Source organism: Silvanigrella aquatica, from assembly GCF_001907975.1.
Lineage (GTDB): Bacteria > Bdellovibrionota_B > Oligoflexia > Silvanigrellales > Silvanigrellaceae > Silvanigrella > Silvanigrella aquatica.
Window position 1 is genome coordinate 3099621 of the sequence record NZ_CP017834.1, and the last position, 55000, is coordinate 3154620.

Annotated in this window: 49 protein-coding genes, 2 tRNA genes and 2 rRNA genes (1 of these 53 running past the window's edge); 24 read left to right on the forward strand and 29 right to left on the reverse strand. The window is 33.1% G+C overall.

Annotated elements, in window-relative coordinates; translation table 11 throughout:
- The first annotated feature begins 104 nt into the window (after positions 1–104).
- The 4 genes from AXG55_RS13235 to AXG55_RS13250 all read left to right on the forward strand — a co-directional run bounded on the left by AXG55_RS13235 (position 105) and on the right by AXG55_RS13250 (position 4302).
- Entirely contained in the window at positions 105–1790 is a 1686-nt protein-coding gene (locus AXG55_RS13235; protein ID WP_148698577.1) for a hypothetical protein, read from the forward strand.
- Between the two features lie 58 nt (positions 1791–1848).
- Positions 1849–2892, forward strand: coding sequence for a hypothetical protein (locus AXG55_RS13240; RefSeq protein ID WP_148698578.1), 1044 nt, complete (start codon positions 1849–1851; stop codon positions 2890–2892).
- Positions 2885–3358, forward strand: coding sequence for a hypothetical protein (locus tag AXG55_RS13245; RefSeq protein ID WP_148698579.1), 474 nt, complete (start codon positions 2885–2887; stop codon positions 3356–3358). Before AXG55_RS13240 ends, AXG55_RS13245 begins: the two co-directional genes overlap by 8 nt.
- A 155-nt stretch (positions 3359–3513) precedes the next feature.
- Positions 3514–4302 carry a substrate-binding periplasmic protein gene (locus AXG55_RS13250; RefSeq protein ID WP_148698580.1) on the forward strand — a complete coding sequence of 263 codons (789 nt, stop codon included), beginning with the start codon at positions 3514–3516 and terminating at the stop codon, positions 4300–4302.
- 2 nt (positions 4303–4304) lie between these two features.
- Here the strand turns inward: AXG55_RS13250 and AXG55_RS13255 are convergent, their stop codons facing one another.
- Together AXG55_RS13255 and AXG55_RS13260 are read right to left on the reverse strand one after the other, a co-directional pair.
- Entirely contained in the window at positions 4305–5909 is a 1605-nt protein-coding gene (locus AXG55_RS13255) for an aldehyde dehydrogenase family protein (protein ID WP_148698581.1), read from the reverse strand.
- Between the two features lie 192 nt (positions 5910–6101).
- Positions 6102–7322 (reverse strand): KamA family radical SAM protein, encoded by a 1221-nt coding sequence (locus tag AXG55_RS13260; RefSeq protein WP_148698582.1) that lies wholly within the window; start codon positions 7320–7322, stop codon positions 6102–6104.
- Positions 7323–7505: 183 nt separating this feature from the next.
- On the opposite strand from AXG55_RS13260, the gene AXG55_RS13265 reads away from it, so the two are divergent.
- The 11 genes from AXG55_RS13265 (at position 7506) to AXG55_RS13315 (ending at position 19752) form a co-directional block, all read left to right on the forward strand.
- Positions 7506–8801, forward strand: coding sequence for an ABC transporter permease (locus AXG55_RS13265; RefSeq protein WP_233231227.1), 1296 nt, complete (start codon positions 7506–7508; stop codon positions 8799–8801).
- Positions 8802–8815: 14 nt separating this feature from the next.
- Positions 8816–9502, forward strand: a complete 687-nt coding sequence (locus AXG55_RS13270; RefSeq protein ID WP_233231228.1) for an ABC transporter ATP-binding protein — start codon at positions 8816–8818, stop codon at positions 9500–9502.
- Between the two features lie 122 nt (positions 9503–9624).
- Positions 9625–12051 (forward strand): outer membrane protein assembly factor BamA, encoded by a 2427-nt coding sequence (gene bamA / locus AXG55_RS13275; RefSeq protein ID WP_148698585.1) that lies wholly within the window; start codon positions 9625–9627, stop codon positions 12049–12051.
- A gap of 44 nt (positions 12052–12095) precedes the next feature.
- Positions 12096–12695 carry an OmpH/Skp family outer membrane protein gene (locus AXG55_RS13280; protein ID WP_148698586.1) on the forward strand — a complete coding sequence of 200 codons (600 nt, stop codon included), beginning with the start codon at positions 12096–12098 and terminating at the stop codon, positions 12693–12695.
- Between the two features lie 5 nt (positions 12696–12700).
- On the forward strand, positions 12701–13708 hold the full coding sequence (lpxD, locus tag AXG55_RS13285; RefSeq protein ID WP_148698587.1) for a UDP-3-O-(3-hydroxymyristoyl)glucosamine N-acyltransferase: 1008 nt from the start codon (positions 12701–12703) through the stop codon (positions 13706–13708).
- Positions 13709–13731: 23 nt separating this feature from the next.
- The gene (fabZ, locus tag AXG55_RS13290; protein WP_148698588.1) at positions 13732–14211 is read left to right on the forward strand and encodes a 3-hydroxyacyl-ACP dehydratase FabZ; all 480 of its coding nucleotides are present in this window, start codon (positions 13732–13734) and stop codon (positions 14209–14211) included.
- Positions 14208–15032 carry an acyl-ACP--UDP-N-acetylglucosamine O-acyltransferase gene (lpxA, locus tag AXG55_RS13295; protein ID WP_148698589.1) on the forward strand — a complete coding sequence of 275 codons (825 nt, stop codon included), beginning with the start codon at positions 14208–14210 and terminating at the stop codon, positions 15030–15032. Before fabZ ends, lpxA begins: the two co-directional genes overlap by 4 nt.
- A 3-nt stretch (positions 15033–15035) precedes the next feature.
- Positions 15036–16280, forward strand: coding sequence for a lipid-A-disaccharide synthase (gene lpxB, locus AXG55_RS13300; RefSeq protein WP_148698590.1), 1245 nt, complete (start codon positions 15036–15038; stop codon positions 16278–16280).
- A complete protein-coding gene (locus AXG55_RS13305) occupies positions 16264–18003 on the forward strand; it encodes an ABC transporter transmembrane domain-containing protein (protein ID WP_148698591.1) in 1740 nt (579 codons plus the stop codon). The genes lpxB and AXG55_RS13305 overlap by 17 nt, the downstream gene beginning before the upstream one ends.
- Positions 17996–19210, forward strand: a complete 1215-nt coding sequence (locus AXG55_RS13310) for a tetraacyldisaccharide 4'-kinase (protein ID WP_233231229.1) — start codon at positions 17996–17998, stop codon at positions 19208–19210. The genes AXG55_RS13305 and AXG55_RS13310 overlap by 8 nt, the downstream gene beginning before the upstream one ends.
- Before the next feature lie 92 nt (positions 19211–19302).
- Positions 19303–19752, forward strand: a complete 450-nt coding sequence (locus tag AXG55_RS13315; protein WP_148698593.1) for an NUDIX domain-containing protein — start codon at positions 19303–19305, stop codon at positions 19750–19752.
- A 2-nt stretch (positions 19753–19754) separates the two neighbouring features.
- Here AXG55_RS13315 and AXG55_RS13320 read toward each other — a convergent pair whose 3' ends face one another.
- From AXG55_RS13320 to AXG55_RS13335, 4 genes are read right to left on the reverse strand one after another with little or no spacing between them, the layout of a single operon-like run.
- On the reverse strand, positions 19755–20372 hold the full coding sequence (locus AXG55_RS13320; RefSeq protein ID WP_148698594.1) for an NUDIX hydrolase: 618 nt from the start codon (positions 20370–20372) through the stop codon (positions 19755–19757).
- Positions 20354–21610, reverse strand: a complete 1257-nt coding sequence (locus AXG55_RS13325) for a small ribosomal subunit Rsm22 family protein (protein WP_148698595.1) — start codon at positions 21608–21610, stop codon at positions 20354–20356. The genes AXG55_RS13320 and AXG55_RS13325 overlap by 19 nt, the downstream gene beginning before the upstream one ends.
- A 7-nt stretch (positions 21611–21617) precedes the next feature.
- On the reverse strand, positions 21618–22634 hold the full coding sequence (gene mltG, locus AXG55_RS13330; protein ID WP_148698596.1) for an endolytic transglycosylase MltG: 1017 nt from the start codon (positions 22632–22634) through the stop codon (positions 21618–21620).
- 1 nt (position 22635) lies between these two features.
- Entirely contained in the window at positions 22636–24078 is a 1443-nt protein-coding gene (locus AXG55_RS13335) for a hypothetical protein (RefSeq protein WP_148698597.1), read from the reverse strand.
- Positions 24079–24138: 60 nt separating this feature from the next.
- On the opposite strand from AXG55_RS13335, the gene nadC reads away from it, so the two are divergent.
- From nadC to AXG55_RS13360, 5 genes are all read left to right on the forward strand, one after another.
- On the forward strand, positions 24139–25095 hold the full coding sequence (nadC, locus tag AXG55_RS13340; protein ID WP_233231230.1) for a carboxylating nicotinate-nucleotide diphosphorylase: 957 nt from the start codon (positions 24139–24141) through the stop codon (positions 25093–25095).
- A gap of 14 nt (positions 25096–25109) precedes the next feature.
- Entirely contained in the window at positions 25110–28229 is a 3120-nt protein-coding gene (locus AXG55_RS13345) for a type III pantothenate kinase (RefSeq protein WP_148698599.1), read from the forward strand.
- Positions 28226–29380 (forward strand): trans-sulfuration enzyme family protein, encoded by a 1155-nt coding sequence (locus tag AXG55_RS13350; protein ID WP_148698600.1) that lies wholly within the window; start codon positions 28226–28228, stop codon positions 29378–29380. The genes AXG55_RS13345 and AXG55_RS13350 overlap by 4 nt, the downstream gene beginning before the upstream one ends.
- 65 nt (positions 29381–29445) lie before the next feature.
- Positions 29446–29628, forward strand: coding sequence for a hypothetical protein (locus tag AXG55_RS13355; protein WP_148698601.1), 183 nt, complete (start codon positions 29446–29448; stop codon positions 29626–29628).
- A 195-nt stretch (positions 29629–29823) separates the two neighbouring features.
- On the forward strand, positions 29824–30495 hold the full coding sequence (locus AXG55_RS13360) for a hypothetical protein (RefSeq protein ID WP_148698602.1): 672 nt from the start codon (positions 29824–29826) through the stop codon (positions 30493–30495).
- On the opposite strand, the gene AXG55_RS13365 is transcribed toward AXG55_RS13360, so the two are convergent.
- The 10 genes from AXG55_RS13365 to AXG55_RS15065 form a co-directional block, all read right to left on the reverse strand.
- Complete coding sequence (locus AXG55_RS13365) at positions 30488–31948, reverse strand: iron-containing alcohol dehydrogenase (protein WP_148698603.1); 1461 nt, start codon at positions 31946–31948, stop codon at positions 30488–30490. The two genes, AXG55_RS13360 and AXG55_RS13365, sit on opposite strands and share 8 nt — an antisense overlap.
- 67 nt (positions 31949–32015) lie before the next feature.
- Entirely contained in the window at positions 32016–33641 is a 1626-nt protein-coding gene (locus AXG55_RS13370; protein WP_233231231.1) for an NADH-quinone oxidoreductase subunit N, read from the reverse strand.
- Entirely contained in the window at positions 33641–35239 is a 1599-nt protein-coding gene (locus tag AXG55_RS13375) for a complex I subunit 4 family protein (RefSeq protein ID WP_148698605.1), read from the reverse strand. Before AXG55_RS13375 ends, AXG55_RS13370 begins: the two co-directional genes overlap by 1 nt.
- A 17-nt stretch (positions 35240–35256) precedes the next feature.
- The gene (nuoL, locus tag AXG55_RS13380; RefSeq protein ID WP_148698606.1) at positions 35257–37212 is read right to left on the reverse strand and encodes an NADH-quinone oxidoreductase subunit L; all 1956 of its coding nucleotides are present in this window, start codon (positions 37210–37212) and stop codon (positions 35257–35259) included.
- Positions 37213–37214: 2 nt separating this feature from the next.
- Positions 37215–37520 carry an NADH-quinone oxidoreductase subunit NuoK gene (nuoK, locus tag AXG55_RS13385; RefSeq protein ID WP_148698607.1) on the reverse strand — a complete coding sequence of 102 codons (306 nt, stop codon included), beginning with the start codon at positions 37518–37520 and terminating at the stop codon, positions 37215–37217.
- Positions 37504–38058, reverse strand: a complete 555-nt coding sequence (locus tag AXG55_RS13390; RefSeq protein ID WP_148698608.1) for an NADH-quinone oxidoreductase subunit J — start codon at positions 38056–38058, stop codon at positions 37504–37506. The genes nuoK and AXG55_RS13390 overlap by 17 nt, the downstream gene beginning before the upstream one ends.
- 20 nt (positions 38059–38078) lie before the next feature.
- Positions 38079–39188 (reverse strand): complex I subunit 1/NuoH family protein, encoded by a 1110-nt coding sequence (locus AXG55_RS13395; RefSeq protein WP_148698609.1) that lies wholly within the window; start codon positions 39186–39188, stop codon positions 38079–38081.
- A gap of 11 nt (positions 39189–39199) precedes the next feature.
- Positions 39200–39580, reverse strand: coding sequence for an NADH-quinone oxidoreductase subunit A (locus AXG55_RS13400; protein ID WP_233231232.1), 381 nt, complete (start codon positions 39578–39580; stop codon positions 39200–39202).
- Positions 39581–39641: 61 nt separating this feature from the next.
- Positions 39642–40754 carry a formimidoylglutamase gene (locus AXG55_RS13405; protein WP_148698610.1) on the reverse strand — a complete coding sequence of 371 codons (1113 nt, stop codon included), beginning with the start codon at positions 40752–40754 and terminating at the stop codon, positions 39642–39644.
- Between the two features lie 733 nt (positions 40755–41487).
- The gene (locus tag AXG55_RS15065) at positions 41488–41619 is read right to left on the reverse strand and encodes a hypothetical protein (RefSeq protein ID WP_272866903.1); all 132 of its coding nucleotides are present in this window, start codon (positions 41617–41619) and stop codon (positions 41488–41490) included.
- 253 nt (positions 41620–41872) lie between these two features.
- On the opposite strand from AXG55_RS15065, the gene AXG55_RS13410 reads away from it, so the two are divergent.
- From AXG55_RS13410 to fghA, 4 genes are read left to right on the forward strand one after another with little or no spacing between them, the layout of a single operon-like run.
- Positions 41873–43273 carry an acyl-CoA dehydrogenase family protein gene (locus tag AXG55_RS13410; RefSeq protein ID WP_233231233.1) on the forward strand — a complete coding sequence of 467 codons (1401 nt, stop codon included), beginning with the start codon at positions 41873–41875 and terminating at the stop codon, positions 43271–43273.
- Between the two features lie 21 nt (positions 43274–43294).
- On the forward strand, positions 43295–44020 hold the full coding sequence (locus AXG55_RS13415) for an FAD-dependent oxidoreductase (protein WP_148698611.1): 726 nt from the start codon (positions 43295–43297) through the stop codon (positions 44018–44020).
- Positions 44021–44031: 11 nt separating this feature from the next.
- Entirely contained in the window at positions 44032–45141 is a 1110-nt protein-coding gene (locus tag AXG55_RS13420) for an S-(hydroxymethyl)glutathione dehydrogenase/class III alcohol dehydrogenase (protein WP_148698612.1), read from the forward strand.
- A gap of 43 nt (positions 45142–45184) precedes the next feature.
- A complete protein-coding gene (fghA, locus tag AXG55_RS13425; RefSeq protein WP_233231234.1) occupies positions 45185–46024 on the forward strand; it encodes an S-formylglutathione hydrolase in 840 nt (279 codons plus the stop codon).
- A gap of 8 nt (positions 46025–46032) precedes the next feature.
- On the opposite strand, the gene AXG55_RS13430 is transcribed toward fghA, so the two are convergent.
- The 13 genes from AXG55_RS13430 to AXG55_RS13490 all read right to left on the reverse strand — a co-directional run.
- Positions 46033–47073: a heme-dependent oxidative N-demethylase family protein gene (locus AXG55_RS13430; protein ID WP_148698614.1), complete on the reverse strand. Its 1041-nt coding sequence runs from the start codon at positions 47071–47073 to the stop codon at positions 46033–46035.
- A gap of 48 nt (positions 47074–47121) precedes the next feature.
- The gene (locus AXG55_RS13435) at positions 47122–48075 is read right to left on the reverse strand and encodes a PDR/VanB family oxidoreductase (protein WP_148698615.1); all 954 of its coding nucleotides are present in this window, start codon (positions 48073–48075) and stop codon (positions 47122–47124) included.
- Positions 48072–48674 carry a dimethylamine monooxygenase subunit DmmA family protein gene (locus tag AXG55_RS13440; RefSeq protein WP_148698616.1) on the reverse strand — a complete coding sequence of 201 codons (603 nt, stop codon included), beginning with the start codon at positions 48672–48674 and terminating at the stop codon, positions 48072–48074. Before AXG55_RS13440 ends, AXG55_RS13435 begins: the two co-directional genes overlap by 4 nt.
- Positions 48675–48719: 45 nt before the next feature.
- Positions 48720–51011 (reverse strand): trimethylamine N-oxide demethylase, encoded by a 2292-nt coding sequence (locus AXG55_RS13445; protein ID WP_233231235.1) that lies wholly within the window; start codon positions 51009–51011, stop codon positions 48720–48722.
- 245 nt (positions 51012–51256) lie between these two features.
- The gene (locus AXG55_RS13450; RefSeq protein ID WP_148698618.1) at positions 51257–52093 is read right to left on the reverse strand and encodes an SDR family oxidoreductase; all 837 of its coding nucleotides are present in this window, start codon (positions 52091–52093) and stop codon (positions 51257–51259) included.
- A 92-nt stretch (positions 52094–52185) separates the two neighbouring features.
- Positions 52186–52674 carry a hypothetical protein gene (locus AXG55_RS13455; protein WP_148698619.1) on the reverse strand — a complete coding sequence of 163 codons (489 nt, stop codon included), beginning with the start codon at positions 52672–52674 and terminating at the stop codon, positions 52186–52188.
- Between the two features lie 415 nt (positions 52675–53089).
- Positions 53090–53497 carry a 50S ribosomal protein L19 gene (gene rplS, locus AXG55_RS13460; RefSeq protein ID WP_148698620.1) on the reverse strand — a complete coding sequence of 136 codons (408 nt, stop codon included), beginning with the start codon at positions 53495–53497 and terminating at the stop codon, positions 53090–53092.
- A gap of 71 nt (positions 53498–53568) precedes the next feature.
- Positions 53569–53646, reverse strand: a tRNA-Pro gene (locus tag AXG55_RS13465).
- A 13-nt stretch (positions 53647–53659) separates the two neighbouring features.
- Positions 53660–54019: a 50S ribosomal protein L20 gene (gene rplT / locus AXG55_RS13470; RefSeq protein WP_148698621.1), complete on the reverse strand. Its 360-nt coding sequence runs from the start codon at positions 54017–54019 to the stop codon at positions 53660–53662.
- 147 nt (positions 54020–54166) lie between these two features.
- On the reverse strand, positions 54167–54424 hold the full coding sequence (locus AXG55_RS13475) for a bL35 family ribosomal protein (protein WP_148698622.1): 258 nt from the start codon (positions 54422–54424) through the stop codon (positions 54167–54169).
- A 159-nt stretch (positions 54425–54583) separates the two neighbouring features.
- Positions 54584–54659, reverse strand: a tRNA-Lys gene (locus tag AXG55_RS13480).
- A gap of 18 nt (positions 54660–54677) precedes the next feature.
- A 5S ribosomal RNA gene (gene rrf, locus AXG55_RS13485) occupies positions 54678–54792 on the reverse strand.
- A gap of 136 nt (positions 54793–54928) precedes the next feature.
- A 23S ribosomal RNA gene (locus AXG55_RS13490) occupies positions 54929–55000 on the reverse strand (it continues 2824 nt past the right edge of the window).

Sequence of the window (55000 nt, forward strand, 5' to 3'; positions counted from 1 at the left end):
TATGTATTTGCATTTTAAATACAAAATTGTATAATTTATAAAATTTTCAATTAAATATTATATTTTTAATATTTACTTTTTTCAACTGAATAATGGAGGATTAAATGTTCCTAAAAACTTCGTATTTTGGTATTTTTTCTTTAGCTATTATAGCAGGAAAATCTTTTGCGGGAGAACCTACTTTAACAAACAAATGCGCTTTAGAAGGAGTTAATACCCCATCTAATTCATCAGGATTTTTAATGGATTCTGAGTGTAAAAATGCTTATGTTCTTCCCCCAAATATTGGCAAAATACAAGTTACTTCAGTTCAACAAAATCAGAATTTAGGAATTTGTCCCGCATTAAAAATAGATCAAGATATTGTTCACGAAAGCGCTAAAACAAAGTTAATGATTATTCAAAAAATAAATAAAATGATTGAAGATTATGCTCCACTGCAAAAGGAAAGAGATAAATTATTTGTCATTAAAAACAAAAAAAAGGCTGAATACGATTCTGCTACTTTAATATTAGATAACGCAAAAGTTAAAGAAAAATCTTTAATGGAGAGAGTTTTAGAAAACAAAAGTGCATACGATAGAATAGTTATTATTGGTGGCACTTCAATTGAAATACAAGCTGCTAGAGATCGATATGAAAATTCGTTAGCAGAATATAAAATATTTATTTCAGGGGAATTAGTTTTAACAGAAAATAAGTATTTAAATTCTAAAAAAGAGTATCAAAAGTATAGCGATGAGTTTGCATATTATGACACAAAATACGTTGAAAGTCTAAAACCGTTAAGTGACTTACAAAGAATGGTCGATGACATTGAGCGTTCTGCTATGGAAAGCTATAAGAAATATGTAAATTTAGAAGGCCTTACTGCTAACATGATTTTTAAAGTGAATTCAGATGAATTGGTGAGTAGTTTTAATAATTCAAATCAGCATTTAAAAATAACGTGGCAGCAAATGCCGATCAAAGAAGCTTTATTTTCAGCATCACTAAAGGATACTTCCAGCTTACCAGATTCTAGCATTAGCGCTGTTATAGATTCTAAAATACCTGGAATTAAATCTCAAAATTTAAGTAATATTGATATCAATTCAAACTTGCCATCACTAAATGAACAAAATAATTCATCATCATATCCTTTTGGAAGTGTTTCTGGATTTGTGAGATTAAATTTAAATGGAGCTTGTGTTTATTATACAAATGTAAATACACCAGCTCCAGGCTCTAATATTAATAATATATCTGCTAATATTAGTATGAATGTTACTTATACTTATCAAGCTAAATTAAATCGTTATTTTTTAGCAAGATATAATTTAAAAAATATGGTTTCTAAAATTGAGAATAAATCTACTTCTGGAGGTTGGTTTACTTCACAAACATTACATTCCATAGTTGAAAATAAAAATTCCAATGATTGGTTTGAAATCAAGTTTGGTGGCGATTATTCCTATACTCAAGAAGAACAAAATGAAATTACGAGGGAAGAAAAAGCTTTATTGATTGATAGAGCTTTACGTCAATTTGCCGTTTTTAATGCAGGAAGTACACCTCCTAGCTTAATATCCCCACCACCATCCGGAGTTATGTATGCCTCAAATGGTTTACAAAAATGCTATCACTTGTACTGCCAAATTGGCTCATTGGTTTTAGGAACAGTGGGTTCTATTTTTGGAAGTTCCAATGCCCTTGCAACTTTTCAAGCTAAATCAAATATTTGGGTTGAAAACAGAGTCGAAGGCTTCCAAATTCAAGATCGTTCTGGTACATTGACTTTTTCAAATTAATAAAATTAAAGAGGTTTTTTAGTGCTTTAAAAAACCTCTAATTATTGAAAGATTCAGTATGAAATTTCTAAAAAAATTTATCATTATTAATTTAGCATTATTTTGTAATAACTCATTCGGGCAAAGTACTTATCAGATAAGCGTCCCAGAGAGCAATGAGTATGTATCCTTTTCCATTGAAAGAAATAACTATATTTCATTTATTTCATTTCCTAAAAATTTAAAAGGAAATTTAAATATTATTAATACTTCTTCAATAAACTTCTATCCAGGTGGGGTCAACAATTCAAATTGTAGTTCAATAGAAAATAAAGCTAAAAATGCAATGAATTATTCATTTCCTGAGACAATAAGATCTACTCAACGCGATTTAGTAAGAAAATTTGGAACAACAATTTTAAATGTCAATTCTGGCGTTTATTACAATATAAATGCTTTTCGCAAAAGGGTTTTAGATAAAGCAGCAGAAATTATGCATACAGATATATCAAAATTTGATTTAGATAATAGTTTTCAAATCGAAAAAGTGACATATGAAATTGAATATAATAAAAATGCAATTACAAATATAATTGACAATAAGGAAGAGCTAAAGCCGCAAACTGATAAGCTCATAAATCAGATACTTTTCAATACAGGATCAGAAAATATCGAATTATATGCTAATGATTTAATTTGCGATTTATATTCTGGAAATGCGAAATTAAAAATGAAATTTTCTGGGAGCTTTGGAAAGCAAAATATAATAAGCTATCTTTTACAAAAAAATGAAATTGGTTTTGTATATCAAAATATGCTCAATCATTACAATGAATATTATGAAAATAGTTTAAATAATTCAAAAAATAAAAATTTAATACTTTCAAGTTTATTTTTAAAATATTCACTAGAAAAGATACTTAAAAGAGATATAGATGATAAAAATTTTATAAATATCTTTGAGCAAATAATTAATCAAGAAACTGGAAAATTAATACTTAATTTAGATTCTGAAACATTATATAAAAAAATGGAAATACATGATAATAAACCATATTATTACACAAGTGACGTAATTTTTGATTATAAATCGAGATCATTAAAGGTAGTTAGTTATGAATAAATATAAGTTTATTTTAGTATCTTTATTTTCTACAATAATTCTGATAATATTATCCTTGAATTTTAAAACAAATAATCAAAATATTAATTCATCTACAACAAATTTATTTAAAAAATATACTTTTAATATTTCTCAAAATGAAAATAATTTAAAAGAATCTAAAGCCAGAAACGCAATTCAAAATAATTATAAAAATGATTATGACACACCGGAATTAACTCTTGATAAAGCAATTGAAGAAAGAGATTTTTGGATAAATAAAATAAAATCAGAACAGATTGAAGAGAAGCTTAATCAGAATAATTTATCCGTAGACGAAAGAAATGAATACACTAAAATATATTTAAAATTAAGCGAATTAGATAGCTTTATATATAAGACAAAAATGAAAAGCTTAGAGGCTAAAGTTGATCAATTTGAAGATGAACATAACCGAATTTTGAAAAATTTTGAAATGCCTAAATAATTTAATAAATTTATTTTTTAGATAATTTTTATTAGATATTTTTTTGAGTAAATATAAAACGATTTAAGTATTTTTAAAAAATTTGTTTCGTATTTAAAACTTGTTTCGCATTTAAAATATGCTATGATCTAAAAAATTTTAAAAACGGAGCCCAAATGAATATTTTAAGAATTATTTTTATCATTTTACTTTATTCGATTAATATGAAAGCTTTTTCAATTGATAAAATTTACATTGATTTCCAAAACAGACCGCCTTTTTTTGAAATCAATAGTTTATCAAATAAACTAGACGAAGGAATTCTTTATAAATTAACGAAAAAAATTTGTGAGAAGGCAAAAATACCTATTGAATTTGCTGAAACCCCCTTACCTCGAACAATCTCAAGAATAAAAGATCAAAAAGAAAGAGTATGTTTTTCATATGCTCTTGATGACCCCACCCGGAAAGAATTTAGCTATATAAGTTTGCCTTATTTTCAAGAAAAAAGGAATGTTGTTGTTTTCAGAAAAAATGATTTAAAAATTCCGAAAATTAAGACAATGAAAAGTTTGCTAGAGGATAAAAATATAACGTTACTTATAAAAAGAGGTTACTCCTATGGAATGTATATTGATAAACTCCTTTTTGAAATCATTGGGTATAGTAAAAATCAAAACTATGAAAACGAAACTCAGTTTAAACAAATATATATAACTTATTTAGACAATGTTAATATGCTTAAACAAATTGAATTAAATCGATCAGATTATATGATTTTATCTTTAACCGAATATGAATACCTTAGTAAACAAAATAAAAACACTGTTAAACATTTAAATTATAAATATTTAGATGACTTAAAAGAAGGCTATAAAAGATTTTTTGTCTGCTCCAAACTTATTGAAACAGACACTATAGAAAAACTTAATAAAAGTATAATAAATACCGTTGGTAAATTATAATATTAATTTATTTTTTCAAATGCGGAAGGTGTTGTCGAACGAAGGTTTCTGCGTGTAATAGTCCCCTGAGAAATAAAGTTCAGTAAATACCATTTACCCCCTGCCTTCCCATTTGTTCCGCTTGCTCCATCACCACCAAAGGGTTGCATATTTACAATGGCACCGGTCGTTTTTCTATTGATATAAAAGTTTCCAGCATATTGACTTAATATAGGAACTACTTTTTCTAAAAATGTTTCGTTACGGCTCAATACACTTCCTGTTAAGCGATAATTATGTAATGAAATAAGGGGAACAACTTCTTCAAATTTTTTATATGTTTTAATTGCAATAACAGGTCCAAAAATTTCTTCACTTAACAGCTCATGCTTGTCTGCATGAACTTCAATAATAGTAGGAGTTACGTAATAACCATTGCTTTTTTCGTAAGTTCCGCCTGCAATAATATTACAGTTTTTATCTTTTTTAGCTCTTTCAATGAATGCTGAAATTTTACTAAATTGGCGTTCATTAATCACCGGACCAACATCACATTTTCTTTCAATAGCATTGCAAACGATTAATGATTTTGTTTCTTTAAGCAAAGCCAACTTTAATTCAGGCCAAATCGCCTCATCTATTAAAGCGACACTATTGGCAGAACATTTTTGTCCACTTCTTCCAAATGCACCTTGTATAATGGCACGCGCAGTATCAACAACATCGATATCTTTATCTGCAACAAGAAAATCTTTACCACCTGTTTCTGCGACATATCTTGGAAAATTAGTGCGTGGATATTCTGTATTGTATAAATAATTTCCAAAGGCGCGCGCTGTTGCAAAACTTCCTGTGAAGTTTACTGCCGTTAATTCCGGATGAGTTAGGACTGCAGGTAAGCATGGCTTTCCATCACCAGAAATCATATTAATTACACCCGCAGGAAAACCTGCTTCTTCAAGTGCCAACATAAGCATATACCCACTTAAAACCGCATCATCTGAGGGTTTCCAAACAACAGTATTTCCCGTTAATGCCATAACTAAAGGAAGATGATATCCAATAGCTTGAGGAAAATTAAAAGGCGTTACAGCACATGTAAAACCTTTTAACGCTCTCAGTTGCATTTGATTGGTTTCACCCCAGCCATCACCTAATTGTTCTGCAAGCAATTCAGAATAAAAATAATTATTAAAACGGACAAAATCCATAAGTTCTGCCCATTCTACATAGGTTTCATAGGAATTATATCCACATTCCACACTGGAAACAGCACAGAGTTCATATTTCCATTTTAATAATATATTTTCTAAATCTCGAAATTTTTGAATTCTTGTTGCGGGTGAAAGTGAAGCCCATTTTTCTTTTGCTTGTAGAGCGGCATCTATGGCTTGTTGCGCATGGCTACTGTCGGCCTGCTGATAAGAGCCAATAAATTCTCCATTAGAAGGATTTATATTTTTAACTTTTGTTTGTGAATAAACTTTTTTTCCGTTAATAATCATCGGAATTTCAAAATTTCTAGGCACTTTCTGAACTGCTTCTGAATATTTTTGCCATTCGGACTCACTGTCTTTAGGGTTTATAATAAATTCGTTATTTGGAGTTTTTAAAGAAAGTTTAAACATGAATCCCTCTCCTGAAGGTGAAAACGAACATTTTTGAGAATTTCACACTCTCATTTCATATTACAAGAAAAAGAAATGTTCAAATCGCAGGAACATCATATATTATTTAAAAAAAAGTCTCTTTAATATAAATGATATATGATAATATTTAATATTTTTTTGAATATATTTAATTAAACGAAAGCCTTTAAATTAAACTTTATGAGCAAAAGGATAATTTTTTTGTGGCAAAGGTCTTTCGGGAACATAGCCTTCTAATGGACTGGGCTCTGCCCAAGGCTCTTTTGTTAATTGCTCAACAACGACATAGTCACCATCTCTTGCCAAAACATGATTGGGGGATAACGGAATTTTACCCGTGGGTGTGTCGAGAACATATTGAGGGTTTGCAAAGCCCGTTGTTGTTCCTCTTAATCCTCTCATAACATCTAAACCTTTTTCCAGAGGAATGCGAAGATGTTCTGTTCCTTCAACAATTTGTGGATGATAAATATAATAAGGACGCACACGCATTTTTACAAGACCATTCACAAGTAAACGCATTTTTTCGACATCATCATTCACATCTTTTAAAAATACAGATTGGTTTCCTACAGGAATTCCTCTTTTTAAAAGAGTATCAATAGCTGCAGACGCTTCCGGAGTGAGTTCTTGAACAGAATTAAAATGAGTATTTATCCAAATGGGATGATATTTTGCCAACATATCCGCAAATTCTTCTGTAATACGATAAGGCAGAGAAACAGGAGTTCTTGTCCCGAATCGAATGATTTCAACATGAGGAATCGCTCGTAATTTTTTTAATAAATTTTCAATGGAAGCATCATGAGTAATAAAAGGGTCGCCACCTGTAATTAAAACATCTCTAATGTTTTTATTTGACGCAATGTATTCTAATCCTTTATCAATGATATTTGGATTAAAATGCAAACCATCTTCGCTATCACGTCTTTTTCTAAAGCAATAACGGCAATAGACGGGACAAAGTTGCGCTACACACCAGGCAATTCTATCCTTATAAACGTGCACCACTTCTTTAACAGGAGAATTATTCACTTCTTTTAAAGGATCTGAAACACCATATTTATCATTTAATTCTTCAAGTCGCGGCATCAGCTGCAAACGCACGGGATCAAATAGATTATTAAAATCCATAAGCGCAATGGAATAAGGACTTATTCCAGCATGAAATTGTTTTTTTAATTGTTCAAATGCTTCTTCTTCATTTTTAGATATTTTTAGTATATGAAACAAATCATTTGCCGATTGAATCTGAGATTTCATTTGCCAACGCCAATTTGCAAACGTCTCTTCGGATACCCCAAACATCTGGGCTCCTACTTTCGTCACATTTTTTTGATTTGATGCGGTACGCACATGAAAATCATTTGGAGTCAGGAAAGGCATGCTCATTTTCTTTCTTATATATCTAAAAATAAAAACCAAATTAACTCGATAAATTATCTATGTAAAACCTTCACTTTAAAGGTGTTCTCCTTTTTAAGAACTTTCATCTTGTACACTATTGATGAACCTTGTAAACACTTATTGAAGCTCATAGAGAGTCCTTATCGCACTTTTTCACGGAACCTAATTATGCCAGCAAACTCAAAAGCAATTCGGTTTTTACTCTATCGCTACCTTGTTTCTTCTTGGGCAAGCCGCACCAGAAGAAGCGCAGCCGCAATAGGCGTGTTGCTGCCTGTACTTGGAGTCGCCATTGGTGTTTTTGCCTTTACAGTTGTACTCAGCATTATGGGCGGTTTTGTTTCAAATATAAAATCACATTTACTCAATATGCAAGCACACATCGAAATTGTTTCAACAGAGCGTGGAAAGCAGATTCCCTCCAATCCTGAATTAATGGAAAAAATAAAATCACTTTCAACTGATATTATTTCACTTTCTCCCTACCAAAGTGGAGATGTTATTCTCCAAGCAGGCAACAAAGGCCAAATGGCAAGATTAGAAGGCCTCGATCCCTACCTTGCTGAAAATACTCTTGGTATTCAAAAATTCCTTTCCAACAATATAAACTTAAGCGTTTTAAATCGCAAGATACCTGCAGAAAACATAGCTAACTCAAATTTATTTCCAACAATTATTCTGGGACAAGATCTCATGAACCAATTGGATTTAAATATTGGAGATAGCCTCACTCTTGTTTCCACAATTCCCGATGAAGGCCCCGGGGGCATGGCGCCTATTCAATTTCCTGTAGTGATTGCAGGCTATGTGCAATCAGGAAATTTCTCTTATAATCAGAAACTTGTCATTAGTTCTTTACAAGTGGCAAATCAATTTTTTCAAAACGAAAAAAGCTGGCTTGGCTTACAATTAAAACTAAAAGAGCCCACAGAAGCAAATAAGATATCTGAAAAATTAAATAAATTTTTACATCCTATGGGATTGCGGGCAAAACCTTGGACAGAAACAAATAGTGCTTTGTTAAAAGTTTTAACGCTCGAACGCTGGGGCATGAGTTTTGTAATGATTATGATTATCCTTGTAGGTTGCTTTAGTATTTCAACATCTCTTCTCCTTTCTATTCGAAGAAAATCAAAAGAAATGGCAATACTAAGAAGTATGGGTTTTGAGCAATTTGATTTAAGTAAATTGTTTTTATGGCAAGGTTTTTTAATTGGACTTGCAGGAGTTATTTTGGGGTTATTTTTAGGTGGCATATGTCTTTATTTAATAAACACATACCCAATTCCTTTAATAACAAATTCTTATTCAAATCCAAACAAACCTCTTACAATATTAATTAATGAAATTGATCTTATTTTTATTTCATTTGGAAGTATATTACTCGCTATGCTGGCTGCCGTATGGCCTGCTATTGAAGTTAAAAATCTAGACATTATTGAAGTTCTATCTGTTAGAAATTAAAAATGGGAGCAAATGTGCTAGCAGTTCAAGTAGAAAATTTAAAAAAAATATATAAAGTTGGCGAAGAAGATCTCAATGCCTTAGGCGGCGTTTCTTTCCAAATTCAAAAAGGAGAAATTGTTGCTGTCATAGGCGAAAGCGGCTCTGGAAAAAGCACTCTATTACATATCCTTGGTACTCTTGACTCTCCTACCTCTGGAAAAATTTTAATAGATGGAAAAAACCCTTTTGAAAAAAATGATAAGTCCATAAGCTCATTTCGCAATCTGCATATTGGTTTTATATTTCAGCATAATAACTTATTGCCCGAATTTTCGGCATTAGAAAATACTATGATGCCAGGATTAATAGCAGGCTATTCCGAGAAAAATGTAAGGCAAAAAGCTGAAAAGCTTTTAGAAAATGTCGGATTAAATAAAAGAAAAAATCACTTTCCAAGTCAACTCAGCGGTGGTGAACAGCAAAGAGTTGCTATTGCCCGCGCCCTCATTAACGATCCTGTTCTTATTTTAGCAGATGAACCTTCAGGAAACTTAGACTCCAAAAATGCAAATCTTATCCATGAACTTTTTAAAGAAATTAAAATAAAGTTTAAGTCTACAATTCTTGTTGTAACTCATAATAAAGAATTTGCAGCCGCCCTTCCTCGAAGAATACGGCTACGTGATGGACTCATTTTATCAGATGAGCACAGCAGTTAAAACCGAGAAATGAATCAATCTTATGCTAGAAGAGAGACAAAATTTGCAAAATTACCCTGAATGGTGAATAGTGCAGCTTTGTTGATCACTTTTCTGGCCTTGTTAATGCGAGTAACTCTGAAATGCCTGGTTCTAAAAATTACAGTCTCTTTAATTATAAAGTCGTTCATAGCATTACAACGCTTGCATTATGCTTTGCAGGAATCGCTAATGCCCAAACCCCACTTGCACCTTACACCTCACAATGGGAACAAAGTACAGTTTCAAAAATTACAATAATTGGAAATAAAACTGTAACTGCGGAAGCTATATTAAATTTAATGACAATTAAAGTAGGCTCTCGTCTTACAAATGCTATAGTTACAAATGATATTAAAAATATTTTTGGCAGTAGTTATTTCCAAGATGTCAAATTTGATAAAGGTGATAATAACGAATTAATTGTTTCTGTTGTAGAAAAACCTACAATTAATAATATTATTTATGAAGGTTTTGAGATTGTTTCTGAGTCTTCATTTAAAGACAAAATATTAACGAAAAAATACAATATTGTTGATGAGAAAAAATTATCTCAAGATTTAAGAACAATTGAACAAGCTTATTCTGAAAAAGGTTATTATTTAGCAAAACCAACTTACATTCTTGAACAAACAGAACAAGGTGTTGTCAATGTTATTTTTGAAGTAAAAGAAAATAAACCTATTCAAATTAGAAGAGTTGATCTTTTAGGAAATGAATATTTTAGTGATGCCGAGCTCCAGGCTTTTATGGCAACAAGACCTTATTCTTGGCTATCTATTCTCAATTCTTCAGGATTATATAAAGACGAATACATCGCTGCTGACAAGCAGAATATTACTTTCTATTATCGAGATAATGGATACGCTGAAGCGACCGTAGCTTCGCCACTCACTCGTTTAGATTTAAATAAAAAAGATATTGGCGTATCTTTCTTTATTGAAGAAGGGGAACGTTTTAATATTGGCAAAATCACAATTGATGGTGATTTAATTGAAACGGAACAAGAGATAAAAGAAAAACTTTTTTTACAAGAAGGTTCTATTTATCGCATTTCAAAATTCAATAATGATATGCAAAATCTTAAAGTTATTTACGGAGATAAAGGCTACGCTTTTGCTTATATTTATCCCACTTTTAATATCGATAGAGAGAAAAAAATCTATGATATTCATTATAATATAACAAAAGGCGAAAAAGCATATTTCAGAAAAATAACGATTGAAGGCAATGTAAAGACGCGAGATAATGTTATTAGAAGAGCATTAAAAATCTCAGAAGGTCAATTATTTAATTTAACTAAATTAGATAAAAGTAAGGCGAATATTGAAAGGCTTGGTTTTTTTGAAACAGTACAACTTATTCCTGATAATGATAAACCAAATAATGTAGTTGATGTAAGGGTCATTATTAAAGAAAAGCCTACAGGCCGCATTTCTGCATCTTTAGGAGCATCACCAGATGTATCAGGCTCAGGCGTTAGTATTTTTGGTCAATTGCAATACCAAGAACCTAACTTATTAGGTAAAGCTTATAACGTCGGCGTTACAGCACAACTCAGCCAAAATCCCCAAAATAGCAGTGATCCAAATTACTCAATTGGAGTTAATTTTGGAAATCCTAGCATTTATGACAGTCCATGGAGTTTTGGGGTTAATGCGAATTATTCACATAATGTTTCAGCAATAACTTCAAGTTCTGCTTTAAATAAAGCTTATTTAACTCAGGTTACAAAATCAGCCGGCGTAAGCATTGGAAGAGAAGTTTTCATTGAAAATTTACGCTTTTCTTTGGGATATTCCCTTTCCGATACATCAACAGATCCTAGCGTTCCTTTAACTTCAAAGTTTTATGCTTCAGGAGCAACAGAAAAAGTTTCACAAACATTAACATACGACGCTACAGATAACTACATAAATCCAACTTCAGGAATTTATTTGAGCGCTTATAATGCCTTTGGTGTTAAAGGATATAAGGGTGAATATTCCTTTGGCACTTCTTCCGCAATGGCTTCATTTTATATCCCCTTAAATTATTCAGATAGTTTTAAAACAAATTTTAGAATTGCTTTTCAACCTCGATTTGTTTACCAGCTCACCTCAAACCAGCCCGTACCCATTTGGGAGAGACTCTCGTTAGGAAATTCCTATTATATGAAAGGATATTCCAATCCAGGAGAAGCCCTAACACCGACCGTTCCCGTAGCGATTTCGCCTCTAACAGGACAAACTGTGAATTTTCCTTTTGGTGGTAATAGAAGTTTTTACTCAACTATTGAATATTTTATTCCTATTATTCCCCAAGCTGGTTTAAGATTTGTTACATTTGGAGAAGCGGGCATGGTTTTAGATGATTATGATACATTCACATATGATAAGCTAAAATACGATATTGGTTTTGGCTTTAGATGGACCACTCCTATAGCTCCTTTCCGTTTTGAATGGGCTTTTCCAGTTGATCATCAAGGAAATATGGGGCAAGCTCATTTCATATTTACAATTGGATCTGATAGTTTTAATAGCAATATGTAATGATATATTATTGGATATCAAATTAATTCGGAGGACTTTATTTTATGTGTTTAGTTAAAAAAAATAAATCAATTTTCATCATTTCTGCATATATCCTATCTATTTTTTCAAGTTCAAATGCTTTTGCAGCTACCAAAGTCAGCTCAGAAGGCTTACTGCAAATCACAACTTGCACTGTTAATGTCCAATCAGCCATTTTACAAACAAATGAAGGAAAAGCGGCTAAATTAAAAATTGAAAAAGAAGCCGAAAAAGATAGACAAGATATCCTTGCAAAACAAAATCAGCTCAAAAAAATGGATGAAGAATTTCAAGCCCAACAGTCCATTTTATCTGATTCAGACAAGTTAGCAAAACAAAAAGAATTTCAAGTTAAGCTTCAGGAATTTCAAAAATCTCAAATGAGTTTTGAACAAAAGACGCGCAACAAAGAATTAGCTGCCACTCAAGAAATTTATCAAAAAATAAAAAATATCGTGAAAGAAGCGAGAGAACAAAACAAATGCACAATGACTTTTGACGACAGCGCGGGCGTATTACTTGATGCTGTTAATTTAACAGATATTACAATTAAAGTTGTAGAAAAGTATAATACAAAATATAAAGTTGAAAACATTAAATCTGATAATAAGAAAAAAGGTTAATTAAAATGACTTTAATTTCAATTACAGAAATCATTTCTCAAACTGATTGTGAAGTCATGCCACACAATCACGAAGCAAAATTTATTGGAGTTGCTCCCTTAAATTTAGCATCTGCAGAGCATATTTCATTTTTAATTAATGACAAATATTTTGATGAATGCTTAAAAACTCAAGCAGGAGCCCTTGTTTGCTCTAAAAAAACAGCTGAACTATTATATGGCCAAACAAAGAGCATCCTGTTAGTAAGCCAAAACCCCCATGCCGCTGTTGCTAAAATTTCTCAATTTTTCTTTAAACCAAAACATCCTTTTTCTGGAATTTCGCATCAAGCAATGATTGATGAAACAGCAGAAATTCATCCTACGGCAACAATTTTCCCATTTGTATTTGTGGGACCTGGAGCAAAAGTGGGGGCTCAGACAGTAGTATATTCGGGCTGTTTTATTGGTGCGACAAGCTCGGTAGGGGCGGACTGCCTATTGTATCCTAATGTGGTGATTCGCGAAGGCTGCACAGTCGGCGATAGATGTATATTTAATCCAGGCTCTGTAATTGGTGGAGATGGATTTGGATTTGCTGCCACTGAAAAAGAAAATGTAAAAATCCCACAAATTGGCGGCGTTCAAATTGCTAATGATGTCGAAATAGGCGCTAATACAACGATTGATAGAGGTGCTATGGCAGACACAAAAGTGGGTAGTCAAACAAAAATAGACAATCTTGTTATGATTGCACATAATGTTGTCATCGGAGAATTCTGTTTTATTGCCGCTCAAACGGGAATTGCGGGATCTGCGAATATTGGCGATCGTGTCATAATGGGAGGACAAGTTGGCGTTGCTGGCCACTTAAAGATTGGAAATAAATCTATTCTTACAGCACAAAGTGGAATTTCTAAAAATATTCCAGAAGGACAAATGTGGGGAGGATCCCCTGCTCGCCCTTTCAAAGAACACGCTCTCAGCTTAGTGGCCTTAAATAAACTGGCAAAATCAAATAAAAAATCGTCTTAAATAAAAAAAGGAGAACCCCCAAAATGGGTTATGAATTTAATAAGATTATCATGAATGTTGAAGAAATAAAAAAATGTATTCCTCACCGTTCTCCCTTACTGCTCATTGAGGCAGTACATGAATTAAACATTGATAAAAACATTATTACCAGTAAATTATTAACAAGTGATGAGCCTGTTTTTGCAGGACATTTCCCAAATAACCCCATATACCCAGGTGTCTATTATTTAGAGGCTATTGCACAATCTGGCGCCATTTTATCCCATATAAGCCGTTCGGAAAAAGGTATAAAAGATGATAATTTAGGTGTGTTAACCTCAGTTGATGAAGTTCGTTTTCGTCGTCCTGGATTTCCTGGAGATCAAATTCGATATTCTGTCGCCATTGAAAAAATGCGCGGCCCTTTTGTATGGTTAAAAGGAATGGCTTATATTAATGAGGAAATATCAGTAGAATGCAAAATGTCTATTGCTATTTCACCTAAAAAAGGACTTTTTAAATGACTCTTTCTTCTGTACAAATTCACCCTACTGCCATTATAGAACAAGGTGCAGAAATTGATGTGGGAGTTGAAATTGGCGCCTATGTTATTATTGGCAAGCATGTAAAAATAGGTAAAAATACCCGTATTCATGCTCATGCCTTGATTAATGGACATACCTTTATAGGCGAAGAAAACGAAGTCTATAGCTATGCCGCCGTTGGAAATCCTCCTCAAGATTTAAAGTACAAAGGAGAACCCACTGTTCTTGAAATTGGCACTCGCAATATCATAAGAGAATTTACAACACTGCAACCTGGAACGGTTCAAGGCGGTGGCAAAACGACTATTGGAAATGAAAACTTATTTATGGCCTATACCCACGTGGCACATGACTGCACTGTGGGAAATCAAAATATATTAGCCAATGGTGTGCAATTAGCAGGACACGTTACCATTCACAACATGACAGTATTAGGTGGACTTTCTGCGGTGCACCAATTTGTACACATTGGCGATATGGCTATGCTTGCAGGCGGATCTTTAACTGTTAAAGACATTCCTCCCTATTGCATGTCAGAAGGCGGCAGAGCTATTTTAAGAGGCTTAAATATGGAAGGCATGCGCCGCAGAAATATTTCCACAGAAGTCCGCAATGCTATTAAAAATGCCTATAAAATTTTCTTTTATCAGGGACACCCGACAACAGAAGCTGCATTAGAGGCTATTGGATCTCTTATGAGTTTCCCAGAAGTTGAAAAATTCGCTCATTTTATCAGAGACTCAAAAAGAGGCGTTGCGCATCCCCATACATTTCATAGCAAATTATCATCTTTAGAGTAAAAAATGCAAAATAACTTAACAGGCGGCATATGCATAATCGCAGGTGAAGCCAGTGGTGATTCCCAAGCGGCTCTGCTGATCAAATCATTAAAAGAAGAAATTAAAAATCGAAATTTGCCTGAAAAAAATTTTTGGGGTGCTTGCGGCCCCTTAATGCGCCATGAAGGCGTTGAAAATATTATCTCTGTAGAAGATCTTGCTGCATTTGGACTTGTTGAAATCATTACTCAATATCCAACGATATCTAACTGCTATAAAAAAATATTAAACGAGATCAAAATTAGAAAACCAGAAGCTGTTATTTTAATTGACTACCCTGGATTTAATTTAAAACTTCTCCAAGATGTATATGCTCTTGGCAATACTGCTATTTATCATATTCCTCCTAAGGCCTGGTCACATGGAATAGGAAGAACACAAATTTTAAAAGAATATTCGCATTTAGTTACAAGTATTCTTCCCTTTGAAACAAACTTTTTTAAAGAACATGGGGTCAATACATTTTATGCAGGAAATCCATTAAAAGACAACGTTGATAAATATATTGAACTCAATTCATTAAAAAAAGTTCCTTATAAAATTGGTTTACTTCCTGGCAGCAGAAAAAGCGAAATCAAACGTTTATTACCTTTATTAATAGAAGCCTTTATTCTTTTATTTGAAAAAGAGAATAGAATTACAGGTGCTATTCCAATTGCAAACACTCTCGAACCAAATTTTGTAAAAAAAATCGCTTATGATACTGCGTTACGTTTAGGCTTTAATAAGGAATGGATTGATAAATATATTTCTTTTGGAGTTGGTAACGCTTACGAAGTTATGGCAACATCAAGTTATGCTTGGGTTTGCTCAGGAACAGCAACACTAGAGACGGCATTTTTTAATACACCCATGTGCGTCGTATATAAAGTTTCTCCTATTACTTCTTATATTGCTAAAAAATTAATATTTGTAAAATATGTTTCTTTAGTTAATTTAACTATAGACAAAGAGGCTATTCCTGAATATTTACAAACAATGGCTCAGCCTCCCAATCTAGTGAACCATGCTTTAAAAATATTTAATGATCATGAATATGTTAATCAAATATTATCTGATATAAAAATAGTGCAACAAGCATATCCAAAAAATGCAGGAAAAAATGCAGCAAATGCTATTTTAACCTGCATTGAAAAATATAATATTCCAAATACAAATAAATTTAAGTTGCACAAAGAAAATTGGAATCAAAATGAAAAAGGACAATAAAGGATCATTTCTAAGAATTGTTTGGAACTCCGGCAAAAAAGATTTATTTCTCGGTGTTCCCTGGTTACCACTCTATTCCTTGTCTGAAGTTGCCCTTGCCCTATCCGCAACAACTCTTTTGCAACTTATTTTTATTTCGACACCAAGAATTGCCGTATCCAGCTTAATTCCTGGTAAACTTAAAGATTATATCCACTTTAGTCAGACTTTAGACAGACTCGATCTAATTTTTATAATTCCACTTATAATTATTATCGCTTCGCTTGTAAAGTTAATTACAGGTTTTATGAGTAGTTACCTTACAGAACGCGCAGGACATAAGGTTGCTCATTCCTTAAGAGAAGAAATGTTAAAAGGATTTCTTTCATCGCCTGGAAATAAACTCGATCAAAAAAATCCCGATTTTATTGCCAATCAACTTATGCAAGATACCACGCTTTTGCAAGGTGCCATTAGCAAAGGAACAATTAGTGCTATCCGAGACTGCCTCGTGCTGTTTGGTATAATTGTGACAATGCTATTGATTTCGTGGCAAACATTTTTCATTGGATGCAGTATATTTATTCCACTTGGAATAATCTTAAAAAAAATATCGCAAAAATTAAATTACTACACGCGTGAAAGCCAAAAACATCAAATTGGTATTTCAACTCGATTGCTAGCTAGTCACAATGGTCTTTTAACTATTAATGCTTTAAGAAGTCACAATCGTGAAAAAAATGATTTTGAAGAATTAAATTTAAAAAATTATTTAATGATGAAAAAAAGTTTATTTGTGAGAACTTTTTTTACTCCAGGAATGGAATTTTTTGCCACTTGCATGCTAGCACTTATTTTCGCTTGGCGCATTAATTATACGGGAGATTTTCAAGCGAGCACATACTCTTCAATGCTTATTTTACTCGCATTTTCGTTTAAATATATTAAAAATATAGCCGGATCAATTACTTTTTTCAGTGAAATTAGAGTTGTTTTACAACGAGTTCAATTCTTTCTTGGTAGCTTTTCTAACAATCAAATTAGAAAACCCCTTCCATTGCCATCTTATTCTAAAGAAGCAGTTATCGCTAAAAACGTGACATATATTACTGAAGGCGGAAAAGAAATTCTTTCAAATTGTTCCATTCAAATTCCTAAAGGCCTAAAAGTGGCTTTCGTAGGTGAAAGTGGCGCTGGAAAAACAACATTTTTAAGATCACTAGCGGGTCTTATTATCCCGACAAAGGGCGATATTTCAATAACATCTGAATTTTTATTAGCCTCCCAATCTCCCTATATTTTTCGCGGCACTGTAAAAGAAAATATAATTTATGCAGAGCAAGGGATTCCTGAATACATTGCCGAAGAAAAAACAAAAGATCTCATTCTTGCTCTCATGCTGGCTTACTCAGATTCAGGGGCAAATATTATTCTAGATAAAAATTTAGGATTTTTAGGAGATGGTCTTTCCGGTGGCGAAAAAGCGCGTATCGCTCTCGCCCGTACACTTTTTGCATCCCCAAAACTTTTATTATTAGATGAACCTACCGCAAATCTTGATGCTCAATCAGCAAAATTATTTTGGCAAGCAGTTCACGCATGGCTTAAAAAAGACCCCGAGCATACGGTTATTGCTGTATCTCACGCTCTCCATGAAGTAAAAGATTTTGATTTATGCTTCATGTTTGATGAAGGAAAAATTGTCAAACAAGGTAACCCTCAGGAGATTTTATCTTATGGCTGATTCAATTGGCCAGAAAATAAAAGTTTTTTTAGAAAATCCTCTTTATAAAAAGGGAAGTCTTTTTCCCTTTTTATTTCCAATTTTATTGACATTATCTTTAATAATTCACCTTATTTCTTTAAATCGCAGAAATAAATCTTATAAGAAAATAACTGACATTAAAAGCGTTCCTGATTATAATTTTGATAATTTAAAACTTATTTGTATCGGAAATATTTTAATTGGAGGAACAGGAAAATCTCCTGTAGTTCAAAAAATTGCAAAAACTTATTTAGATAAAGGATTTATTGTCGCTATTGCAGCAAGAGGAATTGGTAAGAATATAAAATCAATTTACTGCAACAATACAGATCCTGTCAAAAATTTAGACTTTCTTTCCGATGAAAACAGAGAACATTTTGAGCTATTAAATAAGCACTCTGAAAATAAAGGCATATTTTATATTCTACAAAATAAAAAAAGAATAGAATCTTTGCAATTTTTACTCAATGAAATTAAAAATAAAAATTACCATAACTTAAAAGCAATCCTGATTCTCGACGACGGTCTACAGCATTTCTCTTGTCCCAGAGATGTAAATATTTGCCTTTGGTCACCAGAATTATTGCTTGAAAGTCCTTATTACGCCATGCCTATGGGACCTTATAGAGAAGGTTTCGGGAAAAATTCCTTTCAGAGATTATTAAATTGTTTTGATTTTCGCTTATGGTCACGTACAAAAGAAAATGATAAAGAGGAATACAAGAGTAAAATTAAATTGTCTTTAAAAAGATTTAATTTAGAACCTAATAAAAAAGATATTATTGCAGTTTATAGAACAAATTATTTTAATATTAAATTTATTGAAAATAAAATTAAATTAGAAAATTTTAAATTAGAGAGTGAATTAAATCATTTTTTTACTTCTAGTAACTCTGTAACTATTATAACTGGAATTGCAAATCCAAAAAACTTAATTTCAGATTTAAGCTCTCTTATCAATAAAAAAAATGTAATAACTCTTTTTTTAAATGATCATGGTGAGTTAAATCATTCCGCAATTCAATTAATTAAAAATTCAACCATTATGATTATGACCTTAAAAGATATTTTTAGATGGGCTTCCCACCCTATTTTTATAGATTTGATTAAAGAAAAAAATATAATAGGTTGCTCTGTTGATGTTCATTTTGAAACATTGGATAATATAAAAACTGAAGTGTTTTAATTTATTTGAAATGAATATATAATACTTCTAATCTATCTGAGTATTTTAAAAATTTTCTATTATTTGTACTGTCACTTTAAAGGTTTAAGATAATGTTTAGAGAAAATGTAGCTGCTCTCATTAAATGTCAAGATAAGTACTTAGCCTGTTTTCGCTCCGATCATAGAACTTGGCAAAATGTACAAGGTGGCATTGAAAAAACAGATCAATCCCCGACTCATGCCATTATTCGGGAAACCAAGGAAGAACTAGGTGTACAAGAAAAAGATTTCAAAATTTTATATCAATCAAAATTTTGGAGACGCTATTTTTTTCCAAAGGAAATATTAAAAAGAGATCGTTTTAAAGGAAATATTGGGCAAGAACAACTTTGGTTTTTAATAGAACTGAATAATATCAATTCAGTTCATTTAGAAAAATCGGTCGGAGAATTTCAAAAAGTAGATTTATTTACTATTGATAAATTCTTATTAACATATTCCGAATGGAAAAGAGCTGCATTTTACGACTTTTGTCGTGAATTAAATTTATTAGATAAATAATTTTATTTATCTAATAAATACTCAAACCTCATCAAGAGATCTTTCAATATATTTCCCGTGGCTCCCCAAATATCAATCTCACCAATTCCTTCTATTTTCACTGGGAAATGCCAAACTCTTCTTTTAAATTGCATGATACTTCTTTCTTCACTCCAGCATTTTAAGTTTATCAATTGTTCTATTGTCAATGAGATAATATCACTCACTTCATTTTCATAACGTTCCAAATGATTTTCATTTAAAATGAGCGAGCAAAAAGGCGTGATATGATAACCCGAACGGGCAAATGAATTATTTAAAGAAATTGTTTCTAAAACTTGTGCGGGATCGAGTGAAATTTCTTCTTGTGCTTCCCTGAACGCAGTTTGTAAAGGAGTTTCATTGTGATCAATACGACCTCCCGGAAATGAGACTTCACCCGCATGTTCCTTTAAATGAGATGCCCGAATAGTGAAAATAACTTTCCAGGCTTTTATATTTAAAATGTTATTATTCCAATCCTCCTGAGGGCAAATAATAGGAATTAAAATCGCAGATTTCCTTGTGAGCTCGGGAATCATTTCATTGAGCCCATCGGTACTTTCGATTTTTTTAAAAGCTTCTAAGATTTTTTTACCCATTCATTCCGTTCTTTAGCACGCATGTAGAGTTCCGCATTTTCTTTTATACGTCTGCCACGACGATACTCTTTTTCATTTGGGTCGGCAATCACAAAAGCAGACTCTAAATCACCATTATTTGTGCATAATAATATCTTATTTAAATCAGAGTCTGATTTTGTCATTTCTAAAAATTCAGATTTTTCACCTGAAACTAAATTATTTTCAAAAAAACTAAGTTGCGCTTTATTTCCTTTTAAATCAACTCTAAATTCATCGCTCACACAGCGTGCAAAATAATTTTCAGCAGATTTCACCTTATTTTTTTGGAAAAAAAGATAAGAAAAATTTAATTCATAATGATCAACTTTTGAATATTTATCAATTAAACTTAAAGTTTTAGGAGGATTCCAAGCATGACGGAACCAGCACCAATCTTTTCGTGTACTTTTTGATGATAATGGACAAGGTTTTTTATGAGCACAAGGAGAAATAATTTCACAATCTTCTGACGATTGTAAAAAATCATCTCTTAAGGTACCAAGAGCTTTCGCATGCTCTTCTTGACCTGGCTCCATAATAAGAACAACACCACCCTGTGGCATTTTAGAATAAAGTGAATTTAAAGTTTTAAGACGATGCTTTTCAGGAATTTCATTGAATATATTAATACATAATACAATTTGCGGTTGTTTGACCATTTTTTCAGGAGAAGTGATACGCTCTACTGCTATTTGTGACTCTGAAATTTCAGATTTTTTAATTATTTTAGAACCAAAGTCGACTATTTTTTCAGAACGATCGATAGCGTATATAAATATTTTTTTTGGAATTTGGAGTCGTGGATTATTTTTAAACATATATTCTAATAAAGCTAAAATTGCTACCGATCCACTTAAAGGACCGCAACCAAAATCAGCAATAACAAGCTCATCATTTTCATTATGAAATAAGCTTTCAATGGCAAATATATTTTCATCTTTAACTAAGGTAGAAAAAACACGCTCAATATTAGGCAGTAAAAATGAAGAAACATAGGATTGTAAACCTATTGCCGATTCCATATAATGTTTATCAAGCTTTTCTCTTTCTTGATTAAAATGATTCCATAATTTTTGAACATGAGCAGCCAAGCTTTGCGCAGCTCCCTTTTTTTCACTGCCATCTTTTAAATATATTCCAAGATAATCTTCCCATTCCTCCATATATTTCGAAAAATCTAAAAAATATTTTCCTTCAACTTCGTAAAAATTTCTCATTCTGAATTCATTCCTTGTGCTTATTTGCTCGCAAATATATGACGTAATTTCGAACCGCTTTATTATGATCTTTCAAATTTGTACTAAAAACATGTGTCCCATCACCCTTTGCGACAAAATAAAGATCATTTGATATGGGATTTAATGTCGCTTTGAGACTTGCTATCCCTGGACTTGCAATAGGTCCTGGAGGCAATCCGAAAGTCACATAGGTATTATAGGGTGTCGGAGTTAGCAAATCTTTTTTTGTCAGCGAGCCCTTATATTTAAACCATATCCCATAAATGACTGTAGGATCAGCCTGTAAACGCATATTTTTTTTGAGTCTATTCCAATAAACTCCCGCTACTCGTTCCCTCTCAGCAGGGACTCCTGTTTCTTTTTCAATAATTGATGCCAACGTAATGTATTGCATAGGATTGAGTCCCAATTGCTTCGCTTTCGCGATCATAGCCGGAGTCACGTTCTTTTTAAACTCAACAATAAAAGCTTTGATCACTTGTTTTGGAGGTAAATTGGGATCAAAAACATAGGTTTCAGGCAATAAAAACCCTTCTAAATTTTTTAAGTTATGATCGTATCCTAAAAATTGAATAAGTTCAGCTGAATGAGCTAATTCGACCCATTTTTTTTCTGGGACTTTAGGAAAATCCTTTGAAAGTTTTTCAGCCACTTGATAAATATTCAAACCTTCAGGAATTGTCACTTTTATTGTTACGATATCACCATGAATAAGTTTCATGAGTATTTGCTGCGGAGAGATGCCTACAGGAAAACGGTAGGTTCCTACTTTTAAATTCCCTGTCAAATGGGTTATTTTTGCGTAAAAAACAAATAATTTAGGATTGCTTAAAATATTTTCCTTTTCTAAATCATTTGCAACACGTGAAAAGGAAGAACCTTCCGTCAGATTATAATCAACGGATTGTGAATGCTCCGGATTTGGAGAAACAAACCAATAAAATATATAGCCAAAACATAAACTCAAAATAACAATAATTAAAAATAATGTCTTTTTTATCATATTATATATTCCATAGTTTATTGCCAGTGAATCGTCTCACATCATTTATATTTGGTGGCGTTCGAATAACAGATTGATCCCAAATTTTCTTAGACATTCCATAATATTCAGAAATCGTTTCAAATGCTTCTGTTTTAGTTATTTCACAAACGGCATCTCCTATTGATTGAAAAAATTTCGTTGATTTAGAATTAAAATCTGAGTAAATATATATACGAGGGCATTTTTCAACTCCATATTTCTGCCTTTGCGAAGTTCTATTAGTCAATAAAATATGAAAATGACCACGGGCATCATTTTCGTCTTTTAAAAACCAAAATGATGTGCCAGAATAGCCCAAATGACCGAAAACATTCATTTGATATTTATCCCAATCATGCAATCCTGCCGTTGATTCCTGCGTTGTAGGAGTATCTAATCCATATATAAATCTTTTATTAGAATAATTTTTATTTAATTTTAAATATTCATACTGTGTTTGAATTAAAGTGGGCATTGCTTTCATAACATCCGTGACATTTCCAAAAAAACCCGCATGTCCTGAAATAATATTTTTTGAGGAACCTAATGAGGAAAGAATATTTGCGTTAGTATCGTGAACAAATCCGTAAAAATTATCTTTAGTTGTTTCCAAATTATTATTTAAATCATTATAATTTGAAATATAGGGGTAATAAGGAACTGACATTTTATTTTTTTCAGGACTCAAGCCCGAATAGAAAAAATTTGTATTTAATTTTTCATTTAAAAGATTTATAACTCCATCCCATTTTTTATCATTTAAGTAAAATGATTCCGCAATTCTGGCTAAAATAAAATAATTAATATCTGAATATATCGTTTGATCAAACATGTCTTCTTGAAATGCCTTGATAGACAGTAAATTTAAATTCCTTTTTATAATTTCTGAAGCATTCTTATTTGATAAATCGACATGATGATGTAATATATTAGGATCTTTATGATGCGATGTGGTCAGATGAGACCAAAAGCCTTTGCCCATCCATGACCATCTTTTTACTCCTGATGTATGCGATAAAAAAGAATTTAATGTATAATTCACTTTATTATTCATAATAAAGTGAATTAATTCATCATTGCTATCATTTATAATTTTATTAACAGCATATTCATTTATTGGTGTATTTATAATATCAACAAATTCATTTTTAAATAAAATTCTGAAATATAGATTTAAAAATAGAGGTTTTGTTATACTTGATAAATCAAAATTAGGGTGTAATAAATATCCTGAGTCATCTGATAAAGCAGTCTTATTTAAGAAACACTCATCCGCCCAAAAAGAGGATAAACAGCCTTCTTTATTTGCAAAAGACCACGATGTAAAATTGCCATTTTGCATTTTTAATTCAAGCTCTTCAAAACACTCAAAGAAATTTTTTGCAATATGGGATTGCAAATATTTTTGTATTGATAAATTCATGATATGAGTACCCAGCCGTGGATGTCCAGGGCAGCAAAATTATCTATATTAGGGTGCACTATGGATCTCACGAAAGTAAAGCCTCATTGTCCTTTTTTGATGCCAAAAAATGCTCTATGCCAATCCGATTTTACAGGATTTTGTACCGCAAAACTGGGTGTCGCACCGCACCGTATTATTAATGACATTGTACAATGGCTTGACGAAGACCACGGAGCGGGAGACCCATCCCTCTTTGCTGGATTTAACAAAAATCTCACGGCTCAGTTTTTTGTTATAGCCAAACAGGACTTTACTCTCTCAGGTCTGCCTATAATGCAAGAAACCTTTAACCAAACTTCTAGTGGACAGATAAAACTCTACTCCGACTTTGAAGAGGGTGACTCTATTCCTAAAGGAAGCGTGGTCATAGCGGGCGAGGGATACGCCAGCTCCATTCTGTTAGCGGAAAGAGTGGCTCTAAATTTAAGCTCAAAATTAAGCGGTATTACTACAAAAACAAAATCTATTTTATCGGAAATTCGAAAATATTCTTCTACTGTGTCACTTCTTGAAACAAGAAAAACAACTCCAGGGCTGCGCATTTATGAAAAATATGCAACAAGAGTTGCGGGAGCTCGAAATCACAGACACGGCCTTGATACAGGAGCTATGCTCAAAGAAAATCACTTAAGGAGCATTGGCAGTATTGAAGAAGCTCTTGATAATTTAAACAAAAATATACCTATATTGACTAAAATTGAAATTGAGGTTAGCAATCTCAACGAATTTCGCGCTGCTTTAAATCGTGGTGCAGACGTGATCATGCTGGATAACTTTTCTTATGATGACGTTAAAATAGCTGTCCAAGAAAAAAATAAAATAAATAAGAATATAAAACTTGAATTGAGTGGAAATTTAGACGAAAAAAATATCGAAGAAATTGCTTCACTGGGAGTAGATTATCTCAGCATGGGAGCATTAATTCATAAAGCCATTTGGGTCGATATGAGCCTACAACTCTACCTTCCTGCATAATCATTGGAATACAAATGAAAGATAAAGATTATTTTACTGTTTTTACAGAACAAACCACCTCTACAATGGATTTTGCGAAACAATATATGCAGAATCATAACCATGACGGACAAATCATAGCGGTGGTTGCCAAATCACAGACCCAAGCAAGAGGGCGCGGAGGATCATCCTGGCAGCAAATAAATTCCTCAAATATTGCAAGCGACAAATTAGATGGACAAATTGTTTTTTATGATCACCTTTCCGATGTTGTTTTAGAACATAACGATTTTCTTCCTGTTACTTTTGTCATTCCAAGCGAACGCATTAAAATTCCTTATGAATGGATTACTGCTATTATGGGCTGCGCTCTTTACGATGCCTTAAAAGTAACAGAAAGCTTTATCAAATCGACTTTCCCTTATTTAACATACAATATCGATAAAAATATTTACATTAAATGGCCAAATGATATCATTTTTATTTCTGAAAAATTAACAGATTCAAAGTTAATTACAAAGTATAAAAAAATCAGTGGTATACTTTGTGAAACATCGACATCAGGTTCAAAAATTGGCGATTTTTATATTGGTATCGGCTTGAATTTTTTTAATCATCCGCAAATTGAAAAATCTGTCTCATTCTGGGAAAGTTTATTTTTTAATGAAAAGAATAAGTCTAATAAAAGAGAAATAAATAAAACCCTTGCCACACCAGAGTTTCGTCAAGCCATTTTGAATAAATTTTGCGAAACACTTCAAAAAGAAATTTCTGACTACATTTGTACATCGCGAGGAAAATCACAATTAAGAGCGTTAACTTTAGAGAGATCGCTTCCCATTGGAACTTTGCTATCTGTTGACAAAGGAACAAGACAAGGTGAATTTGTAGGACTAGATGAAAATGCAGGGCTCATTTTAAGTGGTACAAACAAACCCATTATAACGGGAGAAGTGACTCTCAAAGAAAGTGTTGCAGAAAAAAAGAACCCTAACGAAAACAAGGTGAGTTTAATTAAAAATATAACTCCAACCGTAGCCATTGATTTTGGAAATACAACCATTCATTTTGCTTTCCAATGCTCTAATTTAAATAAATACCAGATTGATATTCCTTATGATTCAATATTATCATCAGAAAAAAATAAAATTCGTGAAGCTCTTAAACCATGCTTAGATGGTTTCATTGTCGATAGAATGCAAAAAATCGATATACTATACACTTCTGTGACAACGTCTGAAAAAACAAACTTAGCAATAAGTAAAATAAAAGAGTATTTGAATTCCATTTTCCCTGAAATGACATTTCAGGATACTAAAATTATTGAGAAAGAAATATTAAGCATTGTTAATCTTTCAAATGAGTATGATGTAAGTCGGCTTGGAGAAGATCGTGCTTTAAAACTTTTATTTGCAAGTAAGCAAGCGCAAAAAAACAATGAAAATATTGTCGTATTTTCATTTGGCACTGCGGTAACTTGTGAAGGGGTTTCACCCTCACTTAATATAATTGAAAATTATATTTTTCCTGGTATTCAAATGGCATTAAATGCCATAAATCACTACACAGCACTTGTCCCCCTTTTCCATGCAAATTCAAATAAAGTATTCCCACAGGATAAGGATTGGAATCAAGAAATTTATGTACAGCGAGGGGTCTTTTTATCTACAGCTTCTAGCGTTATGGCAACTTTAAATATGCACAATCCTTGCCGTTGCTATTTTACTGGCGGTAATGCAGAAATAATCTTAAGTATTATAAATTCTATTAATCCAAAACATAATTTTAAAATTGAAATTATTCCTAGTATTGAAACGAATATGATTATTGAATATAAAAGTCATTTTCTTAAAAATAAAAATACTATTAAATTTGAAAAAATAGAAGTTGAAAATAAGCTTAATAAAATTAAAAAAATCACTAACCAAAATTCAATAATTCCTTCTTTTACAAATCTACATGAAGAAGGAAAAATTGGACAAGTCATGCAGAGCATGATGAAAGCACGCGATCCTAAGAAAATCGATCGAACACTGGAGCCAAAGCAGGAAGATTTTAGAAAAATAGGATCTCATTTAGAAAATATTCAAAGTGAAGAAAGAATTGATGCCTACATGGCAAGTAAATTTCAATTTCACAATCGTGACACGTGGCGTGAAAGAATTCAAAATGGCGAAGTGCTTATTGAGCATGGGGCACATCGAAAAATAAAAGATAAAGTTCATCTCAATAAAATCAAGCCTACTTATAAATTAAAAAATTATGACCAAATTTGGCTCTATCATCCAACGGAATACGAACCCGACGTCATCGATAAACTTGATGTTATTTTTGATGATGGCGACCTATGCATTTTTGCAAAACCACCTAATATGGTGATACATGCCGCTGGAATATATGGTAAAAATACTTTTGTAAATATTTCTGCAAAAATGGGTTATAGCGATTGTGCTGCCGTGCACCGTATTGATAGAGAAACAAGTGGTATCCTTGCCTGCGCAAGAAAAACAGAAACCCGTAGCATTATTTCGGATGCTTTTAGGCAAGGTAACATTGAAAAAATGTACATCGCTGTTGCAAAAGGAAAAAATAATTTACCAAATCATTTTAGAGTCAGCTTACCCATTGGAGAACCTGAGAATTCATTAATTCGCCTTAAACTTTGGGTCAATGGAAATTTACCTCAACAAGCAGAAACATGGTTTTCAAAACTGGGTACATTTGAAGATTACACAATGTATGCTTGTCTTCCACAGACAGGAAGAACAAATCAAATTCGCATTCATTTAGCAGCTATTGGGCAGTGGATTGTCGGTGATAAAATGTATCACAAAGATGAGCAGGTCTTTATCCAATTTTATGAGCAAGGTTACACAGACTGGGTTCATGAACAGACTTTATTTCCAAGACATATGCTTCATAATGCAGGAATAATGGCATCAAATATCAGCTTACCTTCCTTAGCATTGAACCCTATTGTTTGTGAACTCTACTCGGATATGATGGAATCAAATATTGTTAAAAATTTGCTAAAAAATTCTTCAATCCCTTTAGATGTAACCGAACAAAGAGAATATTTTAAAAATATATTTCTCAATTTGCACAAGTTAAATTTCAATGAATTTCCTGAAATTCAACAAGGAGACAATCCATGAATCGTCATAGCAAGCATTTTGATACCATTTGTGTGCATGCCGGTGTCGAACCGGATAAAGTAACAGGAGCCATTATGACTCCTATTTATCAAACATCAACATATGTTCAAGAAAGCCCAGGACATCCTAAAATTTATGATTATTCGCGCGCCGGTAATCCTACACGCACCGCTTTAGAGGTTTCCCTTGCCGCGCTAGAAGGAACAAAGCATGCCATATCATTTGCATCGGGTCTTGCTGCTGTAGGCGCTGTAGCACAACTTTTAAATCCGGGGGATCACGTCCTTGTTTGCGACGATGTCTATGGCGGTACAGGTCGACTCTTTCGAAAAATATTTTCAAAATATAATATTCATTTCGATTTTATCGACATGACTCATGCAAAAAATATAGAACCTCATTTTACTAAAAATACAAAATTAGTTTGGATTGAAACCCCAACCAACCCACTTTTAAAACTCATTGACATTGAATCCGTTGCTAAAATTGCTAAAAAACAGGGTGCTTTGACTGTTGTTGATAATACGTTTTGCTCACCTATTTTTCAAAATCCAACTGACTTTGGTGCTGATATTGTATTACATAGTACAACAAAATATATTGGTGGACATAGTGATATGGTAGGCGGTTGTCTCATGTTAAATAATGACGACTTAGCTGAACAATTAAAATTTTTACAATTTGCTGCAGGAAGTGTGAATGCCCCTTTCGAAGCATTTTTATTACTCAGAAGTATTAAAACACTTTCTCTCAGAATGAAAAAACATCATGAAAATGCCTTGCTCGTTGCAAAAGAAATGCAAAATATGAATATATTTTCTGAGGTCATATTTCCAGGACTAGAATCCCATCCGCAGCATGCCCTTGCAAAAAAACAAATGCGTGGATTTTCAGGAATGATTTCTGCGCGCATTCATGGTGATTTTGATACTGTGAAAAAATATTTATCTCGACTAAAATACTTTTCTCTTGCAGAAAGTCTTGGTGGAGTTGAATCTCTCGTGAATCATCCTGAAACAATGACGCACGCCAGCGTACCAGCAGAACACCGCAAAAAGCTAGGTATTTCATCAGATCTATTGCGTTTCTCCGTAGGTATTGAAAATCCCGATGATTTGATTGAAGATATTAAAAACGCAGCAAAACTTTGACACTGACAGCACCATTTTAAGAGTCTGATTCAAACCTCCGATATCTCTATTGGAGGTACTTCTTAATGGCATTACCAAAAGATAAAGATAAGAAAAAAATGAGAGCATCCGATGAACTGGAATTGCTAAAACTAATTTTAGATGAAAATAAAGAATTGAAAAAAAAAGTCCTTAAATTTATTCAAAAAAGTCTTGGTAAAACAACCTCAATAACAGCAAAAAATAAAAAAGGTATGAAGCCTTATTAATATTTTAAATACAAATGAAATATTTATATTTTTATTTAAAATATAATAATTATGTATAAAAAAATATTTTTTTATACTCTTGCTTTTTAAATTTATTCATATAAAAAGAAAATACTATGTTATAATTTTTAAATCTCAAAATTAGAGACTCCTGAGTATTCATCTTCATTATTCATTTTGTATGAGGAATTTATCATGAATAATATTGAATTTAATTATTTGTTATTAAACGATAAATATTTTAACCCCTGCTTGGATTTACTTATTTCCGTATTCACAGAAATTGAGCCTGTTGGCAAACACTTAAAATTGACTGATAATGATTTGAGAGAATTTGTTTCAGGATTACTCATGCATTCTTATCATCAAAAATTAACTTGGATAGCGATTGATAAAAGTAAGGATAGTGTTGTTTCTGCTCTTGTATTTACAGATATTTATGATGAGTATAATCCTAAAGTTGAACTTTCTGATAAGATGCAAATATTATTTAATCTCATAAATTCACTTTATATAAATCATGAACATGAATTTAATGTTGAAAAAAATATAGGAACTCATACTTGGATGGTTGCAGTGGATAAAGATTATCAAAAATATGGCCTATTAAGAAATATTTATAAAAAAATGTCCAATTGGGGATTACAAAATGGGTATAAATATACCCTTGGCGAATCAACTAATAAATATGTTATTAGCTCATTAAAAAAAGAACCTGGCCATATTATTTTAAACACAATTCCATATTCATCATATAAATATAAAGATAATTATCCTTTAGCTGATTTAACAGAACATACGGAGTGTATTGCTTATAAATTTCCGTTCCAATTTTATCCTGAAGTTGATTTTGATATGCCTAAATAGCAGCCGCAATACAAGGATCTTCTCCTATCCAAAATATAAAATCAGCAACGCTAAAACGAGAACGGATAAAAGGAGAAAATCTTAAAGCCCATCTAAATTCTAAAGCTGTCGTCGTTGGGAATGTTGCTTCAGGATAAGTTGGTAAATTCGCTTGTTCTAAAAGTCTTTGCATTTCATCAGAACGCATTGTGATTTTTGTAATATGTGTTTTAATTTCCGCCCAGTTATTTTGGAATTCAGAAATGTTTTCTTTAGCTAAATTCCATTTATCGCTTTTAATAATATAATCTTCCGCAAATATTTTTTTAACTTTATTTAATTCATCAGGATTTATTTCATCTGCATCATTCTTATTTCCAAAGAAAGGAGCATTGCTCATAAATTGCGTTATTATTTTTTGAATTTCTTTCTCATTCATTGTCCTCATTTTTTTAGTATCAAACTCTTCAAATTCTAATAACCAATCAAAAGTCATTGCACTCGTTAATGAAGCAAGCGCAACCTGCTCACCATGAAGAACTAAAGAACGTCGCGATGTAAGACGTAAAAAATCCAATCCATGACTGATCACGTGCTCATAACCACTCAAAGGCGTTGTTTCACCACTTAAAGACATAGAAATGCCTGCCATAGCAAGGGATGCAGATATAATTTCAATAGCATCACTTGTTAAAAATTCTTGCTGAAAACAATTTGCCATTTGTTTTAATGGATCGGCATAAATCTCCATTAAATGATATGCCAATTCGTTATAGTTCTCAGCAATTCCGAGTTTATAAGATAAATACCAATCTCCGTAGGCGACAAATCGAGCGAGCAAATCGCCAAACCCGGCACGCGATAAGTTTAAAGGAGCTGCTTGCAATAGAGGCTCAATCCAAAATGTAGCATTTACAATTTTAGATTGTCTTGTTCTCTTGGCTCCCTCTAAATCAACAACAGAAAAAGAGGAAGTAAAAGCTGTCACTGTCATTGCAGTAGGAATAGAAATAAAAATGGTATCTTTTTTATTTAAATATAACGCATGTTTTAATAAATCTGTGATAGCTCCACTACCCAACGAAATAAAAATAAAATTATTTTTTTCTGCTTCAATGAGATTAATCGTTTCATTTAAATAATATTCAGAAGCATGAATTTCATCGGTATCAACAGATTTGGAGACCGAAAGACTTTTGTGAATGACATTGAAATCACTACTCAATAAATCAATAATTTTTTCATTTATAGTTTTACTATTTTTAATTTCCGACAGCTTATCTTTTGAGTCAGTCAAAATAAAAACATTATTTTTAAAACCAAATTTATGAATACATGAGTCTAAATAATTTTTTATTTTATCGTAAAAATCATGATAATTTGTGCTGTAAAATTGTAGAGGAAGTTGTTCATAAAGATTATTACCTATATTCTGATTTTTTAGCGTCTGAGAAATAAGATCAAAATAACGCATTTGTTAAAACCTCAAAAAAAAAGCCTCGACCAAGCCGAGGCATAAAGATATTTTTATAAATGAACGGCTACTTATCACTCGTAGGCGTCAGTTTATTATGATCAATAGGATGTAAATCAGCTGTATTTATAATTCGCATGTTTTTTTCTGAAGCTTGAGTATAATTTAAACTAATTGCCCAACGAGGCCCCACAATTCCAATAACAATAGCGGCAACGGCGGCAATAACAGATATCACCATCATACCCGAATTTGTTTCTTCAGATTGAGGATTTTGCGCAGAATAGCGAGTCGCAGGTTTAAACCAAATTTCAGACATAATGGACAGATAATAAAACAACGACAAGCAGCTAAATATGACTAAAATAATGGATAAACCTATAAATCCTTGATTGATTGCCGAAAGTAACAAGAAAAACTTTCCGAAAAATCCAGCAACAGGAGGAATACCCGCAAAGCCAAACAAAAATACACTTAAAGTAATTGCAGCAATTGGTTTTTTAGCACCCATTCCGGCAAGCTCTTCTTTTAAAAGATCTTCCCTATTGGAATCTTCAAACCAAGCAATAACAGTAAACGCTCCTAAACTTAAAACAGCGTAAATAACCGCGTATGACATTAAAGATTGTTTTGCTTCAAGACTATTTGGATTCATGGTAAGAGAAGCAAAAGCTAAGCAAAAGTACCCTGCATTTGCCACTGAAGAATAAGCCAAAATACGTTTGATACTGTTATGAACGAGACCAAATAAAGATCCAACGGCAATAGAAAGCGCTCCAAATAACCAGAAAACAATGATTAATCCTGTACGCTCTCCCGATCCAAAGCCATCGCTTAATAATCTTAAAATAACAACAGCCACACTGAATTTTACCAATGATGCCATGTATCCTGTTAAATGCGAATTAGCACCTTGATAAACATCGGGCGCCCAAGAATGAAAAGGAGCAATTGCCAATTTAAATGCAAGACCACAAAAAATAAGTAAAATTCCAACTAACCCAAAAGGATTTGAATAAGAAATATCAAGCGTTTTAAAATCAACAAATCGTAAGGAACCAATACTCGCATAAATTAAGGCGGCACCCATCAAAAGTAACGCAGCAGCTGCAGCTCCTAATATAAAGTATTTAATTGCTGCTTCCATGCCCTGTAAAGAACGGCGTTGGTATCCCACAAGAACATAAAGAGAAATACTTGTAAGCTCAAGGCCAATAAAAAAGCTTAAAAATTCACCGGCAGCACACATGACCATGAGACCGGCAGATGAAAATAAAATCAATGTTAAAAATTCAGAACGTAACAATTGCTTGCCAAATGATGTCATAGAACAAGCCATTAACGTAAATAAAGTACCAATTGATATCACTATAAAAGATGTTCTCGATATTCCATCAATTAAAACACCACTTCCCAAATAAGAGCGTGGCAGTGGGGTATGTGAAAAAATTGCCACAGAAGCGGCCGCAAAACAAACGCCTATAGCAACGTACCAAGCAGGATAGCTCGGTTTGTCAGGATCCGTTTTAAACACACCTAAAATCATAGTTACCAAACCACCAATCAGCAACAAAAGGATAGGTAACGCTAAGTAATAAAAAGACTGAGAAGGCAGAATATCTTCCCACAATCTGGTTTGAATGGCGGTTTTCACAGTTCCTTGGAGTTGAGACATCATAAAATCTGCTGACATCATTTTACTCCTTCATGGCTATCAGACGGAAATTTGTTAAGAGGATAAAGAAACCCATCATGTATATTTGCAAGTTCAGACATGTAAGGTGAGTTTGTATTCACACTTTTTTCAATATTAATTAATGTTGGCTTCGTATGTTGTAATATTGGAGAAGAAGCAAACCCTAATACAAAAATAAGCACTGACAAAATACTAAGCTGTATCACTTCATTTCTATTTAAGCCTTGAATATGCTTATTTTCTTCTTTATTTAAAGGACCAAATATTATTCTATATGTTGCAAGTAATATATAAACAGCTCCAAAAATCACACCCAAAGTAGCAAGAGATCCAATGACGGGTTGCGCTTGAAAGGCTCCAATTAAAATAAGCCACTCTCCAATAAAGCTTCCTGTACTTGGCAAAGCGACTGAACCCATGGCGGCAATAACAAAGAAAAAGCCATACCAAGGTAAGACTTTAGCAAGACCACCAAAATCATCGAGCTCAAAAGATCCTCTTCTTTCATATAGGAAATTAAAAAGGATAAAAAGAGCGCCCGCTGTCACAGCATGATTTATCATTTGATAAAGAGCACCCTGCAATCCAATGGTGTTCAATGAAAAAATACCAATAACTATAAAACCCAAGTGACTTAAGGAAGAGAAAGCCATAATGCGACGCACATTTGTTTGCTGCCAAGCAATAAGAGCTCCGTAAATAATTCCTATTAAAGCAAGTACCATTATAGGTTTTGCAAAATATGTTGCTGCTGCTGGAAACAAACAAACACTAAAACGGATTAACCCATATGCAGCAAGCTTTAAGATGACTCCTGATAAAAGTGTATATGTTGCAGGTGCTTGTTCATATGTATCGGGCAGCCATGTATAAAATGGAAAAATAGGAACTTTAATACCAAAAGCTAACGTAACAGCTAAAAAGAGCCATGCTTGTGTTGCAAAAGGCAATGCTGCTGCAGTTCTATATAAATCAAGTAGGTTTGAGGAATACACACCACCATTATGAATTGAATGAGTATAATAAAGATATATTAAAGCCACAAGCATTAATAAACTTCCTATAACTCCATAAACAAATAGCTTTATAGTCGCATATACGCGATTTTTACCGCCCCAAATGCCTAACATGAAGTAAACAGGTATTAAAGTAAGTTCCCAAAATACATAAAACAGAACAACATCTAATGATACAAAGACACCAATTATGGCAGATTCTAGCAGAAGGAAAAGTGCTAAAAATCCTTTTATTTTTGTCTTAATTGATGAGTAAGTAGTTAGCATAACAATAACAGAAAATACTGTAGAAAGGAGAACGAGTATTAAATTTAACCCATCAACTCCCACAATATATTTAATTCCTGTTACTTCAGGGAGCCAAGGCAAAACTTGTGCAAACTGAAATTGTGCTGAATTTGGCACAAAATATTTAATCAAATGTAGAGAAAAAATAAGCTCTATTATTGTACCAACTAATGCAATATTTTTATGCAAACGACAATCGGCATTAGAAGGAATAATGACAATTAATAAAGCAACCAATAATGGAAATATTATGAGCAGTGATAAAATCCACTGCGAAACGCCATCGACCATTGTGTCCTCTCACCTGCTCAAATAAATAGAATTAACCCAAAAATAAACACACTAATAAAAATAAACTTGAGATAATTCCTTGCCATTCCCGTTTGCGCATCACTCGCTACACTCGTTCCGGTGTAAAGTGTTTCAGGAATACCATTAACAACTCCTTCAATAATTGTTTTATCAATAAAGCTGTGAAGGATTCTCCCAAATTTTGCGAGGGGGCGAATTAAAATAAGCTCATAGAATTCATCAACACGCCATTTATCACGTACTAAGTGGTAAATAGGACCAAAAGCTTTTGCAAACTTATCACCACCTTGTGGACCATTCTTGTAAACGGAAATAGCAAAGAGAGCTCCCACTAAAACAATGAGAACCGATGCCCCCATGAGACCAAACTCCATCGTATGACTCAAATGAACACCGTGGAATCCTGCCGCATTCATGACAGATTGGGCTTGACCCAATACGGGCGATAAAAATTGCGTGATGAAATCTGTTTTACCTGTAAACACTTCAGGAATAGCAATGAGACCTCCTAAAATAGAAAGTGCTGCAAGCAATACAAGTGGCAAAGTGATAACAATATTTGTTTCGTGTATGTGCTCTGGATGCTCGGCACGACACGTTCCAAAAAAGACCAGCCATGTTAAACGTAGCATGTAAAATGCTGTAAATCCTGCTGTAATCCAACCAACGAACCAAAAAATAGGATTGCCAAAAGGGCCGGACCAAGCAGCAGCAAGGATCGCATCCTTTGAAAAGAATCCTGAAAAACCTGGAAAACCAATAATCGCAAGAGTGGCGATTATGAAGGTAACAGAGGTAATGGGCATCTTTTTTAATAAACCGCCCATTTTACGAATATCTTGTTCATGATGCATTGCGTGAATGACACTTCCAGCACCCAGAAATAAACAAGCTTTAAAGAAAGCATGGGTAACAACATGAGAAACACCATATTGAAAGGCGCCAACACCACATGCTAAAACCATATAACCAAGCTGACTGCATGTTGAATAAGCAAGAACTTTTTTAATATCTGTTTGTGCAAAACCAATTGTTGCCGAAAGAATTGCGGTTGCCGCACCGACAATAGCAATTGTTGTCATCACAGTGGGGCTGAGAACCAACATATAACTCACGCGGTTCATCAAATAAATACCTGAAGTCACCATCGTTGCTGCATGGATTAAGGCAGATACAGGAGTAGGACCCGCCATAGCATCAGGCAGCCAAGTATATAGTGGAATTTGTGCTGACTTACCAGCTACTCCCAGCAATAAGCAAAGCCCAATTAATGTAATTTGAATGGAATGATCTGCTAAAAAAGTTTGCGGTGAAGCGGCAATAATTGCTGCCAATTCACTATAATTAATAGTCTTAAAAAGCATATAACAGAGGAACATAGCAATTAAAAAGCCGGCATCACCAACGCGGTTGGCAATAAATGCTTTAATTGCTGCCATTGAGTTGTCTTTATCTTCATACCAATAACCTATGAGTAAATAAGAGCACACGCCCACACCTTCCCATCCCAAAAAGGTGACAAGCATATTAGAACCAAGAACAAGCAATAACATCGAAACAATGAATAAATTTAAATAAACAAAAAATCGATATGGGTTTTTTTCGTGAACCATATATTCACCGGAATAAAGATGAATTAATGATCCAACACCTGTAATTACAAGTAAAAATATCCCCGATAATCTATCTGCTGTAAGGGCAAATGGGATATTAAATTCTTTTCCATTTATTAATGGCACCGAAATCCAATTGAAGAGATCGACAGTCACTGCTGTCCCTTCAGAAACAGACCCAAAAAACAACATTAATGAAAAAACAAAAGGAAGCGCCACAACAAACGTAGCCACAGTACAAACGACACCCACATTTGCAAATCGTAATACAAATGCGTTTATCAATGCGCCTAAAAGAGGTAATAAAACAATTAAAGTAAGTAAGGTTTGTTCTTGCATTTTTATCCTCTCAGTATTCTGAGGTCGTCAATTTCGACACTTGACTTCGCACGGTAAAGAGAAATGATAAGAGCAAGACCTACGCCTGCCTCACAAGCTGCCACAGCCATGACAAAAAACATGATCACTTGACCGTCCATTGTGTGAGTCATTGAACTCGCACTAATAAAAGCAAGATTCGCGGCATTTAACATAATCTCTACACTTAGCATCATAAATATTAAATTTTTTCTTAACATGACACCAAATAAGCCAATAATAAATAATAATAATGAAAAATAAATACCTAATTCAGGAAGACTTGGCATCGCTCACCTTCGCTTTCTTTGCTATAACTATAGCACCAATTATCGCGACTAAAATTAAAAAACTAATTAACTCAAATGCCCATAAGTAATCGGTGAACATCAGAGCAGAAACATTTTTTACATTTTCATTCATTGCATCGGGATAATAAGGAGGACGCGCATTGACTAGTGTATTCGAACTTAAATTTGCAATTAAGTAACCTTGCCCTACTTTTGTTCCCAAAAATAATGCCATTATAAAACCAAGAGAAATTAAAACAAGTTCACTTATAGTCAAACGACCATATCTTAATTCCGCAGGAGGTAAATTTAAAAGCATAATCACAAAAACAAACACAACCATAATCGCGCCTGCATAAACGATGATTTGCGAAACAGCTGAAAAGTGTGCGCCAAGTAAACCATACATACCAGCAAGAAGCATCATGACAATGATAAGTATCATTGCCGCCGTAACAGGCCATTTGCGGGTGATCATCAGAACAGAAAGAAATACAGCCAGAACACCCATTATTAAAAATGAAATTTGAGTAATCATAATAATCTCCCTTATTCTTATTAATGAAATTTAATAATTGCTGTTACAATTGCAGTAATAATTAAATTAACAAGAGCAATTGGGAGTAAATATATCCAACCTAATTTCATAAGTTGATCGTAACGAAAACGTGGGATTGTAAAGCGAACTTGAACAAATATCCACATTAATAATATAACTTTAGTAAGTAATACAACAATTCCAAGTGGCAATAAAATCCATCTTGCAACTGCTTCACCAAATTGCGGCGTTAACATATCAAGTAAATAATGCTGAGAAATCCATGGCAACTCATAGCCACCAAAAAACAAAGAAACAGTCAACACGCACATAACAAACATCATTGAGTATTCACCTAGAAAAAACAATGACCAGCGCATGGCTCCATATTCTGTTAAAAACCCAGCGACAAGCTCGCCTTCGCTTTCAGCAAGATCGAATGGCAAACGATTTGTTTCCGCAAAAATTGTAACAATAAAGACTAAAAAAGAAATAGGAGCGTGAATGACACCCCAGTTTGGTAAAAATCCCCAAAGAATTTCAGATTGCTTTGTGATCATAAGTTGCAAATCGAGAGTGCCCCAAATAAATACAAGTGGAATTATGCTCAATCCCATTGCCACTTCATAACTGACCATCTGCGCTGAAGCGCGTAAGCCGCCAAGCAAAGAATATTTATTATTTGATGACCAACCCGCTAACGTAACACCATAAACAGCAAGGGAGGAAAAAGCAAAAATAAGGAGAAATCCTGAATTTAAACTGACTGCTTGTAAGTTAACAATTTCATTATTTACAATAATATGACTTCCCCAGGGAATCGCTACAGTAACAGCTAAACCCATAACAACGGGGACAACGGGAGCCATGACATAAAATGCTTTATGCACATAAGGCGGCACAAAATCTTCTTTAAAAAGAAGTTTAATAGCATCGGCAATTGGCTGCCCTAATCCTAATAATCTAAATTTAAAAAAACCGACTCGATTGGGCCCCACGCGCCTCTGTATTACAGCACATTGACGACGCTCGACCCAACTCATAATTGGAGCAACTTGCGCACCCACTGCGATGCCTAATAGCATCAGAAGAATGGTGCTGATAATTTGAGTAAGACTTAATTCCATCATTTTCTAACCCCTCAATCCCAGCGTAATGCGCCGCGCCTTAGCACGTAAATATAGCCAATTGCCAATGTTGCAATAAATATACCTACTTCTACAATTCCAAACCAACCTAAATAGTCAAATGCAGTTGACCATAAATACATAAATATGGTTTCGATATCAAAAAGTATGAATAGAATTGCAGTTAAATAAAATTTAATAGAAAATCGATTTTCTGCTGAACTTGTAACTGGCAAACCACATTCATAAACTTCAAGTTTATACGTATTTGGTTTTTTAGGACCAAGGAAAAGTGATACACCACTAACACCAAGACCAAGCGCAAGCCCAACAATTAATATGAGCAATATTGGCAAATAGGGATTCATGCCAACATAAAGAACGGATTGCTCCATATACAAGTTCCTCCTCAACGAGTTCCACTAACCTATATTCATGATGGCGACAAGAGTGCCCTTAAGTTAATCTCGTAGAATGCTCTTCCCTCAAAAGGGCTATACGAAAAACCAGCGTCGCACATAATCGGGATGTCATCTCAAGAGTATCCCTTGTTGGGCATAGTTCTGCAATGTCCATAACGCGACATGTGTGAGAACGAGCTAAAAAGTTAATGGATTGAGCTAAATCTTTTAATTGCGCACCAAAGGGAGTCGACGCACTTGTCCCTGGAGCAAGGGATTGATCAAATACGTCTAAACATAGTGAAAAATGCAAACTCCCTTTCATTCTATCAAATCCAAATGCGGCGCAATCATCGAGATGATCACGCATGTGCTCAAGAGGAGTTTGTGCATGGCCTTGAGCTAAATCTCTCCACACATTAAATAATGCAATATATTCTATAGTTTGAATTTGATGTTCGCTTGCGTAGCGGTATAGTGAATAGGGATTTCGATCTCTTTGAATTCCCATTTCAATAAGAGCTTTTCCATTATTTATATTTTTGCTAAAATCATTAATAATTCGATAAAATGCCGTTCCACTATTAATGCTTCCATTTTCTACAGGCCGCGTATCAAAATGGGCATCAAAATTTATAATAGGGATCACTTCATTTTTGCGAGTAGCAACATGACCTTTATAACTTCCATAGCTGAAATCATGACCGCCCCCAATGACAAAAATAAGTTTAGCCTCATGCTTTAAAAAATATTCAACAACGGCGGCAATTCTTTCATGAGTTTCTGCTATGGTATCTGCTAAAATAATATTTCCTGCATCAAAAAACATTTGAGATATCATGTCACTATTTTCATCATTCACAGTATTTTCATCAAAATATTTGCGTGCGCTTAAATTAAATTTACGAATACGGGTATCATAGAGTTTATAAAAGCTTTGCCTAAAGGAATCGGGACCTAAACGCGCCCCAGGATTTCCTCCATTTTCAATAACGCCCCTATCGTCAGGAACACCAATTATTATAAATTTATCTTTAATAAATTGAGCTTTATTAAGACCGATTTTTAAAAGTGACGAAATATCGTGCAATTTTAATCCTATTGTTTCTTTTTTAGTTACTTTTGTAGATTTTGAAGCTTCTAAATACTGTAGCACTGTATTTGGCATAATTTGATCCAGATCACGATGGTGAAAAAACAGATGAGTAAGCAAAAAATAATTTTGCGCAATTTCGCATTTTTTTCAAGCATAAAATGAAGTATTATTTTTCAATACTTCATTTCAGGATTCTCACATCAAGATGTTTTTATATATCATTGAAATTTCATAAAAAATTTCAATGTAAAAATGACATAAAAATTTAATTTTATAATTCAAAATATAAAATAATATTACAACTTACAATAATTATAAAATACAATCAATTGATACTAGTGGTAAATCTATTTCAACTTTACGAAACTCATAGTTTAACTTTTTAATTTAGTGCGTAATCCTATTTCTGTTGAAATTATAAAATCACATCTACTTTCCATAAGTTTTTTACATTCAACATCGAATCTGATGAGCCATCTAAATTTTTAAAGCCTTGTGATTTGAAATACTGACCTCGATAATCATCTCTCACAAAGCAGATACAATGTTTTTATTTGGTAATCTTACGACTATCGCTTATTTTGAACTTGTAAAAGAAAACTTTTGCATCTAACAGTTTCACAATCGAATCGCGTTTTTCTAACCTTTCAGGAGTTTTAACAATCAGATAAATCATAGTATTAGGTTTTGTTAACTCATGATGATATTCCCGCACCCAAAGAACATTTATTAAATTTGATTAAGGTGTATTAAGTTTAATGATAGTTTCGAAAATTTTGAGCGCTGTTATTCTAGCATCAATATTTCATTCATCATCTACCTTAACATAGGAAAGAGTTTCATCTGCATAAATTTTAATATCATGAATAGAATCTGCAAATAATTCTGTGTTCAAAATCATCGTTATAATAAATAAAATCCAATTTTTGAAACTCACAAAAATTCCTCACAAATTTTAATAGCAATGAACTCATGTTCTATTTCATTAAATAATTTATTTAATGAAATGATTAAATACCCAATTCAAAGTTTTGTCATTTTTAAAATTTTTTTTAATCTTAATAGCAATTTGCATTTCTATAAAAAACATGTTAGTCAGTTAAAAGAACCTTGCCAATTTGGCATAATTGATTCCATTTTAGTTCATAATTTAATTACTAATATTCATATTTTAATATGAGGATATAATCGTGATTTCTCAAAACATGGAAACAAAGAAATGGGGCGATTCTAAATTTTGGGGACTAGATTTCGAACTCGATCCCCAATGGATTCTAAGCAAAAGTCAAAAAAAATTGCAGGAAAAATTAATTGATTTATGCCATTCTACACTTCGTAAAAATGCAGTTGAGAGCGATCGCCATTTAATTTATCCACGTAAAAATTTTGAAGCACTTGCACAACTCGGACTTCTAGGAATTATTGTGCCAAAAGAATTAGGAGGCATGGGAGAAAATCATACTTGTGCCACTATGGTTGTGGAAACAATTTCTCGTTATGGTTGTGCAAGCACAGCAATGTGTTACGTAATGCACCTCGCAGCAACAAGCGCTTTATTGTTACGTTACCATAAAAATCCTACCATTAAATCCCTGCTATCACGATTAAATAAAGATGTCTTAATTGGCACTGTATCTTATTCTGATCCCCAAACAGGATCGCATTTTTGGTATCACCTCTCTTCAAAATGCGAAAAATCAGATACAGGTTGGCGTGTATTTAAAAAATCGTCTTGGACAACTTCGGGCGGATTTGCCGATTGGTATGTCGCACAAACAACCAGTCCCGATTTTAATGGCGATTATTCTAATTTATCCTGTTTTTTACTATGGAACAGTGAAGTTAAAACCAATCCTTCGACTTGGGATGGTCTTGGTCTTAGAGGAAATCAATCGGGTGCTCTTGAAATCGAAGGAGTAGAAATTTCACATGAACGCATGATTGGTCCCGTCGGTGACGGCGCACGATCGAATGATGAAAGTGTCGATCCTTTCTTTTTACTTTGTTCATCTGCCTGCTGGAATGGAATTGCCATGGGTATGATAGACATTGCAAGAGATCATACCACGCGCAAAAAACACGAAGATGTGGGCATGCGCATTGCCGATTATCCCACAATTCAAGATTATATTGGCGAAGCCATTATCGATACAAATTCGGTGCGTTGCTTTAATTTTCAAATTGCTCAAGCACTCGATGAAAAAACTAATCAATGCGACTGGTCTATCCATGAAGATTATTTAAATCTACCAAGAAGACAAATGATGCATTGGCTATGGCAATTAAAGTTTTCTTGCTCCAAAAATGTAACCCATGTTTCCGATAAAATGCTTCATACCTGCGGTGGTACTGGTTATAAGCCCGCACTTGGCATAGAACGCTATTTACGTGATGCGAAGGCAGGTTGGGTCATGGGCCCTACAAACGAAGTGTTACGTCAATTTGTTGGAAAATTTGCATTATTTGGTCCTGAATCTTTAGATTATTGGAATCAAAGCGTAAATGAACGAGTAATAAACAATGAATTGAAAAAAATGGATAAAAAAAGCAAACGAGAGTTTGCAGAAAAAATACTAAAAGATTGCAATTAAATTTAAGGATTGTTTCTGAAAATGAACCTAAATTCAAATAATATTGAGCATAACTCAGATTTTTACTCTTCAAAAATAATCCACATTGAAAATATAAATTCTAATTATTTAATATTTAAAATCAATCGTCCAAGCAATTTCAATTATAATGCGGGACAGTTTGTTTCTTTTAAACTAAGCGATGATCAAGGAGAATTTCATTATCAATATTCTATTGCAAGCAATAATAAAAATAAAGAATCTTTAGAATTTTGTATTCAAACATTAGGCGTAGGAAGAGGCGTTCAATTTTGGAAAAAATTAAAAATAGGGGAAATAATTTCATTTAAAAATGCACAAGGAAATTTTAATATTGTAAACTATAATAATCCTATTGTCTTTATTGCTGGTGGCTCTGGAATTTCTCCTATTCGTTCTTTTATTTATGATTTATTAGAAAAAAATACTCATATTCATTTAGTTTATGGATGTAAATTAGCATCTTCAATTCCTTTTAAAAAAGAATTTATTGATTTATCTAAAAAATACTCATCTCATTTTAAAATAAAAATTGTGGCAGAAGAAGAAGAGTCTGATTTTGTAATCAAAGGAGATATATTAAGTGCCATTAAAAACAATGCGCATTTATTTGAAAAAAACTCTGATTTTTATATTTGCGGATCGCAAGAAATGACTAAAGCTGTGCAAAATGAACTCATAAATTCAATTAAAATAAATATGAATAAAATATTTATTGATAATGCTTAGGAGAATGTCACATGAAAACACGCGCTGCCGTTGCCTGGGAATCAAAAAAGCCTCTTGCTATTGAAGAAATTGAAATTGAAAAACCAAAAGAAGGCGAAGTTTTATTAAAAGTTATTGCGACGGGTGTTTGCCATACCGATGCTTTCACCCTTTCAGGAGATGACCCTCAAGGAGCATTTCCTTGCGTTCTAGGTCACGAAGGTGGCGCTATTGTCGTTGAATGCGGCGCAAATGTGAAAGATTTAAAACCAGGAGATCACGTCATTCCCCTTTACATTCCCGAATGTGGAAATTGTAAATACTGTGAATCTCATAAAACAAATTTATGCCAATCTATTTCTTCTACGGTTTGGACCGGTTATATGCCCGATGGAACCCGCCGATTTTCAAAAAATGGGAACCCTATTTTCCATTATATGGGTTGCTCCACTTTTGCAGAATATACCGTTGTTCCTGAAATTGCGCTTGCAAAAATAAATAAAGAAGCACCACTCGATAAAGTCTGTTTACTTGGCTGTGGTATAACAACAGGAATTGGTGCGGTATTAAATACGGCTAAAGTAGAAGCGGGATCTACGGTCGCTGTATTTGGTTTAGGTGGCATTGGACTTTCCGTTATTCAAGGCGCCGTCATGGCAAAAGCAGCAAGAATTATAGGAATAGATATCAATGCAGGCAAAAGAGAAATGGCAAAATTTCTTGGCGCTACCGATTTTATTAATCCCTCTGAAATTAATGGATCAATAAGTGAATATATTAAAGATTTAACAAATGGGGGGGTAGATTATTCCTTTGAATGCATTGGCAATGTTCACGTTATGCGTGACGCACTAGAGTGTACTCATTTAGGTTGGGGCGTTTCTACTGTCATTGGTGTTGCAGGAGCTGGTAAATTAATTTCTACAAGACCCAATAATTTAGTAACTGGACGCACTTGGAAAGGAACTGCTTTTGGTGGTGTCAAAGGCCGATCACAACTTCCTGACTATGTGAATCGCTATTTATCTGGTGAAATTGAAATAGATAAAATGATCACCCACACACTACCACTCGAAGAAATAAATACGGCATTTGAACTCATGCATCAAGGTAACAGCATTCGTTCGGTTATTATATTTTAATATTTATAAAACCTAAGTATATTGATATTAAAAGGTAAAAATCATGGAAAAAATAGAAAGCATTAAAGAATGCGGCGGTAATTTAAATAGATATGTCCATAATTCCATATTTTGCAAAACCAAAATGACATTTTCTGTTTATTTACCACCTAAAGCTCAAGTTGAAAAAGTACCCGCTTTATATTGGCTTTCAGGTTTAACCTGTACCGATGACAATGCTCGCATTAAGGCCGGAGCTCAACGTTACGCATCTGAACTTGGTATTGCACTTATTTTTCCTGACACTAGTCCCCGCGGCGATTATGTTCCTGATTTTAAAGAGAGATATGATCTTGGCCAAGGTGCTGGATTTTATGTGAATGCAACTCAATCTCCTTGGGCTGAAAACTATCAAATGTATAGCTATATTACTGAAGAACTTCCTAAATTAATTGAAGATAACTTACCAATTTTAATAAATAAAAAATCGATTAGTGGTCATTCTATGGGGGGGCACGGGGCACTTATTTGTGCTTTAAAAAATCCAAAAATGTTTGCTTCTGTTTCCGCATTTGCTCCCATTTGTAATCCAACAAATTCTCCTTGGGGAAAATCATGTTTTAAAACATACTTAGGTGAAGATGAATCAAAATGGTTGCAATATGACGCTACTTGGTTAATTAAAAATGGTTGCAAAGTTCATAATATTTTAATTGATCAAGGACTTTCCGATGAATTTTATGAAAAAGAACAATTACTTCCTGAGAACTTTAGAGAAGCATGTCATGAGAAAAATCAATCTTTAAATTTACGCTTTCAAGAAGGATATGATCATAGTTATCATTTTATATCATCGTTTATAGGCGAACATCTTTCTTATCATGCAAAATATTTAAAAAAGTAAAACCACATTTATTCGGGCTCTGTTCCTTTATTAATAATTTCACCATCATCAAATTGAGATAACCACGAAACAACTGTTGAATTAAATTTTGTTAACCCTTTGTATTCAATTAAATCAGGATGTAAATTTTTTAAAACTCTATGAAGCCGCTTGCTCCAACGCGGAAATGAGTTTATTTCATTCAAGTTTATTAAATAACAACGAATTGCAAATAAAATACAGTTGCTTTTTGGCAATCGGAATAACGTCTGCAATTCTACACGTAAATAAACAAGTTCACCTACGTTAGAATAATTAATTTTATTACGATCTGCACCCCAAAAAGGGTAATTTTCTGGTGATGTATCTAATCTGGGATGAATAGTCATAGTCCAATTTAATCGTCTTACGGGATTAGATTGTTGCAAACTTAATAAATATTTTAAAGCTCTATCCATAATTCCTAATTCTGTTACTTGTGGCACAGGACCATGCCACTCTTGCCAGGACATTCCTAAATCAAACGCCAATGACCAATCTGCTTGAGAGGTCACAAAGCCTGCATCTGCGTATAATGTATTATTTCTCTGATCGAGCAAAACAAAATCACCTTGAACCTGTCTACCCATATATTCAAAAGGCTCCATTGATATTGAAGCAGAATCACCAAAAATAAATGTATCTTTTATTTCTAAAAGTTTATTTTCCCAAGTCCATTCGTCTTCATTTTTTTTTAGAGAAAAATATTCAGGATAATCTTGTGACAAAGAATTCATTGTTAATTCCAAAAAGTCCCACTGTGCTTCAAGCATATGAGGCAAAGATTCATATCTTTTTGGATCTTCTGCTAGAGTCATTCTTTTATCATTGCATTCAGATATATAATGTTCATCTATATCAAAATTATATTCGTATACAGAATTTTTATTTCCTTTCACATGAGGCTCTATATTTACAGAGTACATATAATTATCTTCAGCAAATGGAAAAGGAAATCTTCTTATTGATTCTATTGAATTTTTAAAAGAATAATCATCTCTAAAAGATTCATTTTTAAAAATTATATTCATCATAATTTACCTAATATTTATAAAATATTTTTTTACAAATTAAAAATCCTAAATATTCAATGTTAATTTATCTGATTTTGCTCTTGAAACACAGGGTAATATTTTTTTTCCTAGTTTTTTTTCAGTCTCAGTTAAAAAGTTATCGTGATGATAAATAATACCATTATTTTCAAGAACTTCTAACTCGCATTTCCCACAAGAACCACCTCGACACAAATAATCAGCTTTGACACCTGCATTTTCAATGGATTCTAAAATGCTTTTTTCAGCGTCTACAAAAATTTCTTTATTTGATTTTGCTAAATAAACAAGAAATCCTTCTCCAATTGGGGGTGAAATAAATTGTTCACTATGAATATGATTTAATGGCCAACCTAAATTTATAGCTAAATCTATCAATTTATAAATCATAAACTTAGATCCGCAAACATAGACATGCGTACCTAAAGGTTGTTTTTTTAATATTTCATTGAACTCTATAAATTCATTTTTATCTTCATTATATAAATTAACATAATCTTTATTTAAATCCTCCATTCTTTTAGCAATAGATCCATGAATTTTTTCCCTGAAAGAATAATGCATTTCAAAATTTGATTTACTGTTATTTAATTCGTATATTTGAGAAATAAAAGGCGTAATACCAATACCACCCGCAAATAAAATATGTTTTTTAGCTTTTTTATATAGTGGAAAAAGATTTACAGGATAGGAAATTTCTAATTCAGAACCTATAAATACCTTTTCATGCATATAATGAGAACCTCCCCTTGATTTCTCTTGCTTCCGAATTGCAATTTGATATGTTTTTGTATCAAAGGGAGAACTCATTAATGAATAGGGATTTTTAATTATTCTATCATTTGAATTCATAATAATAACAATATGACTTCCTGCAGAAAAAGATGGCAATAAAGATTTATCCTTACGCATCAATACAAACTGCTTAATAAATGGAGTTATACATTCAATATCAACAATTTTTACTCTAATAGTTTTCATGGAAAAATTTCCTCAACTTTAGGAAAATCATATGCCGACTCCGCGTTTACCATGACACCCATATATGCGCCTAAACGACGAGAAAAATGCTCACGAATAATTAAAACTTTATTACAACCAAAACATTTTATAATATTCGTATTAATATCATTCATTATTAATTTACAGTGAGTACAATATACAGAACGCGCTAAAGTATTTGTTAACTCTTTTATAATATTTGAATCATCATAGCCATATTTATCCGCTATTTTTGAAACAGTCCAAATGAAATTTTCGGAACCTACGACATAAATGCGTAAGCCCATAAACATTTCAGGAAGCATATTTTCGACAGCAAAAAAAAGATCATCATCATTTTCATTAATAAGTATATTATTACAATATGTGTTATTTATTAATTTCGGATAATCCACTTCATTCATGTATTTTTTTGAATAAAAAATAATTACAGGATTTTTTGGAAATTTAATTTGAAACATCTTAAGAACAGACATTCCTCCTAATCCTTGCACTATTATCATATGGAATAAAGCTTTATCATCCCAAAGTAACAATGAATAAATCGGTTTACTTTTTATAGAGTATCCGTTTTCCATAATTTATATCCAATTTATTTAATTTTAGAATATATAAAATGATATCTAAGATCTAGGACGTATTTTCTCAGGATCATAAAACGGAAATTTAACAATTTTAGCCTTTATTCTTTTTTGATGACCATCAAGTTTTCCAACTTCAACTAATGTCCCCACATCGCTAAATTCTACCGCTATCCGACATAAAGCAATATTTTTTCTTAAAATAGGCGAACGTGTTGCACTTGTGATAATTCCAATTTGATTGCGTCCTAGATGCACACAATCACCATGAACTGCAGCTTCATTTCCTTCTAACTCTAAACCAACTAAAATCTTCTGAGGAAATTTTTTTCTTTTTATTAAAGCTTCTTTACCAATAAAATCATCTTCTTTATCTAAAGCTACTGTAAAACCTATTCCTGCTTCAAAGGGATCAATTTGATCATCAAAATCATATCCTGCAAAAATCAAACCGGACTCTATGCGGAGCATATCTAATGCTGAAAATCCAAGTGGCACCATTCCTCTTGGATTTCCTTGCTCCCAAACAGCATCCCATATTTTTAAAGCATGCTGAGGATGACACCATATTTCATAGCCTAATTCACCTGAATATCCCGTTCTCGATATTATTAAGGGAACACCATGATCATCACCTATTCTTCCTATTGTAAAGCGAAACCATTTTAATTCTTGAACTGTAGGCTGATCCGCTTTTGTCCAAATTATTTCTTTTAAAATTTCTCTACTTTTAGGTCCTTGAACAGCGATATTATGTATCTCAGATATTGATGATTTAATTGAAACTTGTAGTCCCATTTTTTGCGTTTGTTCCCTTAGCCAAACGCCTGAATAATCACTTCCACATATCCATCTAAATCCATTCATTCCTAATCGAAATAAAGTACCATCATCTAACATTCCTCCTGTTTCATGACACATTGCTGTGTATACAACCTGACCAACAGACATTTTTCTTATATTTCTTGTCAATGTTTTTTGTAGCAGAGTTTCCGCATCGGGACCTAAAATTTCAAATTTTCTTAATGCAGAGAGATCAATTAGAGCCGCATTTTCTCTACAGGCATAATATTCCTCTATGGGTCCAAAACCTGTAAAACAAGTCGGAAGCCAAAAATTCCGATAATCTGTGTAAGATTTTGTCAACAACGAAGTTCTTGGATGAAACGCGGTTTCATGAGTGAGTTGAGGAATGGAATCGGGCATCATACGGTATGCTATTCCTTTCGAAATCGTTTTTTGAGGTGAATATACACGTATATGTATATCTGTAGGGTTCCAGCCATTCGCAGGATCAATATCGTCAGGACAGGAAGAAGAAGCGCAGACAAGATCTTTCATAGCTCTTAATAAAATATAATCACCCGGCCTTGACCAAGGCTCATCCACAAATTGCGCTGCGTTTTTATCGTATGACGTATTATAAAAAAAATTAATGGCAGGCCATCCTGGCCTTGACTTAATGGAATATTTTTGTAATTCGGAATTAAAATTATCTGAACAGTTTTTGTGACCAGGATATCCTTGATCTTCATAATATTTAGCTGAACACGCAGTGACAAAAGAGTCATGCTTTCCCACCGTATCTCTTATAATTTCAAAAAGCGGTTGAAACTCCTTATCATAAAACTTGGAATAAAGCCCTGGTACAGGATAGGCTAAACCCATAAAAGTGCGCGTCGCTGCTAAATCAATACCAAGTTCCTCTCTCTTATTTAAAGCTATGTGATCAAAAGCTAAAAAATCTGAACATTGTTTACCAGCAACATCAATGATTTGAATATAATCACCTGACTTTACTTCATAACTTATTGCTGAGCCAGGCTGAATTGTCTGCTCAAATTTTACTTCAAAAAAAGGAGGTGGCAAATTGAATTTTTCATTTTCAAGATAATTTTTATTTCTATCAATATTTATTAATATTTCTGTGCCTGGATTTTGTTCGCTAATTTCCATAGGAAAAGCTGGCGAAAAAAGAATACATACTATAGATTTATTTACAAAAATTTCTTTTTTACTTCCTGTATTTCTAAAACTTAAATTTTCTCCTAATATTTTTGCAGAACGACATTGATTTAAATCTATATTATTTTGCCGCAAAAATAATCCAGTAGCTTCATCTTGCGAACTAGAAAATAAAAGTTCTTGCGCAAATTTAGATAATAATTCTCCTTTTAAATTTATAGATTTAAGTGCATCTTTTCCGTGATTATCAAAAGCTAAAACTTCACAAACCTGACCACCTTCCGGATCTATGATACTAAATTGATCCCCGTCGAAAAGTGAAATTAAAACTCCTTCTCTAGGTTTTATTCGATAACGCTCTTGAGTCAAAATTAAAACCCTCATTCTAATTCGTTAAGGAGTAATAAATAATGTCTAAATTATTTTTATATTCATCCATGAATAAGAAATAAATTTAAAATTTTATTTAAATAAATATAATATTGATTTTTAATGCTCAAATTGTCAAAGAAACTTTGTAGAAACAAGATTTTAATATCATCATTTCAAAATTGTAGCAACTAGCTATTGTTATTTTATTTTTTCATAAATCTTTTTATTTTTATAAGTTCAAATTATTTTTTTCTTTTTAAAGATTCCCAATCTTCATTTTTCATTGCCTTTAAGAAATTAAATTCACCCGCACCTTGTAGCCATTCCCCGCCATCAATTGTAATCACTTCTCCATTGATAAATCCGGCGAAATCTGAAACTAAAAAAGAAACTAAATTGGCAAGTTCAATATGCTCGCCATGTCTTCCAAGTGGATTTTTACTTTCTAATACTTTTCCTAAATCAGTATTAGGTACCAAACGATCCCATGCTCCTTTTGTCGGAAAAGGCCCAGGTGCAATGGCATTCATACGTATGCCTCGATCACCCCATTCTACTGCTAAACTTCTTGTCATAGCAAGAACTCCAGCCTTTGCCATAGCAGAAGGAACAACATACGCCGAACCCGTCCAAGAATATGTTGTGACAATACTTAATACATTTGCTTTCATTTTATTTTGTAGCCAACGTTTTCCACAAGCTAACGTAACATAAACGGTGCCATGAAGAACAATGTCTAAAACAATATCAACAGCGCGATGAGATAAATCTTCTGTTCGTGAAATAAAATTTCCTGCCGCATTATTTACAAGAATGTCGATGGGACTTTGTACCCAAATTTCATCAATCATTTTTTCAACAATTTGAGCATCTCTCACATCACAAACTTGGTAAGAAGCTTTATCCTTATATTTTGAATTAAACTCTAAACAGGTTTCTTTTAAAACATCTTCTCTTCTTCCACAAATAACAACGTGAGCCCCTAAAGATAAAAATCTTTCCGACATGCTTTTGCCAAGTCCTGTGCCACCACCTGTTACTAAAACTTTTTTACCGTTTAAAAGATCTGGAGTAAACATATTTTCTCCTATAAAAATTTAAATACCTCATAGCCAATTAAAAATGAAATATAATTTATTTATAAAATTTCCACAATAAGAGCATATTTAATTTATAATTCTTTTTTAAATATTGGTGCTATTATATATTTTTTTATATCCTTACAATAATAAATTGTGAGATCATATTTTGAAAATGTCGTTCTTGCTCTTTGCACAATTTTTTCTAGGCAAATGCGAAAACTTTCTTGTCTTTGGACAGATGAGTTTTTATATTGATCATAAAATAAAGATAATATTTCGCCTCTTCTTAATCCTGAAGTGTGTTCAGATAAAAGACGCATTAAACGTGCTGGCTCCCGTAATGATTCCGAAGGAGCCACAAATTCCGCATAAGATAAGCAAAGTTTAATCCACCTTTTTGTCGCATTGCTTGATAAAGTCACGTCCCGCAATGCCATTTCTAAAGGAAGCTGTATTTTAGAAAAATGATCGCTTTTTCTAATTAATTTTTTCTTTTTTAATTTGTTATTATGAACATTGTTATTTTCATTAACAGTGTGTTCATTTTGTTTTTCAAAATTGGAATGGACCTCTGACATATTAAATTCCTTTCGGCAAAAAATGGCGCGTTCACTATTTGAGAAGAGAAAACTTTTTTAGCTCTCCACAAAGTGCTCTAATGCAATATCTGTGCCAAAATTTTATGCGAATTTTATTTAATTATTTTAGATATTTAAAGTTTGATAAGAATTTATAATTTTCAAAACGCTTGATTTTCAGTCAAAATTTAAAGTTTACCGAATGAATTTCATACGTTTACTCAAATTATTTTAATAATATTAATATATTGTGAAGCATATTTTTTTAATAAACTTGACTGATTTTCAGGCGGTAGAAATAAAATTTTCTTCTATTATAATAGATATTTATACAACTTAATTTTAAACTCAATAAATAAAAACCCACATATCTTATTTGATATGTGGGTTTTTTGAAATACGTTTTGTATAAAACTTATTTATTTTCAGAAGCTTTAAGTTCTTCTGCAGAAACATAACGGCTCGAAATACGCGCAGCCTTACCACGAAGCTTACGGATGTAGTAAATTCTAGAACGACGTACTTTACCGCGAACTTTAACATCAACATGATCAACAAGTGGAGAATGAACGTAGAAATTACGCTCAACACCAATACCACCCGAAGACATTTTACGTACTAAGAAAGTAGAGTTTGTAGTCCCTTTACGGAAACGAATAACAGTACCTTCGAAAGATTGAAGACGGTATTTAGGAGTCCCATCTTTTTCTGTACCTTCTTGGATTTTAACCCAAACACAAACGCTATCACCAGCTTTAAAGCTAGGAAGAGCCTTAGCACGCATATGCATTGATTCAAATGATTTTAAAATAGGATGTTTCATATTATTATCACCTATAGCGAGAATTGCCTTAAATCGGTTTCTCTAAATAAAAATTCAAAAAATAAAAAAAGTGGTCGGAGCGACAGGACTTGAACCTGCGACCTCTTGCACCCCAAGCAAGTGCGCTAGCCAGGCTGCGCTACGCTCCGAGTCAAATCAAAATTACTTAGCTAATGCTGCCATTGATTTTTTAACAAGATTTGCAAAAACTGCATCATCATGGATTGCAATTTCAGACAACTGTTTACGATCAAGAGCAATATTTGCTTTTTTCAAACCATTCATAAACTTGCTGTATGGTAAGCCATGCGCTCTGGAAGCTGCGTTGATACGTTGAATCCAAAGAGAACGGAAATCACGCTTTTTAACCTTACGGTCACGGTAAGCGTAGCAAAGAGCTCTACGAACAATTTGAATTGCTGTACGATAGAGTCTACTACGAGCACCACGATAGCCTTTAGCTAATTTAAGAACTCTTTTGTGACGACGGCGAAGTTTAAAGCCACGTTTTACACGAGCCATTGTATTACCTCCTAGAGAATGATGGCGCTGCCTAATGAGACAAACCTTTAGTAGCCAATCATCTGTTTAAAACAATCATTTTCAATGCCATATTAAACGGCTTTATGAGCCTATTAAGCTCAAAGGCAGAGTGAAACTGCCAGAAAATTATAATCCGTTAGGAATACAACGAGAAACGAGTCTAGAACTCTCAGCGCGCATAATTTTTGCTTTTTTCAAGCGATTTTTACGACTGCGGTTCTTAGAACCAGCCAAGTGTTGCTTGCCAACATGCGGAACCTTAACAAGACCAGTCGCTGTTAACTTATAGCGTTTTGCAGCTGACTTTTTATTTTTGATTGCCTTGTTAACTTTCCCTTTTGACTTAGCTATTTTGGCTTTAATTTTAGCTTTTGACTTTGCCATACAATAAATCCTTCAACTGAGAAGAGACAAAAAACAGAAACTTCTTATAACACTGCTTCAAATAAAATCAACCATTATCTATAAAGAAATAAGTAAAATAGTCAGGTTATAGATAATAAAAAGCCCAAAAGGATAACCTCTTGGGCTTCTAAGATTTAGTGGTGGGTCCGCCCGGATTCGAACCGGGGACCACTTGCTTAAAAGGCAAATGCTCTACCGACTGAGCTACGAACCCACTAAAAGGAAAATTAAAAGGCTGCACAGAGCTACTCTCCCACACCTAAAGGTGCAGTACCATTGCCGCAGGCGGGCTTGACTTCGGAGTTCGGAATGGGATCCGGTATTTCCCCGCCGCAATCAGCACAGCCAAAACGAGGCTTTAAAAAGACTTTGAGCTTGTACCCTCGGGTAGAGAGTAAGTCAAGCGGAGTCTGTAGAAAAGTAAGAGGATAAGAAGTAAGAAGAAGAAAAGAGAGAGAATGTGATTGTAATGGTAATGATGCCTTTAAGAAGCCGTCAGGGCGATTAGTAGTGGTTAGCTGAACGCCTTACAGCGCTTACACATCCACCCTATCA

Excerpts from the sequence above, each read along its gene's own strand:
- AXG55_RS13235 (WP_148698577.1), top strand. The coding sequence starts at position 105 with ATGTTCCTAAAAACTTCGTATTTTGGTATTTTTTCTTTAGCTATTATA.
- AXG55_RS13240 (WP_148698578.1), top strand. The coding sequence starts at position 1,849 with ATGAAATTTCTAAAAAAATTTATCATTATTAATTTAGCATTATTTTGT.
- AXG55_RS13245 (WP_148698579.1), top strand. The coding sequence starts at position 2,885 with ATGAATAAATATAAGTTTATTTTAGTATCTTTATTTTCTACAATAATT.
- AXG55_RS13250 (WP_148698580.1), top strand. The coding sequence starts at position 3,514 with ATGAATATTTTAAGAATTATTTTTATCATTTTACTTTATTCGATTAAT.
- AXG55_RS13255 (WP_148698581.1), bottom strand. The coding sequence starts at position 5,909 with ATGTTTAAACTTTCTTTAAAAACTCCAAATAACGAATTTATTATAAAC.
- AXG55_RS13260 (WP_148698582.1), bottom strand. The coding sequence starts at position 7,322 with ATGAGCATGCCTTTCCTGACTCCAAATGATTTTCATGTGCGTACCGCA.
- AXG55_RS13265 (WP_233231227.1), top strand. The coding sequence starts at position 7,506 with ATGCCAGCAAACTCAAAAGCAATTCGGTTTTTACTCTATCGCTACCTT.
- bamA (WP_148698585.1), top strand. The coding sequence starts at position 9,625 with ATGCCTGGTTCTAAAAATTACAGTCTCTTTAATTATAAAGTCGTTCAT.
- AXG55_RS13280 (WP_148698586.1), top strand. The coding sequence starts at position 12,096 with ATGTGTTTAGTTAAAAAAAATAAATCAATTTTCATCATTTCTGCATAT.
- lpxD (WP_148698587.1), top strand. The coding sequence starts at position 12,701 with ATGACTTTAATTTCAATTACAGAAATCATTTCTCAAACTGATTGTGAA.
- fabZ (WP_148698588.1), top strand. The coding sequence starts at position 13,732 with ATGGGTTATGAATTTAATAAGATTATCATGAATGTTGAAGAAATAAAA.
- lpxA (WP_148698589.1), top strand. The coding sequence starts at position 14,208 with ATGACTCTTTCTTCTGTACAAATTCACCCTACTGCCATTATAGAACAA.
- lpxB (WP_148698590.1), top strand. The coding sequence starts at position 15,036 with ATGCAAAATAACTTAACAGGCGGCATATGCATAATCGCAGGTGAAGCC.
- AXG55_RS13305 (WP_148698591.1), top strand. The coding sequence starts at position 16,264 with ATGAAAAAGGACAATAAAGGATCATTTCTAAGAATTGTTTGGAACTCC.
- AXG55_RS13310 (WP_233231229.1), top strand. The coding sequence starts at position 17,996 with ATGGCTGATTCAATTGGCCAGAAAATAAAAGTTTTTTTAGAAAATCCT.
- AXG55_RS13315 (WP_148698593.1), top strand. The coding sequence starts at position 19,303 with ATGTTTAGAGAAAATGTAGCTGCTCTCATTAAATGTCAAGATAAGTAC.
- AXG55_RS13320 (WP_148698594.1), bottom strand. The coding sequence starts at position 20,372 with ATGGGTAAAAAAATCTTAGAAGCTTTTAAAAAAATCGAAAGTACCGAT.
- AXG55_RS13325 (WP_148698595.1), bottom strand. The coding sequence starts at position 21,610 with ATGAGAAATTTTTACGAAGTTGAAGGAAAATATTTTTTAGATTTTTCG.
- mltG (WP_148698596.1), bottom strand. The coding sequence starts at position 22,634 with ATGATAAAAAAGACATTATTTTTAATTATTGTTATTTTGAGTTTATGT.
- AXG55_RS13335 (WP_148698597.1), bottom strand. The coding sequence starts at position 24,078 with ATGAATTTATCAATACAAAAATATTTGCAATCCCATATTGCAAAAAAT.
- nadC (WP_233231230.1), top strand. The coding sequence starts at position 24,139 with ATGGATCTCACGAAAGTAAAGCCTCATTGTCCTTTTTTGATGCCAAAA.
- AXG55_RS13345 (WP_148698599.1), top strand. The coding sequence starts at position 25,110 with ATGAAAGATAAAGATTATTTTACTGTTTTTACAGAACAAACCACCTCT.
- AXG55_RS13350 (WP_148698600.1), top strand. The coding sequence starts at position 28,226 with ATGAATCGTCATAGCAAGCATTTTGATACCATTTGTGTGCATGCCGGT.
- AXG55_RS13355 (WP_148698601.1), top strand. The coding sequence starts at position 29,446 with ATGGCATTACCAAAAGATAAAGATAAGAAAAAAATGAGAGCATCCGAT.
- AXG55_RS13360 (WP_148698602.1), top strand. The coding sequence starts at position 29,824 with ATGAATAATATTGAATTTAATTATTTGTTATTAAACGATAAATATTTT.
- AXG55_RS13365 (WP_148698603.1), bottom strand. The coding sequence starts at position 31,948 with ATGCGTTATTTTGATCTTATTTCTCAGACGCTAAAAAATCAGAATATA.
- AXG55_RS13370 (WP_233231231.1), bottom strand. The coding sequence starts at position 33,641 with ATGTCAGCAGATTTTATGATGTCTCAACTCCAAGGAACTGTGAAAACC.
- AXG55_RS13375 (WP_148698605.1), bottom strand. The coding sequence starts at position 35,239 with ATGGTCGATGGCGTTTCGCAGTGGATTTTATCACTGCTCATAATATTT.
- nuoL (WP_148698606.1), bottom strand. The coding sequence starts at position 37,212 with ATGCAAGAACAAACCTTACTTACTTTAATTGTTTTATTACCTCTTTTA.
- nuoK (WP_148698607.1), bottom strand. The coding sequence starts at position 37,520 with ATGCCAAGTCTTCCTGAATTAGGTATTTATTTTTCATTATTATTATTT.
- AXG55_RS13390 (WP_148698608.1), bottom strand. The coding sequence starts at position 38,058 with ATGATTACTCAAATTTCATTTTTAATAATGGGTGTTCTGGCTGTATTT.
- AXG55_RS13395 (WP_148698609.1), bottom strand. The coding sequence starts at position 39,188 with ATGATGGAATTAAGTCTTACTCAAATTATCAGCACCATTCTTCTGATG.
- AXG55_RS13400 (WP_233231232.1), bottom strand. The coding sequence starts at position 39,580 with ATGGAGCAATCCGTTCTTTATGTTGGCATGAATCCCTATTTGCCAATA.
- AXG55_RS13405 (WP_148698610.1), bottom strand. The coding sequence starts at position 40,754 with ATGCCAAATACAGTGCTACAGTATTTAGAAGCTTCAAAATCTACAAAA.
- AXG55_RS13415 (WP_148698611.1), top strand. The coding sequence starts at position 43,295 with ATGAACCTAAATTCAAATAATATTGAGCATAACTCAGATTTTTACTCT.
- AXG55_RS13420 (WP_148698612.1), top strand. The coding sequence starts at position 44,032 with ATGAAAACACGCGCTGCCGTTGCCTGGGAATCAAAAAAGCCTCTTGCT.
- fghA (WP_233231234.1), top strand. The coding sequence starts at position 45,185 with ATGGAAAAAATAGAAAGCATTAAAGAATGCGGCGGTAATTTAAATAGA.
- AXG55_RS13430 (WP_148698614.1), bottom strand. The coding sequence starts at position 47,073 with ATGAATATAATTTTTAAAAATGAATCTTTTAGAGATGATTATTCTTTT.
- AXG55_RS13435 (WP_148698615.1), bottom strand. The coding sequence starts at position 48,075 with ATGAAAACTATTAGAGTAAAAATTGTTGATATTGAATGTATAACTCCA.
- AXG55_RS13440 (WP_148698616.1), bottom strand. The coding sequence starts at position 48,674 with ATGGAAAACGGATACTCTATAAAAAGTAAACCGATTTATTCATTGTTA.
- AXG55_RS13450 (WP_148698618.1), bottom strand. The coding sequence starts at position 52,093 with ATGTTTACTCCAGATCTTTTAAACGGTAAAAAAGTTTTAGTAACAGGT.
- AXG55_RS13455 (WP_148698619.1), bottom strand. The coding sequence starts at position 52,674 with ATGTCAGAGGTCCATTCCAATTTTGAAAAACAAAATGAACACACTGTT.
- rplS (WP_148698620.1), bottom strand. The coding sequence starts at position 53,497 with ATGAAACATCCTATTTTAAAATCATTTGAATCAATGCATATGCGTGCT.
- rplT (WP_148698621.1), bottom strand. The coding sequence starts at position 54,019 with ATGGCTCGTGTAAAACGTGGCTTTAAACTTCGCCGTCGTCACAAAAGA.
- AXG55_RS13475 (WP_148698622.1), bottom strand. The coding sequence starts at position 54,424 with ATGGCAAAGTCAAAAGCTAAAATTAAAGCCAAAATAGCTAAGTCAAAA.